The 57,671-nt window shown below is 55.5% G+C and carries 43 protein-coding genes (2 of these 43 cut by a window edge); 15 read left to right on the top strand and 28 right to left on the bottom strand.

What is annotated here, in order from left to right; genetic code table 11:
• From AOY23_RS15665 to AOY23_RS15565, 21 genes are all read right to left on the bottom strand, one after another.
• Positions 1 to 947 carry the 5' portion of an NAD-dependent epimerase/dehydratase family protein gene (locus AOY23_RS15665; RefSeq protein ID WP_054180281.1) on the bottom strand. 49 nt of this gene lie to the left of the window's left edge, so the window shows 947 of its 996 coding nt (coding positions 1–947); its start codon is at positions 945 to 947; its stop codon lies off the left edge, out of view.
• 177 nt (positions 948 to 1,124) lie between these two features.
• Entirely contained in the window at positions 1,125 to 2,534 is a 1,410-nt protein-coding gene (gene wcaM / locus AOY23_RS15660) for a colanic acid biosynthesis protein WcaM (protein WP_054180280.1), read from the bottom strand.
• A 42-nt stretch (positions 2,535 to 2,576) separates the two neighbouring features.
• Positions 2,577 to 3,797: a colanic acid biosynthesis glycosyltransferase WcaL gene (gene wcaL / locus AOY23_RS15655; protein WP_054180279.1), complete on the bottom strand. Its 1,221-nt coding sequence runs from the start codon at positions 3,795 to 3,797 to the stop codon at positions 2,577 to 2,579.
• Positions 3,794 to 5,074 carry a colanic acid biosynthesis pyruvyl transferase WcaK gene (gene wcaK / locus AOY23_RS15650; RefSeq protein WP_054180278.1) on the bottom strand — a complete coding sequence of 427 codons (1,281 nt, stop codon included), beginning with the start codon at positions 5,072 to 5,074 and terminating at the stop codon, positions 3,794 to 3,796. Before wcaK ends, wcaL begins: the two co-directional genes overlap by 4 nt.
• A 26-nt stretch (positions 5,075 to 5,100) precedes the next feature.
• Positions 5,101 to 6,579: a colanic acid undecaprenyl disphosphate flippase WzxC gene (gene wzxC, locus AOY23_RS15645; RefSeq protein ID WP_054180277.1), complete on the bottom strand. Its 1,479-nt coding sequence runs from the start codon at positions 6,577 to 6,579 to the stop codon at positions 5,101 to 5,103.
• Positions 6,580 to 6,588: 9 nt separating this feature from the next.
• Positions 6,589 to 7,983, bottom strand: a complete 1,395-nt coding sequence (gene wcaJ, locus AOY23_RS15640) for an undecaprenyl-phosphate glucose phosphotransferase (protein ID WP_054180276.1) — start codon at positions 7,981 to 7,983, stop codon at positions 6,589 to 6,591.
• 49 nt (positions 7,984 to 8,032) lie between these two features.
• A complete protein-coding gene (cpsG, locus tag AOY23_RS15635; RefSeq protein WP_054180275.1) occupies positions 8,033 to 9,403 on the bottom strand; it encodes a colanic acid biosynthesis phosphomannomutase CpsG in 1,371 nt (456 codons plus the stop codon).
• A 137-nt stretch (positions 9,404 to 9,540) separates the two neighbouring features.
• Positions 9,541 to 10,977: a mannose-1-phosphate guanyltransferase gene (cpsB, locus tag AOY23_RS15630; protein WP_054180274.1), complete on the bottom strand. Its 1,437-nt coding sequence runs from the start codon at positions 10,975 to 10,977 to the stop codon at positions 9,541 to 9,543.
• A gap of 3 nt (positions 10,978 to 10,980) precedes the next feature.
• Positions 10,981 to 12,204 (bottom strand): colanic acid biosynthesis fucosyltransferase WcaI, encoded by a 1,224-nt coding sequence (gene wcaI, locus AOY23_RS15625; protein ID WP_054180273.1) that lies wholly within the window; start codon positions 12,202 to 12,204, stop codon positions 10,981 to 10,983.
• Positions 12,201 to 12,680, bottom strand: coding sequence for a GDP-mannose mannosyl hydrolase (locus AOY23_RS15620; RefSeq protein WP_054180272.1), 480 nt, complete (start codon positions 12,678 to 12,680; stop codon positions 12,201 to 12,203). Before AOY23_RS15620 ends, wcaI begins: the two co-directional genes overlap by 4 nt.
• A 2-nt stretch (positions 12,681 to 12,682) precedes the next feature.
• A complete protein-coding gene (fcl, locus tag AOY23_RS15615; protein WP_054180271.1) occupies positions 12,683 to 13,648 on the bottom strand; it encodes a GDP-L-fucose synthase in 966 nt (321 codons plus the stop codon).
• A gap of 3 nt (positions 13,649 to 13,651) precedes the next feature.
• Complete coding sequence (gene gmd, locus AOY23_RS15610) at positions 13,652 to 14,773, bottom strand: GDP-mannose 4,6-dehydratase (protein ID WP_038162867.1); 1,122 nt, start codon at positions 14,771 to 14,773, stop codon at positions 13,652 to 13,654.
• A gap of 20 nt (positions 14,774 to 14,793) precedes the next feature.
• The gene (wcaF, locus tag AOY23_RS15605; protein ID WP_054180270.1) at positions 14,794 to 15,348 is read right to left on the bottom strand and encodes a colanic acid biosynthesis acetyltransferase WcaF; all 555 of its coding nucleotides are present in this window, start codon (positions 15,346 to 15,348) and stop codon (positions 14,794 to 14,796) included.
• A 15-nt stretch (positions 15,349 to 15,363) separates the two neighbouring features.
• On the bottom strand, positions 15,364 to 16,110 hold the full coding sequence (gene wcaE / locus AOY23_RS15600; RefSeq protein WP_054180269.1) for a colanic acid biosynthesis glycosyltransferase WcaE: 747 nt from the start codon (positions 16,108 to 16,110) through the stop codon (positions 15,364 to 15,366).
• Between the two features lie 13 nt (positions 16,111 to 16,123).
• Complete coding sequence (gene wcaD, locus AOY23_RS15595) at positions 16,124 to 17,347, bottom strand: colanic acid polymerase WcaD (RefSeq protein ID WP_054180268.1); 1,224 nt, start codon at positions 17,345 to 17,347, stop codon at positions 16,124 to 16,126.
• Positions 17,322 to 18,539, bottom strand: coding sequence for a colanic acid biosynthesis glycosyltransferase WcaC (gene wcaC, locus AOY23_RS15590; protein WP_054180267.1), 1,218 nt, complete (start codon positions 18,537 to 18,539; stop codon positions 17,322 to 17,324). Before wcaC ends, wcaD begins: the two co-directional genes overlap by 26 nt.
• Positions 18,536 to 19,027 (bottom strand): colanic acid biosynthesis acetyltransferase WcaB, encoded by a 492-nt coding sequence (wcaB, locus tag AOY23_RS15585; RefSeq protein ID WP_054180266.1) that lies wholly within the window; start codon positions 19,025 to 19,027, stop codon positions 18,536 to 18,538. Before wcaB ends, wcaC begins: the two co-directional genes overlap by 4 nt.
• Entirely contained in the window at positions 19,027 to 19,869 is an 843-nt protein-coding gene (gene wcaA / locus AOY23_RS15580; RefSeq protein WP_038162850.1) for a colanic acid biosynthesis glycosyltransferase WcaA, read from the bottom strand. The genes wcaB and wcaA overlap by 1 nt, the downstream gene beginning before the upstream one ends.
• A 75-nt stretch (positions 19,870 to 19,944) precedes the next feature.
• Positions 19,945 to 22,107 (bottom strand): tyrosine-protein kinase Wzc, encoded by a 2,163-nt coding sequence (gene wzc, locus AOY23_RS15575; protein WP_054180265.1) that lies wholly within the window; start codon positions 22,105 to 22,107, stop codon positions 19,945 to 19,947.
• A gap of 2 nt (positions 22,108 to 22,109) precedes the next feature.
• A complete protein-coding gene (gene wzb, locus AOY23_RS15570) occupies positions 22,110 to 22,553 on the bottom strand; it encodes a low molecular weight protein-tyrosine-phosphatase Wzb (RefSeq protein ID WP_054180366.1) in 444 nt (147 codons plus the stop codon).
• Positions 22,554 to 22,558: 5 nt separating this feature from the next.
• Positions 22,559 to 23,692, bottom strand: coding sequence for a polysaccharide export protein (locus tag AOY23_RS15565; protein WP_054180264.1), 1,134 nt, complete (start codon positions 23,690 to 23,692; stop codon positions 22,559 to 22,561).
• Positions 23,693 to 24,380: 688 nt separating this feature from the next.
• Between AOY23_RS15565 and AOY23_RS15555 the strand changes: the two genes are divergently transcribed.
• Positions 24,381 to 25,961: a TerC family protein gene (locus AOY23_RS15555; RefSeq protein WP_054180365.1), complete on the top strand. Its 1,581-nt coding sequence runs from the start codon at positions 24,381 to 24,383 to the stop codon at positions 25,959 to 25,961.
• Positions 25,962 to 25,996: 35 nt separating this feature from the next.
• Here AOY23_RS15555 and asmA read toward each other — a convergent pair whose 3' ends face one another.
• From asmA to udk, 3 genes are all read right to left on the bottom strand, one after another.
• Positions 25,997 to 27,841, bottom strand: coding sequence for an outer membrane assembly protein AsmA (gene asmA, locus AOY23_RS15550; RefSeq protein ID WP_054180262.1), 1,845 nt, complete (start codon positions 27,839 to 27,841; stop codon positions 25,997 to 25,999).
• A 26-nt stretch (positions 27,842 to 27,867) separates the two neighbouring features.
• Entirely contained in the window at positions 27,868 to 28,449 is a 582-nt protein-coding gene (gene dcd, locus AOY23_RS15545) for a dCTP deaminase (protein ID WP_054180261.1), read from the bottom strand.
• Positions 28,450 to 28,539: 90 nt separating this feature from the next.
• Positions 28,540 to 29,181, bottom strand: a complete 642-nt coding sequence (gene udk, locus AOY23_RS15540; protein WP_054180260.1) for a uridine kinase — start codon at positions 29,179 to 29,181, stop codon at positions 28,540 to 28,542.
• Between the two features lie 342 nt (positions 29,182 to 29,523).
• Here udk and AOY23_RS15535 point away from each other — a divergent pair, with 342 nt between their 5' ends.
• The gene (locus tag AOY23_RS15535; protein ID WP_054180259.1) at positions 29,524 to 32,850 is read left to right on the top strand and encodes a diguanylate cyclase; all 3,327 of its coding nucleotides are present in this window, start codon (positions 29,524 to 29,526) and stop codon (positions 32,848 to 32,850) included.
• Here the strand turns inward: AOY23_RS15535 and alkA are convergent.
• The gene (gene alkA, locus AOY23_RS15530; protein WP_054180258.1) at positions 32,843 to 33,691 is read right to left on the bottom strand and encodes a DNA-3-methyladenine glycosylase 2; all 849 of its coding nucleotides are present in this window, start codon (positions 33,689 to 33,691) and stop codon (positions 32,843 to 32,845) included. The two genes, AOY23_RS15535 and alkA, sit on opposite strands and share 8 nt — an antisense overlap.
• A 133-nt stretch (positions 33,692 to 33,824) precedes the next feature.
• On the opposite strand from alkA, the gene yegD reads away from it, so the two are divergent.
• On the top strand, positions 33,825 to 35,177 hold the full coding sequence (gene yegD, locus AOY23_RS15525) for a molecular chaperone (protein ID WP_054180257.1): 1,353 nt from the start codon (positions 33,825 to 33,827) through the stop codon (positions 35,175 to 35,177).
• Positions 35,178 to 35,276: 99 nt separating this feature from the next.
• Here yegD and AOY23_RS22660 read toward each other — a convergent pair whose 3' ends face one another.
• Positions 35,277 to 35,336 (bottom strand): type I toxin-antitoxin system Ibs family toxin, encoded by a 60-nt coding sequence (locus tag AOY23_RS22660; RefSeq protein ID WP_072171031.1) that lies wholly within the window; start codon positions 35,334 to 35,336, stop codon positions 35,277 to 35,279.
• Between the two features lie 285 nt (positions 35,337 to 35,621).
• Here AOY23_RS22660 and AOY23_RS15520 point away from each other — a divergent pair, with 285 nt between their 5' ends.
• The 9 genes from AOY23_RS15520 (at position 35,622) to AOY23_RS21955 (ending at position 52,361) form a co-directional block, all read left to right on the top strand.
• Positions 35,622 to 36,875, top strand: a complete 1,254-nt coding sequence (locus AOY23_RS15520) for an MdtA/MuxA family multidrug efflux RND transporter periplasmic adaptor subunit (RefSeq protein ID WP_054180256.1) — start codon at positions 35,622 to 35,624, stop codon at positions 36,873 to 36,875.
• Positions 36,875 to 39,997: an MdtB/MuxB family multidrug efflux RND transporter permease subunit gene (locus AOY23_RS15515; RefSeq protein WP_054180255.1), complete on the top strand. Its 3,123-nt coding sequence runs from the start codon at positions 36,875 to 36,877 to the stop codon at positions 39,995 to 39,997. Before AOY23_RS15520 ends, AOY23_RS15515 begins: the two co-directional genes overlap by 1 nt.
• The gene (mdtC, locus tag AOY23_RS15510) at positions 39,998 to 43,075 is read left to right on the top strand and encodes a multidrug efflux RND transporter permease subunit MdtC (protein ID WP_054180254.1); all 3,078 of its coding nucleotides are present in this window, start codon (positions 39,998 to 40,000) and stop codon (positions 43,073 to 43,075) included.
• A gap of 2 nt (positions 43,076 to 43,077) precedes the next feature.
• Positions 43,078 to 44,493 carry an MFS transporter gene (gene mdtD / locus AOY23_RS15505; protein WP_054180253.1) on the top strand — a complete coding sequence of 472 codons (1,416 nt, stop codon included), beginning with the start codon at positions 43,078 to 43,080 and terminating at the stop codon, positions 44,491 to 44,493.
• A complete protein-coding gene (baeS, locus tag AOY23_RS15500) occupies positions 44,490 to 45,893 on the top strand; it encodes an envelope stress sensor histidine kinase BaeS (protein ID WP_054180252.1) in 1,404 nt (467 codons plus the stop codon). Before mdtD ends, baeS begins: the two co-directional genes overlap by 4 nt.
• Positions 45,890 to 46,612, top strand: coding sequence for an envelope stress response regulator BaeR (baeR, locus tag AOY23_RS15495; RefSeq protein ID WP_054180251.1), 723 nt, complete (start codon positions 45,890 to 45,892; stop codon positions 46,610 to 46,612). Before baeS ends, baeR begins: the two co-directional genes overlap by 4 nt.
• Positions 46,613 to 46,731: 119 nt before the next feature.
• Positions 46,732 to 48,093: a prephenate-dependent tRNA uridine(34) hydroxylase TrhP gene (gene trhP / locus AOY23_RS15490; RefSeq protein WP_054180250.1), complete on the top strand. Its 1,362-nt coding sequence runs from the start codon at positions 46,732 to 46,734 to the stop codon at positions 48,091 to 48,093.
• Positions 48,094 to 48,355: 262 nt separating this feature from the next.
• Positions 48,356 to 49,255, top strand: coding sequence for a lipid kinase YegS (gene yegS / locus AOY23_RS15485; RefSeq protein WP_054180249.1), 900 nt, complete (start codon positions 48,356 to 48,358; stop codon positions 49,253 to 49,255).
• 478 nt (positions 49,256 to 49,733) lie between these two features.
• Positions 49,734 to 52,361 carry a glycosyl hydrolase family 18 protein gene (locus tag AOY23_RS21955; protein WP_072171024.1) on the top strand — a complete coding sequence of 876 codons (2,628 nt, stop codon included), beginning with the start codon at positions 49,734 to 49,736 and terminating at the stop codon, positions 52,359 to 52,361.
• 332 nt (positions 52,362 to 52,693) lie between these two features.
• On the opposite strand, the gene fbaB is transcribed toward AOY23_RS21955, so the two are convergent.
• Entirely contained in the window at positions 52,694 to 53,746 is a 1,053-nt protein-coding gene (fbaB, locus tag AOY23_RS15470; protein ID WP_038160125.1) for a class I fructose-bisphosphate aldolase, read from the bottom strand.
• 252 nt (positions 53,747 to 53,998) lie between these two features.
• Here fbaB and AOY23_RS15465 point away from each other — a divergent pair, with 252 nt between their 5' ends.
• From AOY23_RS15465 to AOY23_RS15455, 3 genes are read left to right on the top strand one after another with little or no spacing between them, the layout of a single operon-like run.
• Positions 53,999 to 55,282, top strand: a complete 1,284-nt coding sequence (locus tag AOY23_RS15465; protein WP_054180247.1) for a nucleoside permease — start codon at positions 53,999 to 54,001, stop codon at positions 55,280 to 55,282.
• Positions 55,279 to 56,283, top strand: a complete 1,005-nt coding sequence (locus AOY23_RS15460; RefSeq protein ID WP_054180246.1) for an ADP-ribosylglycohydrolase family protein — start codon at positions 55,279 to 55,281, stop codon at positions 56,281 to 56,283. Before AOY23_RS15465 ends, AOY23_RS15460 begins: the two co-directional genes overlap by 4 nt.
• The gene (locus tag AOY23_RS15455; RefSeq protein ID WP_054180245.1) at positions 56,280 to 57,245 is read left to right on the top strand and encodes a PfkB family carbohydrate kinase; all 966 of its coding nucleotides are present in this window, start codon (positions 56,280 to 56,282) and stop codon (positions 57,243 to 57,245) included. Before AOY23_RS15460 ends, AOY23_RS15455 begins: the two co-directional genes overlap by 4 nt.
• Here the strand turns inward: AOY23_RS15455 and AOY23_RS15450 are convergent.
• Positions 57,219 to 57,671, bottom strand: partial view of a GntR family transcriptional regulator gene (locus tag AOY23_RS15450; protein ID WP_054180244.1) — the 3' portion only. It continues 294 nt past the right edge of the window; 453 of the gene's 747 nt are visible here — the last part of the coding sequence; the start codon falls outside the window, past its right edge — the gene reads right to left on this strand; it ends in the stop codon at positions 57,219 to 57,221. The genes AOY23_RS15455 and AOY23_RS15450 overlap by 27 nt on opposite strands.

Genomic DNA, 57,671 nt, shown 5'->3' with positions numbered 1-57,671 from the left:
TACTGTAATGTACGATCCAGTCCCTGAGAGAGACTATACGGCGCCACGAAACCACAGCTATGCACTTTGGTGGCATCGAACTGCGTCGTCGCACAGAATTTCTTCACACGTACTGAGCTTATCGCATATTTCTTGCCCGTTATTTTGCTCAGCACGTCAAAACAGTACCCCCCCAACATGCCCAGAGGATAGGGCAAATGCACTGAAGGGATTTTTTTGTTGAGGCTTTTTTCCACCTCAGAAACAAGCTGATTCATGTTGAGATCGGGTTTATCAACGTAATTATAAACCTCGCAGCCCGTTTTGACGTTTTGCATTTTATATTTTATAAACTCGACTATATTGCCAACGTAAGCCATTGATTTATAGTTAGTACCAGCACCAACCATAGCAAACTTACCGCCCGCAATCTGTTTGAGTAAATTATAGACATTTCCGCGATTACGTTCGCCGAAAATGACGGTAGGACGGAGAATGGTTAAGGAGCGCTCTTCCGGAGCCTGGTTGAACCACTCGCGCAAGACCTCTTCCGCCTGCCATTTGCTTTTGCCATAATGGTTGAACGGATCATGCGGATGGCTTTCATCGGGGTTTGTTTTATTGAGTCCATAAACAGCGACAGAACTGGTGAAAATGATATTTTTAACGCCGTTTTTGTCCATTGCTGCCAGGACGTTGCGTGTCCCCTGCACATTTACATCATAGTAAAGCGAGGTGGGGCTCACATCATCACGATGCTCCGCAGCAAGCAGAACAACGGTGTCAAACCCCGCCAATGCGGCATCCAGACTTTCAGGCTTACGAACATCACCAATTTCAGTGATTTCCGGAAAGAAGTGGCTTTGTTGTTTATCGAAATTTTTGATCGAAAATTCATCTTTTGTAATCCCGATCAATCTGGTTCCTACAAACCCTGAGGCACCAACAAAACAGACTTTATCGTTCATAGTCACTTATTTAGTTTGATACAACGTAATTGAAAGATAAGTACCTTCCCTGAGAAGCCACTATCACCTGTGAGTCGCAATAGATCTGCAGATCATGCAATTATAATCTTTTGACTGATGATATCCAGCAACAAAAAGAAAACGTATATTGCACACATCTTCAGCTATTGAGAGAGCTTAACGTTTCCCAGGCAGTGCAAAATTCAACCTCTCGACATTCACCACATGCTGATCCACCCGGTCGATATCCACGGAGCGCTGCCCTTTTTCGTTAACCGCAGTAATGTTTGCCAGCGACAGCAGCGTGTCCTGGCGCGCCATGAATTTGCCGCGCACGTCTTTGCGCATGTCGAAATTGATCTTCAGCGCCGGGCCGCGCGAGGCGTCCTGCATCACGTTGATATTGCGCATAAAGATATGCTGCGGTTTATTGTGCAGCTCCAGTGACGCGCGCTTCATATCCAGGTTGGTAATGGAGACGAATGACCGGGCATTTCCGGAGGAGATCTGGATACCACGAACCTTATATGCCAGCTGGCTGTTATCCATCTGGATATTATTCAGGCGAAAATTCTGCGGAATTGAAAGATAATTTCCTTTAATGACGCCATAGCCAATTAGCATTCCGGCGCTGTTGACCATATCGACATTATCAATCGCGAAATTGTCACAACCATAAATTGCCACCGTGGCATTATCGATGCCTGCCTGTTTACTGAACGACGGCAGAATATTTTTCGCTTTCACATTACGGATAATAAAGTGTTTGCCATTTTCAACATGCACCAGCTGGCGGCAGTTGCTGCCGGTAATATTGGCGACGACGAAGTTTTTTACTGCCTGGTGTTCCGGGTAAGTATTGTCGTAGGTGCTACCGGCAAGACCAATCCCGATGCCCCAGTTGATTTTACCGTTAGTGCAGTTGATGTTATCGATGACATGATCGGAAATAAGGATGTTCTTATCATTAATCGCGACGTTCCATTCGATAGCATCGCCCTGCAGGTCGCTGAAACGGCAGTTGGTAATTTTTACGCCGTCCATCTGGTTGTGAAACCCCTGTCGCAGAATGGCGTAATTGGCTTTGGTTACGGTCAGGTTATCGATTATCAGGTTGCGCATCACCGCAGGCTTTTTGCCGCCAATGTAGATCTGCATCACCGGGCCGTAGCCGCTCATCGCGAGTCCCTGAATCGTACAGTCAGAGCCACGCACATCTAGGGCGATGTTGTAGAGGCTTCCGCCGTCTTTGCCGATGATTTTGCAGCCGTCCTGCAGGGCAAAGCGCCCTCGCCCGTTGCCTTTTAGCGATCCCTGCACCTGTAACGTTTTGCCGGGCGGCATGATGATGCCGGTGTTGATGTTGTCGCACACCACACCGGCCGGGACATCGACCACATCCACGGCGGCAAATGCATCCCGGAAGGCACGGATCCAGTCATTACCGGACAGGTAGTCGCGGATATCCGCGGACGCACGACCACCAATGGCACGTGCGGCAGGAGCATGAAGTAACGGGAGAGCGGCAAGGGCGGAGCCTGCCGAGAGAAAACGACGGCGGGAGAGTGTGAGTCTGTTGTCAGGCATAATTCCTCTCTGATATACACCAGCCCGCCTGGCGGGCCGGGTTTAAAGCGCGTACAGCAGGCTCGCCAGCTGTTGGTTAATCACCTGCTGATTAAAATCGGTTTCGACCTTCTGGCGGGCGCGTTGCACTACCGGTTGCAGCGCATCAGGGTCGATGGCACAAAAATCGCGCAGACGTTCAGCCAGCGCGCTGGCATCGTTTTCCGGCACCAGCCAGCCGGACTCATTGGCGTCGATCAGCTCAGGAATGCCGCTGTGAATCGTTGAAACCACCGGAATGCCCACCGCCATCGCTTCCATCAGTGCAACAGGGATCCCTTCCATATCGCCATCGGCGCCGGTCACGGACGGCAGCAGGAACACATCTGCTTCATCGAGCATCGCTTTGACCTCATGGCTCGGCTTAAAGCCCGGCATCTCAACGACATCTTCCAGTTGATACTGCTCGATCAGCGTCCGCAGGCGGCGCTCCCACGGGCCGATGCCCAGAATGCGATAGTGGAAATTCACCCCCTGCTCTTTCAACTGGCGGCAGGCTTCGATCGCCACATGCAGCCCTTTTTTCTCGGTCAGACGGGCGACGGAGATAATCTGCAGGGTATCGCCGGGGGTTTTGAGCGGACGCAGCGCAAAGCGGTCCATATCCACACCCATGCGCGAGACGGCGATTTTTTGCGCCGGGCAGCCCATGGTCTGCAGGCGGTGCGACCAGAGATCGCTTATCGGCAGCATCAGGTCGCCGCGACGAAATAACTGCTGATATTCCGGTGTGTAGTGGTTGAGCACCTCGCGGCTGGAAATATCGATACCGTGGAAGACCGTAGCGATTTTGCCCTGAATCACTCCCAGTTCGCGCAGTTTGGCGGCAGTCACACCCGCCGGGCCAAAGTGGGCGATAAACACATCTGCGCGGACCGGTTCCGGCATCATGCCGCAAATGGCGGAGAGGATCAGGTTACGCGCCTCGTCACCGTATTGCCGGACGTTAAGCGCTTTCCAGGTTGCCGGTCGCGTCAGACCTCGTGCGGTATGCAGCGCCCGGTACTTCAGCTTTGCTGCCCGGCCCTCCGGCTCATCCAGCAGCCAGCGGGTTTTCTCTGCCAGCTGATATTTGCTGTAAGCCGCATGCGTATTGGTCAGGTCGCCCTTTTGCAGCGCGACAATCTCCACCTCATACCCCATCTCGATAAACGCCACGATCTGGTTGAGGACGAAGGTCTCCGACGAGAGCGGAAATTTCAGTAAGAAGAACCCGACCTTCATTTCACCTCCCCGATTCGCGCCAGTACCGATTGCACCATGTCCAGGCCCGCCGCGCGTTCGGCGGTCACTGCCTGCGCCAGACGTTCGTTGATTGCCGGAAGCTGACCGAGCGTATCGCCGACCATCGCCCCCAGGCTGCCGTCCAGCAGGTGACGAATATCCACCGCCATTTCCGGCATGCCCAGTTGCTGCATGATGCCCGCCGATTTGTGCTCATAGTTAATCGCGATGGCAGGCGTGCCGAAGTTCATCGAAATAATCGCCGAATGCAGACGCGTCCCGACAGTCAGCTCGCTGGCGCCGAGGATTTTCCCCATCTCCAGATCGTTCAGCTCGTCCATCACCACATGGTATTGCGACGGATCGCGCAGGTATTTGCGCAGGTTCAGCGCCACCATGCGGTCGTCTTTGTTGTAGCTGTCGATACCGGTGCAGGTCGACAGCGCCACCACCTGATATCCATCGTCAATAATGCGGTTCACCACCTCAGCAAACGCTTTTTCATACGCTTCCTGCGTGGTACCGAGGCGTTTATCGAACGGCGCCAGTTCGCGCAGCGTCACGGCGACCGTTTTCTTCTGCGCAATCACCTGCAGCCAGTGCTGCACCGCGTAACTGGCGACAAAATCCGCCTCGTGGTGATCCACCAGCCACGCGGTATCGACGCCCTGCTCGACTTTTGACGTGTCGATGTCGCTGCGCTTCATCATGTTGAGGCTGACGGATTCCCGCAGGATCAGCGCATCGCAATGACCAAAAACATAGTTCGCCAGTTGGTTAAACTGCGGCTGCTGGAACGGCCCGACGCTGTGGCCGATCATATACAGCGGCTTTTTCGCCATGAACGTACAGAGCGCGTGCTCGAACTGCGGCACGCCATAGAGATCAACGAAAAACGAGCCGCCCACCTGAATGATGGCATCGTAGCCGGACAGCAGACGGACAAAATCGGTAAACCCCTGGGCGATGGCGATATTGCGCAGCTTGCCGCTGTCGGTCACCCGCGAGAGCAACACCTGATGCTGGTAGCGGCGGCGAAGCATTTTTTTCACCCGCCCCATCACGCCCGCGGCGTTGTTGTGCTGCTTCATCTGCGAATAGAGCGGATCGCCCATCACCGGGCGGTCGAGTAGCCAGGACGAACTCACCGGATAGCGGCTCATCACATCCACGTCCGCATCAGGCTCAAGGGTGTTAATCGCGTCGAGCAACCCACGAAGAATGGCGCTATCACCACGGTTGCCGCAGGTATGGTTGCCAAGAATCAATAACTTCATAGTGACCTCTGAAAAGGGGGTTCTTTTCACCCTGCGCGCAGCAGAGTTTTCATTTTTTCGTTGCGGCACAACTGGCGTTTCATCTCCACCACCAGCGCATTACGCGACAGCACTATCATCACCAGGAACGCCAGCGCCCCGGCGCCAATCTGCACCGCCAGCAGCAGCGATAGCGGCAAGTGACCATTGAGCAGAATGCCCAGCGCGTAACTGACCACCAGTGTCGGGAGCGAGAGATAAAACGGTAACCACAGACTCAGGATGTACTCGCGGTAGCTTGAACCAAGCACCGGTTTGATCATCACGAAATAGCTGAGCACGGTATTGATGATTTGCACCAGCAGGAAACCGAGCGTCACGCCCAGTGCCCCGGCAAGGTGGCCGCCAATGATGATGGCGGGAATGAACAGAAACGTTTTAAAAACGTTGAATTTGAAGCTGATATCGACGCGCGCCTTGGCCATCAGCAGCGAGCCAATCGGGTTCCCCACTGAGCGCAGCAGCCCGACGATGCACAACAGTTGCAGAATGGGGATGATGCCCGCCCACTTCTCGCCAAACACCAGCGGCACAAAATTGTTGCTGACCACCATCAGCCCCAGCAGCGCCGGAAAATTGATAATGCCCACCACCGACAGCAGCTTGTAAAAGTTCACGCGCAGTTTTTCGGTGTCATCCTGAATTTTGGCGAACGCCGGGAACAGCACGCGGGTGATGATCGGGTTGAGCTTCATTGGCGGTACCACAGCCACGTTGTAAGCCAGGTTATAACCGCCCGCCACGCTGGCGCCGAGAATACGCGCCAGCACCAGTGTGGAGAGGTTGGTATTGACGTAATTGATGATGCTGTCCGCCGTCAGCCAGGCGCCAAAGCGCAGGTTGGAAGAGACCGACGCCAGCGAAAAATGCAGTCCGGGGCGATAAATCTTGCGACCGAACCAGCCAAACAGCAGCGTACGTACCGCACTGTTGACCAGGTATCCCAGAATGGCGGTCATCGCCACCGGCCAGAAGTGCGCGCTGATGACCGTAAAGGTAAACCCCGCCAGCACGGCAGAGGTTTCGATCATGCCGATTTTGTTGAACTCCAGCTCTTTTTGCATCAGTGCGCGGAACTGCTGCCCGTGAGGAATGACGACAAACGCGAACGACAGCGTACGCATCAGCGGCGCGAGATCCGGGTTATTCAACACATCAGCGATCAGGTCGCTCAGCAAAAAGACAGCAACGAACACCACAATCCCCAGCCCGACGTTCAGCCAGTACAGCGTAGTGAGCTCCAGATGGCTGATCTCTTTGCGCTGGATAATGGAGTTGGCAATGCCAAAATCCGACAGCGTATCGGCCAGCGCGATGATCACCAGCGACACCGTCAGCAGACCAAACTGGTGGTTATCGATGATCCGTGCCAGCACGGTCATCTGCACCAGGCCGAGGCCGATAATGACGATCGTCGCCATCGCCGACCATTTCGCGCCGCTGATGGTTCTTTCTCTCAGGCTCATGCCGCTACCTCAATACGCCGCTTTGTTAACAAAGCCTTTGAACACCGTGAGAAAAACAATTTTGATGTCGAACCAGAGGCTCCATTCGCGGATGTACTCGAGATCGAACTCAATGCGTTTTTCCATTTTTTCCAGCGTGTCGGTTTCACCGCGCCAGCCGTTGATTTGCGCCCAGCCGGTGATCCCCGGTTTGACTTTGTGACGCAGCATGTAGCCGAGGATCAGCGGACGATACTGTTCGTTATGCGCCACCGCATGCGGACGCGGGCCGACAATCGACATGCCGCCCGTCAGCACATTGACGAACTGCGGCAGCTCATCGAGCGAGGTGCGGCGCAGAAAGTTCCCCACTTTCGTGACGCGCGGATCGTTCTGCGTCGCCTGAGTCACCACTTTGTCGTTTTCCATCACCCGCATCGAACGGAATTTCCACACCATGATCGGCTTGCCATCCATCCCGTAGCGGGTCTGGCGGAAGATGATCGGGCCGGGCGAACTCAGTTTTACGGCCAGCGCAATCGCGCACAGCACCGGGGAGATCAACAGCAAAATAAAAGCGGAAAGGACGATATCTTCCAGGCGTTTCAATACCCGGTTGGTGCCCGACAACGGCGTGTCATACAGCGGCACGACCGGTACGCCGTTCACTTCTTCGACGCGGGAATGAAGAATGTTAAAAGTGAAGACATCGGGGATCAGGATCACCGAGCAGGTGGTATCCGCAAGGTCGCGGACCAGTTTTTTGATGCAGGATTCGTCACGCATCGGCATGGCGATATAGACGTTGTGGATCTTGCCCGCGCGAGCATCTTCGAGCAGTTGCTGGGTATTCCCGGCCCAGTCGGCACCCACGCCGCCCGGTTTGGGATCGTGATAGGTGCCGATCACTTCGTAACCTAACCACGGTTGATTGCGGAAGCTGTCGAGCAGCGCCTGCCCGACCGGTAAATCACCGGCTACCGCCACGCGACGCGTGTTGTAGCCCTGATTGCGCAGCCAGCCCGCGCCGGAACGGATAAACGCCCGGCTCACCACCATGCCGGTGGTGCTGAGTAAATACCACGCCAGCCAGATGCTGAAGCTGTTGTTGAAATCATCGTTAAATGCCAGCAGCCCGGCGCTGAACACCATACTCAGTGTCCAGTTTTGCAGCAGTAACAACAGTTCTGTTGAGATTCGTACGCCACGCCATGAACGGTAAAAATCAGTCATCCCGCCGATCATCTGAAAGACGACCAGGGTCATCAACGCCATCAGCAAATGCATATACAGAAAGGGCAGTGCCGCTCCCTTACAGACCAGCCACAGGCCACCGACCATGATGGTGATATCAGAGAATCGCTGCACCATTGAGATTAACGATGCATTCGTTTTGGCTCGTTCGCGCTTTCTTAGAGTCGTCATCGTTGTTCCTGTTCAGAGATTTTCCCCTCCCGTCCAGGAGGGGAAGGGTTTACTGTTTCAACAGCGCCAGAATGTCCTTCGTTCGCGCTTCCATCAGCGCCGGATTGCCGCGTGATTCCACGTTCAGCCGCACCACCGGTTCGGTGTTCGATGAACGCAGGTTGAAACGCCAGTCGGCATACGCCACGCTGATGCCGTCGGTACGGTCAATCTCCAGCGCATCCTGAGCAAAGTGCTGTTCGACCCGGGCAATCGCTGCCGCAGGCTCTGCCAGCGTGCTGTTGATTTCGCCGCTCGCCGGGAACGCCGCCATGCGGTCGCGCACCAGTTCGCCAAGCGTCTGCCCTTTCAGGCACAACAGCTCCGTCACCAGCAGCCACGGGATCATCCCGCTGTCGCAGTAGGCAAAATCACGGAAATAGTGATGGGCGCTCATTTCGCCGCCATAAATGGCGTCTTCCTGACGCATGCGCTCTTTGATAAACGCGTGGCCGGTTTTGGACATCACCGGCGTGCCACCCGCCGCGCTCACCACATCAACGGTGTTCCAGGACAAACGCGGGTCATGAATGATTTTTGCGCCGGGGTTTTTCTCAAGGAACGCTTCCGCCAGCAGGCCAACAATGTAGTAGCCCTCAATGAACTGGCCGTTTTCATCGAACAGGAAACAGCGGTCGAAATCGCCGTCAAAGGCGATACCCATATCCGCGCCATGTTCAATGACGGCGTTGCGGGTATCGGCGCGACATTCCGGCAGCAGCGGGTTCGGAATACCGTTAGGGAAATTGCCGTCCGGGGTGTTGTGGACTTTGATGAAAGTTACCGGTACGTTGTGGGACCGAAAGCGGGCTTCCAGAGCGTCAATCACCGGGCCTGCCGCGCCGTTACCGGAATTAATCACCAGCTTCAGCGGCGTCAGGTTTTTGGTGTTGATGTAGCCAAGCAGGTGGTCAATGTAGGCATCGCGCAGGTCGATTTTCTGATAACTGCCGCGTTTCGCCTCATTCACCGGCGGGAAATCATTGGCTTCCGCCAGACGCTGCACATCGCGCAGGCCGGTGTCGCCGCTGATGGGGCGCGCACCTTCGCGCACCAGTTTCATGCCGTTGTAATCCATCGGGTTATGGCTGGCAGTCACTTCAATGCCGCCGTCCACGCCGAGGTGGAACGTGGCAAAGTAAATCTCTTCCGTACCGGACAGGCCGATGTCCAGCACATCAACGCCCGCGTCACGCAGGCCTTTTGCCAGCGCCAGTTTCAGCGTTTCGCTGGTCAGGCGCACATCGCCGCCGAGGACGATGGTTTTCGGTTTCAGGTATTCGCCATACGCGCGGCCAATGCGCCACGCGATATCTTCATTCAGCTCTTCACCCAGCTTGCCGCGAATATCGTAGGCTTTAAAACAGGTCAATTTTGTCATGGTTTTACCCTTTTTCAGGCAACAGTGAGCCCTGACCCTCGCAGGTCATTTTTTATTGAGTTGTTTTCATCGCCGGATGGCGATGCGCCAGTCCGTAGGCCCGGTAAGCACAGCGCCACCGGGCAAGGTAATACGCGCTAAACGCGTCCGTACCGATCCGCAAATCGCACGATGTCATCCTCTTCGAGGTACGCGCCGGAGCGGACTTCAATCAGGTCGAGCGGGATCTTCCCGGGGTTTTCCAGACAGTGGGTAGCACCGAGCGGGATATAGATCGACTCGTTTTCTCCCAACAATTTGATTTCATTATTGATAGTGACTTTGGCGGTACCGGCCACCACAATCCAGTGCTCCGCACGGTGGTGGTGCATCTGTAATGAGAGTCCCTCACCGGGCTTCACGGTGATGCGTTTCACCTGATAGCGTTCGCCGGAATCAATGGAGTCGTATTTGCCCCACGGGCGATACACTTCACGGTGAATATGGTGCTCGTGGCGGCCATCAGCTTTAATCTGTTCCACCACTTTTTTCACATCCTGCACGGCGTTGCGATCCGCAATCAGCACCGCATCTTTGGTCTGTACCACCACCAGATCTTTCACCCCGACGGTGGTCACCAGGCCAGATTCCGCATACACATAGCTGTTTTCGGTTTTGTGGCTGATAACGTCACCATGGTGCACATTGCCTTCGGCGGTATGGGCGCTGATTTCCCACAGCGAAGACCACGAACCGACATCGCTCCAGCCAGCGTCCATCGGCATCACCACCGCATCCGCGGTACGTTCCATCACCGCATAGTCGACCGACTCTTCCGGGCAGGCGAGAAATGCCGCTTCTTCGACGCGAATAAAATCGAGATCCGGGTCCGTGACGTTCATGGCGTTTTCGCAGGCCTCGAGAATATCCGGGCGGTATTTTTTCAGTTCTTCAAGGTAGCGTCCGGCGCGGAACAGGAACATGCCGCTGTTCCAGTAGTATTCACCGCTGGAGACATACGCCTGCGCGGTATCGAGATTCGGTTTTTCGACGAACTGCGCCACTTCAAAGGCCACCGCGTCTTTTTCGCCCGGGCAGACTTCGCCACGGCGAATGTAGCCATAGCCGGTTTCCGGCAGATCCGGCACGATGCCGAAAGTCACCAGCTTGCCGCTTTCGGCATACGGCATGGCATTGCGCACGGCGGTGCGGAAGGCCTCTTCATTCTGAATGACATGGTCCGCCGCCAGCACCAGCATCAGCGGATCGTTATCCGGGCAGTTGCGTTTCGCCGCCAGCGCCGCCAGGGCAATCGCCGGGGCGGTATTACGCCCTGCCGGTTCAAGAATAATGTTTTCCGTTAGCTTGTTGAGCTGACGCAGTTGCTCGGCCACGATAAAACGGTGCTGTTCGTTGCAGATCACCACCGGGCTTTCGCACTCCACGCCGTTAAGACGGTTAATCGTTGCCTGCAGCATGGTCAGTTCCCCTTTCAGGCAGAGAAACTGTTTGGGATAAAGCACACGGGACAGCGGCCATAAACGGCTGCCGGAGCCACCGGCCATCACGACGGGAAATAACTGTGACTGACTCATTGTTTAACCCCGAATATCAGCAATAAATTGGCTCAGCACGTTCTCTTTTTCGAGCGTGCGCTCAGCGTACTCATGCGCCAGCCGGTTTTCTTTCGGCAGCGCCAGCGCGCTTTCAATTCCTGTCACCAGCGCCGGAACGGATTCCGGCTCGACGCAAACCGCGATCCCTGGAATGGCGCTGCACAGTTGCCCCAGTTCGGTTTCCGCCTCAGCGGTGATCACCGCGTTGCCGCCGACCGCGAGAATATTCGTCAGCTTCGACGGCAGCACCGCATCCGCGGCACCGCGCTTCTGAATCACCAGATGGCAATCGCCCATTTTCAGCAGCGCGGGCAACGCTTCATACGGCTGTAGCGGGAAAAAGCGCACGTTATTTAAGCCACGCTCTGCCGCCAGTTTTTCCAGCCGTGCTTTCCCGCCGCCCTGCCCGACGATCACGAACAGCCATGGCTGATGTTGCAGTTGCGAAGCCGCGTCAATAACGCTCTCCAGCCCCTGTTTTTCCCCGATGTTGCCGGAATAAAGAATGATTTTTTGATCGGCGGGTAACCCCAGTTGTTCGCGCAATACCGCCACCTGCGTCGCACTGACGTCGCGAAAACGCGCCACTTCTGACCAGTTGGGGAAGAAAATCACTTTCTCCGCAGGAACGCCTTTCTCCTGCGCTTTGTGCATCATCGAACGTGAAATCGTGGAGACGTTGTCGACGTTATGCAGGCCGCTGCGCTCAAAGGCGCTGGCCAGTTTCGCCACTTTGCCGCCATTACCCTTCCCGGCCATGCCGAGACCGAGCATCGCATCGACTTCGTAATCCTGGATATGCAGCAACGTGCGCGCCCCGGAGAGTTTCGCCAGCAGGCGCATGCCCGGCGTGCAGAACAGCGTCGGCACCACACCGATGATGCGGTCCGGTTTCCAGCGACGCTGCGCCATCAGCGGGAAAAAGCTGCTGAGGGCAAAACTGCCGAGGTGCAACAGGCGTTTCAGCGTGGAAGGCTGTTTCGGCACGTACAGCGGGCAGCGCCAGACGGTGGCGTCGCCCTCTTCCCGGCGGTAACGCCAGGCGGAATAACGCTCGCCGATTTTCCATTCCGGGTAGTAAGGCGGTGCGGTGATCACCCGCACTTCATGACCCTGACGGGCCATCCACTCAACCATTTCCCCGGTGTATTTACCGATGCCGGTCAGCTCGGGCGAATAATTAATGCCGTAAACCAGAATCTTCATAGTCCCGGCACCTCAGCACGCTTCTCAACGAGAAAGTAGGCGCGGCTGTTGTCATGCACGTTATCGGCGGCCAGCAGTTCCGCTGACGTCAGCCAGCTGTAGTCGTTATGCTGTTCGACCGGTAAATTCAGCGCGTCTGCGTCCACTTTCAGGCGGAAACCAAGCACCACATAGTGGGTGGTGAAATCAGTGCCGGAAAAGTTGTCGTCATAGAAGTGCTGCCAGACTCCGTAAAATTCCCCTGCTGACATCGGCAGGCGCAGACCCAATTCCGCCTCCGTCAGACGGGCAAAGGCGTCAGCAAGCGTCTCGTCCTTCTGCACGCGCCCGCCCGGCACGAACCAGTAGCCCTGTGCCGGACGGTTATTGCGTTTCCCGAGCAGAAATTCCCCACGCGCGTTCTCGACGATCAAATCTATAGAGATGAGCGGCGTTGAACGCACCACGGTGGCAAAATCTTCGTGCTTAAGAAACATGGTTACCCCCGGAAACGTTGCTGGTTTTCGAGGAACCACTGGTACGTACTGGCCAGCCCTGCCTCAAGGGTGATTTCGTGATACCAGCCCAGTTGATGCAGGCGCGACACGTCCAGCAGTTTGCGTGGGGTGCCGTCCGGTTTGGTGGCATCAAACACGACACGGCCTTTGTAACCCACCACCGCCGCGATGGTCTGCGCCAGTTCACGGATAGTGCAGTCAACGCCGGTACCCACGTTGATGTGCGACAGCATCGGCTGGGTGTTCTCTTTCCACACCTCGCTGTCGAGTTCCATCACGTGGATGCTCGCCGCTGCCATGTCGTCGACATGGAGAAATTCACGCATCGGTGTGCCACTGCCCCACACCACCACATCTGGCGCGTTCTCCTGCGTGGCTTCGTGGAAACGGCGCAGCAACGCCGGGATCACATGCGAGTTGCTCGGGTGAAAGTTATCGTTCGGCCCGTACAGGTTGGTCGGCATGACGGAGCGGTAGTCGCGGCCGTACTGGCGGTTGTAGGACTCGCACAGCTTGATCCCGGCGATTTTGGCAATCGCGTAAGGTTCGTTGGTCGCTTCCAGCGTGCCCTGTAACAGTTCGCTTTCCGGGATCGGCTGTTTCGCCAGTTTCGGGTAGATACAGGAGGAGCCGAGGAACAACAGCTTATCCACGTTATGCACATGTGCAGCGTGAATGATGTTGCTCTCAATCATCATGTTCTCGAAGATGAAATCCGCCGGGTAGGTGTTGTTGGCAACAATGCCGCCCACTTTCGCCGCCGCCAGATACACCTGGTCAATGCGTTCCTCTGCAAAGAACGCATTCACTGCATTACTGTCGAGCAGGTTGAGCTCATCGCGGGTACGCAGAACCAGTTCCACGTCATCGCGTTGCTCAAGCTGCCGGACGATGGCCGAGCCCACCATTCCCCGGTGGCCCGCCACAAAAATACGTTTTCTGGTCATGGATCAGGACTCCAGCGCGATGGCGACCTCGTAGCCGTGGGATTTGAGCAGTGAATGTTTCTTCGCCGCTTCCAGATCTTTTGCCACCATTTCAGAAACCATTTCCTGCAGGGTGGTTTCCGGTTTCCAGCCCAGTTTCTCGTGTGCTTTGGTCGGATCGCCGAGCAGGGTTTCCACTTCCGCCGGGCGGAAATAGCGCGGATCAACCGCCACCATCACATCACCCGGTTTCACGCCCGGCGCATCGTGACCCGTGACAGAAACCACGATCCCTTTTTCGTCCACGCCGGTGCCTTCAAAGCGCAGTTTGATGCCGAGCTGGGCGGCCGCCATTTCCACGAACTGACGCACGGAGTACTGCACGCCGGTGGCGATGACGAAATCTTCCGGTTGATCCTGTTGCAGCATCATCCACTGCATTTTGACGTAGTCTTTCGCATGGCCCCAGTCACGCAGGGAATCCATGTTGCCGAGGTACAGGCACTTCTCCAGACCCTGGGCGATGTTAGCGATCGCGCGGGTGATTTTGCGGGTCACGAAGGTTTCGCCACGGCGCGGTGATTCGTGGTTGAACAGAATGCCGTTGCAGGCGTACATGCCGTAGGATTCACGGTAGTTGACGGTGATCCAGTAGGCGTACAGTTTCGCCACCGCATACGGAGAGCGCGGGTAGAACGGCGTGGTCTCTTTCTGCGGGATTTCCTGCACCAGGCCATACAGCTCAGACGTGGAAGCCTGATAGAAGCGGGTTTTCTTTTCCAGACCGAGGAAGCGGATGGCTTCCAGCAGACGCAGCGTGCCCATGGCATCTACATCGGCGGTGTATTCCGGGGATTCAAAGGAGACCGCAACGTGGCTCATGGCACCCAGGTTGTACACTTCGTCCGGCTGCACTTCCTGCAGGATACGGGTCAGGTTGGAGGTATCCGTCAGGTCGCCGTAATGCAGGTGGAATTTCGGGTTGCTGGTATGCGGATCCTGATAAATGTGGTCAACGCGTTCGGTGTTGAACGAGGAGGCACGACGTTTAATCCCATGAACTTCATACCCTTTTTCCAGCAGCAGTTCTGCCAGATAAGAGCCATCCTGTCCGGTTACGCCGGTGATGAGAGCGACTTTTGACATAATTATATTCCTCTGTTTTATCAGGGTTGAGTTGTTACCACGCGTTCGCGCGTCACCACTGCGGGGTTGCCACGGCAAATCGCATTTGCCGGTAGCGATTTAAATACGCTGCTGCGTGCGCCAACGACGGTGCCGTCACCGATCGTCACGCCCGGCGCGACAAACACATCTGTCGCCAGCCAGCATTTTTCGCCAATCACAACCGGCGTCGCGTTAATATCAAAATGCGCGCTGGAATAATCGTGACTGCCGGTACACAAATAACATTTCTGCGAGATGACAGAATTAGCACCAATCGTTATCTCGCCAAGGGTATATAAAACCGCGTCATCGCCGACCCAGGCATAATCTCCGAGGGTTAATTTCCACGGATAGGTGATTTTCACCGACGGACGAATGACTACGTTTTTTCCGATTTTTGCGCCAAATAAACGAAGCAGGAAAGCACGCCAGCGGTAAAGTATTTGTGGTGACCAGGCAAATAACGTTGCCTGAACAGCCCACCACAGTTGCACTTTAATACCATTCCCGCCCCGGAACCCTTTCGGCACGGAGAAGCCGCGTAACTCTTGCATAAGTTTTCCCGATATTTATATTTTGTTATAGAGCGCTTTGGTTTTACCGGTCGTACGTAACCGCATTAAATAAGACAATTCTGCCCAGAAGCCCGGCACCCGCAATATTTTGCGCTGCACGTTTTTTGCATCCTGACATAATTCAAGATTATTCGAGGTAGACACGCCGCCCATCGAGAATTCGGAAACCAGACCTTTCACACGCTTGAACGGGTAACCTGATTTATACATCCGGGCCGCCAGCGCGTAATCCGATGAGACACGGTATTGCAGATCGTAGGGGTGATTTTTCAGTCCCGTTACCGGGAAAAAGATAGCCTGATGGCTGGCCGGCAGGCTGTGATAAATATACCAGCCCGGTTTCGCGCCACGGCGAATTTTAGTGCCGTCGCCAAAATCTAACAGCGCATCGCCGATATACATGGCATTTTCTTTTTTGCCTGCCAGCTGGCGAACGAAATGGGCAATATCCTGATGGAAAACATCGCCGGAATTGAGGAAGATCGCGAACTTACCCTGCGCCATGGCGATGCCTTTATTCATGGCATCATACAGGCCGTTGTCGCGTTCGCTGACGTAACGTAAGTTGTACTCACCGTTAAGGTTTTGCAGATATTCTGCGGTGCCGTCAGTTGAGCCGCCGTCCACCACAATCCATTCGAAATCGAGGTCGGTTTCGCGCGCCAGGTGCGCCAGTGACGCTTTCGTTTTCACGACCCCGTCATAATTGCGAAACGCCACAGTAATAATGCTCAGCAGCATATTCGTTTCCACCTCATATTTTGTGCACAATATTCAACGCTTTGCGCAGAATAAAAGGGCACACAATTAAAAACGCATATTCCGGGCTAAATATTGAGCCGGTAAAAAACAGCGACAGTGGCGTAAAAAGATACAATTGCACGCCAAAATTCTGGTTATTACCAAAGGCGTTAATCGTCATTTTTGCAACCTTAACCAGATACCATCCTGTCAGTAATACCGCGAACCAGGAAAAATAGATAATTAACAGATACAAGCCATTATCTATTGTTTTACCGACATCGGCACCGTTAAAGATTCCGAATGATGCAACATATTCGTAAAGAGAGCCAAAACGCACCACACCATCAATATGGGTCAGAGAATAGCCCACCATCACCAGCGGACCGATAATTCGGTAGTAAGATGATGAACCTTCGGTGCCCAGATCGCCGAGTCGTGTTGAAATATAAGGGAACGCGAAAATTACCCCCAGCAAAAAAACGGCTAATGAGATAATCGCCAGCGGCAATTTCTTGCGAATCGCCTCTTTATTCAAATACTGGAAGGCCCACTCCAGCAGATAAAACAGGATAAATGTCATCACTCCGGAAAACGATCCTGAAAGAACAATCCCTGCAAGAATCATAGCATCGGTCTTCGGCGTTTTGATACCAAACTGTTTGATGCTGAGCCAAATTGAGATTAGTGCCAGAGCAAAAAATGCCGGTTCGAAATAAAGTGCGGTGGTTCGCTTGCCACCAAATTTGATAAAGTTCAGAACATAGCTGTTACTGTAAATAAGATATTTCGAAATCGACTCCATTAAACTGCTGCCGCCGCTGAGGATGATCTGCGCCATCTCCGCCGCCGCCAGCATCACCACCAGCGCCACCACCACATAAAAGAAACGCAGAATTTTGCGGTAGTTATGCGGTGAGATGGTTTTGAAGCGAATGCTCCACACCATGCCGATGATGATCACGATGTAAATGAACAGCATGGTAGAGGTGACGTATTTGCTGGCATCCAGCGACTGGCCGAACAGGTAGTTGAACGCCGTCAGTCCGACGCCAGCGCCCAGCGCAATCATCAGTTTTTTCAGATTCAGGCGTTCGACATACAACAGCAGCAACACGGGCAGGAACGTCACAATGGTGATCGGAAAACTCTCGCCCAACTGCGCCAGTTTGACGTTAACCAGCAGATAAATTAACGGCAGCAGCAGATAGCTACAGACTCTGATAGAACGAGACATATTCCTCCAGCATCTGTTGTCCACTGTATGCCTTGCGGCTTCGGTCGCGAAACGCCTGTAACGAATCGCCAAACACCGCCTGCGCCAGTTCCGCTTTCGGCAGCGTCACCAGCTGTAACACCTCGTCGTTGCCAAACGTCCGGCCACCCGATTTCTGCAACACCTCCTGCGCGGCTTCGCTGTGCGTGGCGATCACCGGCACGCCAATCGACAGCGCTTCACAGAGAATTAACGGGTAGTTATCCACGCGGGAGCTGAACAGCAAGGCGTCGAGCTGATTCAGTTCATTCATCAACTGGCGCTTGTCAGTGAGAAAACCGTGGTTGATGACGTTTTTCCCTTCAAACGGTGAAAACTTGCCGAAAGTGTGAACCTCAACAGCTTCCCCCAGCGCGATGATGTCGCGCACCAGTTGTTGACTGGTTTTGCCGTCGTAACGCAGGTCATGCGCCACCACCGCGATTTTCGGTTTACCCGCCGTTGCCGTCAGCGGCGTCAGTTCAGCGAGAATCGCTTCGGTCGCCACGTCGATGCCGTTGTTAATAATTCGGCAGCGCCCTTCGCCGTACAGACTGTTAAACGCGTCAGCGACGTGCTGACTGGGAGAAATAAACTGGCAGCCGAGGGCCAGCATGTCGCGAAACAACTGACGTTTGCCTTCCACCAGCTGATGAGCGCGGTCGATTTTCACCGGCGGGTAGTTGCTCAGCGTCGGGCATTTCTGGCAACCGGTTTTCCAGCCATCGCAACCATCAAGAAACGCGCAACGCCCGGTCACGCTCCAGTGGTCGTGCAGCGTCCAGACAAAGGTCACATCGCCTTTATGTGCTTTCACTTTCTGGCAAAAACTGACCACTTCGTCGAGATTCAGCCAGTAGCTGTGCAGCACATGAAAATGGAGCACCACCGGCCCGCGGGTGCGGGTCACTGTGCGATACAGATTGTTGAGATTGCCGAACAAGTCGCGGTTGAACAGACGAAACAGCGCCAGGTTGGCCATCGAGGTGACGCGCGCTGTCTGCTTGATCACCTGCGGATAATTATCATGGCTGACGCTTTTTCTGCCGCCTTTGCCGTAACCGTAGACAAACTGTGAATGCAGCCCTTTTTGTAACGCGCGCTGGTGCAAATCCAGCGCCACGCCCGCCGCCCCGCCTTCGGCGAGACGCACGTTAAACTGTAAGATATTCATTTAATGACCTTCACTCGCGCTTTTTCGCCCACCACCAGCGCGTTGTCCGGCACATCGTCCAGCACCACGCTGCCCGCGCCGACGGTGACGTTATTACCAATAGTGATGGCGCCAAGAATGATGACGTTAGCGCCTAACTCGACGCCGTTGCCGATCACCGGGCAGGCCAGGCTGTCTGCGCCACGGTTGCCGATGGTGACGCCATGGCGCACGGTAAAATCATCGCCCGCCACGACGTTTTTATTGATGACCACGGCATAGCCATGGTGAATGGTGAAGCGACGCCCGATGGTCGCAGCAGCCTGAATTTCATAGCCAAACAGGCACTCGGTGAAGATGCGGTACAGCACCAGCACCGGCGCAGCCCACAGATTGTTGATGATATTTTTCTTGCGCCACACCGAGCAGAAATGGGCCACGCGATAGGCCAGCACCATGCAGCAGGGGCGCAAACTCCAGCTGTTTGCGCGACAGTCTTCCAGTAGCATTATTTCCCCCGCAGTCCGTCAGCCAGGCGTTTACCGTTCCGCAGCGAAAAGAGCGTCAACAGCGTGCGCCACTTCATGCGCTTGTTGCGGATTTGATAGAGCGTAAACAACTGATACTTTTTGCTGGCACGGTCGAATTTATCTTTGTGCTTGCGATAGAAATGGAAGTAACCGGAAAACTTTTTCGGTGATGAGGTGATCTGCATTTCGCCGTGGTTGATATGCAGGATCTGCGTCGCCTCTTCGACTTTCCACGGCTCGCCATACGCCACCACCATGCGCAGGAAAATGTCGTAGTCCTGCGCGGCTTTCAGTTGCGTATCGAACAGCGACTCTTTGAAGCGCCACGCCCAGCTAAAGACCTGGTTGCCGATGATATTGCGTTTATAAAACAGCTTGCGGGAGTACGGCGACTTCGGGTACAGCGGCAGACTGGCCGGTTGCGAGTAGACTTCGCCCTCACACACGTAATCATCGGCATAGAGAAAAGCGTGAGTCGTCAGCTGATGTTTGTGTTCCAGAAACACCGACAGCCGGTTCGGCGTCCACTCATCGTCATCATCGATGCCAGTGATGTACTGCCCTTTGGCCTGCAAAATGGCCTGATTGCGTACCGCGCAGGCACCGGAGTTGAAATCGTTACGGGTGTAGTTCACGCGCGGATCGTTCAGTTCGGCGACAAACTGCGCCAGCTGTTCGAACGAGGCGGAGCAGTCATCCACTATCATCAGTTCCCAGTGCGGATAATCCTGACGAAGAACCGATTTAATCGCACGAATGGCCAGCTGTTGCCGGTTCCATGTCGGCATATAGATTGAAATAAGCGGACGATGATTGGTCATTATGTTCCCCGGTAAGTATCTGCCCCTTCGCCCTGCCCTCATCCTCCAGGGCGAGGGTCAGGGAGAAGGGAAAACTTATTTGTTGTCAGACTTATATTCGTATTCGTAGTAACCGTAATCCTGATAGCCCGTGGCCCGGCGGAAGATGGAGTTGAGGATCACCCCGCGCACTTCGATGCCGTTCTGTTCGAAACGGCTGAGGCTGGTTTCCACTTCTTTCAGGGTGTTCACTGCATAGCGCACCACCATCAGCGTGGTTCCCGCGAGGCGACCGACGATGGCGGCGTCGGTGACGGCCAGAATCGGCGGGGTGTCGATCAGCACCAGGTCGTAGTGACTGCTCGCCCACTTGACCAGTTCGGCGAAGCGATCACTCATCAGCAATTCGGACGGGTTCGGCGGCACCTGACCGCGCGGCACCAGATCGAAATTATTGATGGCGGTCTTTTTGGCGCAGCTCTCGATTTCCGCTTTCCCCACCAGGATCTCTGACAGACCGTTGGTGTTGGTGGTGCCGAGCAGTTCGTGGGTATAGCCTTTACGCATATCGCAGTCGATCAGCAGCACACGCTTATTGGTCTGACTGATCACCGCCGCCAGGTTCGCACAGACAAAGGTTTTACCGATTGACGGGCTCACCCCGGTCAGCATCATCACGTTATTTCTCGCCTGCATCATGGCGAAGTGGAGACTGGTGCGCAGGCTGCGAATCGCCTCAATCGCGAGGTCGGTCGGGTTACCCACCGCCAGCAACTGACTTTGCTTGTAGCGCTTAACACCGTGAATGGTTTTGACGCTGTCATGCGACTTCTGCCATTCCGACAGTGGGATGCTGGCGTATACGCTGATCCCTTGCTCTTCCAGTGCCTGCGGGCTTTCGATACCGCGGTTGAACAACGAGCGCAGCAGCACGCCGACGATAGACAGCATCAGGCCGAGGATCAGACCGCCGAGGATAATCAGCGCTTTCTTCGGCTTCAGCACACCAGGCTGCGTGATGGCATGGTCGACGATGCGCACATCACCTACGGTGCTTGCTTCCTGAATCTTCAGCTCCTGTTGTTTGTTCAACAGTTGCATATAGACCTGCTGGCCCGACTCAACATCACGCGTCAGACGTACAATCTCCTGCTGCGTTTTCGGCATCGCTGTCACGCGCTGATTCAGGTTCGCCTTCTCGTCTTCCAGCGCCTGGCGTTTTTCCAGCAGCGTCCGGTATGCCGGGTGACGTTTGGTGTAGAGTTTGGAAATCTCCGCCTCTTTGAAGGTCAGCTCGTTAAGCTGCGCATCGATGTTGACCATCGAATCGAGCACCGATTTCGCTTCCAGCGGCAGGTCGACAGAGTCTTTTTCCTGACGGTAGGCGTTGAGTTTGTTCTCGGCGACATCGAGGTGGCTTCGCACGTCCGGCAGTTGTTGAGCGAGGAACGCCAGACTTTTCGCCGCTTCTTCCGACTTGCGCTCAACGTTCTGCTCGAGGTAGTTGCGGGTGATGTTGTCGAGAATGGTGCGGATCTGCTCACGATCTTCACCGATAAAGTTCAGGCTCAGGACGCCGGTGTCTTTCCCCGTTTCGGTAACCGTCAGGTTGTTCTGCAGGTTATTGATCATCCCCAGCGTGGAGAATTTGGTGACGGTAAATTCGCCACCGGTTTCCGCGTTGATGCCACTCACCAGCAACGTGACGCCATCTTTGTTGAGCGGTTGACCCACATCACCACGGGCGCTGAAGCCCCCGTCGCTGGTCAGCAGATACTGTTTGGGCCCCAGCACTTCAAGCGTGAATACCTGCTCTTTCATGCTGGCGGGCAGCGTGAAGGTTTCCACATGAACGGTGTCGTTCTGCCGCCCCATCAGACGATCCCAGCCTGCACCGAAAATCGGGAAGGTGTTTTTGGTCACGCTGATATCAAGGTTCAGATCATCAACCGTTTTGCCCAGCACCAGACGCGAGCGAATCAACTGGATTTCCGCTTCCGAAGCAGGCGGTTTGCTGTTGAGGGCTGAGTTAATATCCTGCACCAGCGAACTGCCGGTGTTTTGTTCTATCTGCACCAGCGCGTCGGCGCTGTAGATGGGGGTGGCAAACAGCGCGTAAATCACTGCCGCCAGGCCAAACAGCGCGGTCGTTCCCAGAACCCACCATTTCGCTTCAATGACCGTGCCTATCAGGCGTCCGATATCAATTTCATCATTGCCCGAGGCCTGCGGGGCAGCGTGTTTTATTTTTTCTGTCATTGTTATCCCTGCTGAGCTTTGAGTGCCTGTGCCCACTGTCGGGCAGACTGATCGAGTAAGGAGTAAACCGCTTCGAAAGCATCACGGCTCTTGCGGTACGGATCGGGAATTTCGCGTTCATCATCCCAGTGACCAAACAGCATGACTTTGCCGCGCATCTCCGGGGCCATGTCGCACAGGCGCGTGATGTGCCGTTTTTCCATGGTCAGGATCAGGTCATAATCCCGACACATCCGCCCGGAAATCTGTCGCGCGCAATGCCCTTCAAGCGAGAGATTGTGAGCAGCGGCGACACTCGCGGCGGAGTCGTCTGCCCCGTTACCCACCAGCGCCCCCAGACCCGCTGACTCGACGGTCAGCGCGGGGTGATAGGTTTTCAGCAGACGTTCCGCGGTCGGGGAACGGCAGATGTTCCCCACGCAAACGACCAGTATTTTGTTAAACATGCGCATTACCACGTATGGATGTCTTTTGCTGTATCCGTCATGTAGCGAACGCCACTGATGGTTGGCAGCAACTGGTTGATCAGACGGTTCCAGCGGGCAACCGGTGCGGTCGTGACATACACCACGTCATACGGCTGCAACACGAAGTTGGTGGCCATGACCAGGGATGTCGCATCGGACATATCAAGCTGGTAAACGTTGGCAATCTTGCCGTTTTTGTCCTGCTGGAGCGGACGGATCACGAAGATGCCGCTGGCGTTGGAGGTCGTCATGTCGATGCCTTCCGCCTGGCCCAGCGCTTCGGTCAGGGTCATGCCGCTGAAGTCCATTTTGAGGGTGCTCTGTTTTTTCACTTCACCCATCACGAAGACTTTCAGATCGTCGTTACGCGGCACGAACAGAATGTCGCCCGGGTAGAGCAACCGGTTCTGGCTGAGGTCGCCGTTTTGCATCAGCGCCTGCAGCGAAATACGCTGTTCGCGTCCATCATGAGTCAGCACCACGTTGCGCCAGTCTGCGGCTTCCGTCAGTCCGCCCGCGGCGTTGATGGCATCCAGTACGGTCAGCGGTACGTTGGTGATCGCCTGCTGCCCGGATTTATTCACCTGCCCGGAGACGTAGGCTTTCTGCGAGCGGAACGCGGCGACGTTGACGTCAACCTGCGGGTCGTTGATATACGCCGCCAGGCGTGAGGTCACCTGCGAACGAATTTCGGCGAGCGTTTTCCCGGCCACCTGCACTTTGCCGACGTACGGATAGAAAATCGAACCGTCAGGCTGTACCCAGTTACCGGTGTCGCTTGAGCTGCGGTATTGCCCCGCAGGGGTCGTGAGTTCCGGGTGATCCCAGACTGTCACGTTAAGGACATCGCCCGGCCCTACCCGATACTGGTAATTGTTTAACTCCTGATCCAGCGACATATTGGGTTGCGCCACATTCGGTCGTGGGCGTAATTGGTCAATCAGTCGCGGGGTCAGCGGATAAACATTCACCATCCGGTCAATGTCAAAATCAGCATCTTGCTGTTTGATCACATCTTTACCGAAGGTAGACATATTGCTGCCGGGAAGGACAGTACAACCACTCATGAAGGTTACCGACACCAATAATGGCATCAATTTTAGTTTGGATTTCATCATTGATTATTTATCACTTTGGCAGAAAATTATCCTGTGCGAATAAAATATAACGTTCTTTTTACCATTCTTAGTTGAAGCAGAATGCATTTAATCGAAACGCAATATAATTGGTATCTGTCCTAAAAAAGACGATATTTACTCGCAGGCTATTGACAGAATAATCGAAGCAGGTTGTCACGCCTTCAGGCACGCTACCGCCCTTGGCTTCCAGTTACCAATCCACTGTTAAATCAGATAATTAAAGAATACAACCCTGCTTCACAGGGCTTACCAGAGAATATCCTGACGCATATTGCGAAATCATTTTCGGGCTTTCATATGACAGCAATGAAAGAAGCAAAAGATTATTAATCACGATATGCTGGAAGAATTGTTGCAGCTAAGACAATATCAGGCAAGGTAACAACCTACCGAAATGGGGTTTTTAAGAATAATATTAAACGCTCATTTTTATACTTTTAGGATTTTATTTATATTGACAATATGCGAGTGTTCTCTCTTTCCGGGAACATATCCGTTTAACGATACAAAAAGGTGATAATAAATACCTGAAACAATAAGGTTATCGTGGTACTGATAAATTCTTATTATTGAGATAAATCTCAGGTAAATATTGCATTTCAACTCTGCTTTATCCATGATCTCCTTGTGTCATTTTTTTTACGTTACGAAAGGTATTAATCCGTATATGGAATGGATCGCCGATCCCTCAATCTGGGCCGGTCTGATGACGTTGATTGTCATCGAGCTGGTATTGGGTATTGATAACCTGGTGTTTATCGCCATCCTCGCTGAAAAGCTTCCGCCCGGGCAGCGTGACCGCGCTCGCGTGACGGGGCTGATCCTGGCGATGCTGATGCGTTTGCTGCTGCTTGCGTCTATCTCCTGGCTGGTCACCCTCACCAGACCGTTGTTCAGCATCCGCGATCTCAGCTTCAGCGCCCGCGACCTGATCATGCTGTTTGGCGGGCTGTTCCTGTTGTTTAAAGCCACCGTTGAATTAAATGAAAGGCTGGAAGGGAAAGACAGCGAAAACCCGACGCAGCGGCGGGGAGCAAAATTCTGGGCTGTTGTGACACAGATAGTGGTGCTGGATGCGGTGTTCTCACTCGACTCAGTGATCACCGCCGTCGGGATGGTTGACCACCTCGCGGTAATGATGGCAGCGGTGATTATCGCCATCAGCCTGATGCTGCTGGCCAGCAAGTCGCTCACTCGTTTCGTCAATAACCACCCGACCATCGTCATTCTGTGCCTCAGCTTCCTGCTGATGATTGGCTTCAGCCTGATTGCTGACGGGTTTGGTTTCCATATTCCGAAAGGCTATCTGTATGCCGCAATTGGTTTCTCGGTGATGATCGAAGCCCTCAACCAGCTGGCGATTTTCAACCGCCGCCGTTTTCTGTCGGCGAACCAGTCGCTGCGCGCGCGCACCACGGAAGCGGTCATGCGCCTGCTAAGCGGGCAAAAAGAGGATGCGGAACTGGATGCCGAAACCGCATCGCTGATTGCCGACCACAACGACAGCCAGCTGTTTAACCCGCAGGAGCGGTTGATGATCGAGCGCGTGCTGAATCTCAACCAGCGCACCGTCAGCAGCATTATGACCTCGCGCCACGACATCGAGCATATCGACCTCAGCGCACCAGAATCAGAGATCCGCGCCCTGCTGGAGAAAAACCAGCACACCCGTCTGGTGGTCACCAGCAACGACGACAATGAAGAAGATCTGCTGGGCGTGGTGCATATCATCGACCTGCTGCAACAATCGCTGCGTGGCGAGCCGCTCAATCTGCGGGTACTGATTCGCCAGCCGCTGGTCTTCCCGGAGACGCTGCCACTGCTGCCTGCGCTGGAGCAGTTCCGCAACGCCCGCACTCACTTTGCGTTTGTGGTTGATGAGTTTGGTTCGGTAGAAGGGATTGTCACGCTGAGCGACGTCACAGAGACCATCGCCGGGAATCTGCCTAACGAAGCCGAAGAGATCGACGCCCGGCATGATATCCAGAAAAATGCCGATGGCAGCTGGACGGCGAACGGTCACATGCCGCTGGAAGATCTGGTGCAGTTTGTGCCGATTCCCCTCGATGAAAAGCGGGAATATCACACCATTGCCGGTTTGCTGATGGAGCATCTGCAGCGGGTGCCGCAGGCGGGAGAAGAAGTGGTGGTGGATGGCTTTACGCTGAAAACGCTGGAGGTAGAAAACCACCGCGTGCAGCGGGTACAGATTTTCCCGCCGGAAGAGCTTCCTGATTATGAGGTTTGAAAGTAACCGGGCGGCTTAGCGCCGCCCGGTCATCATCACAATTTTTCCAGCAGCTTTTTCACATCTCTGCCGCTCTGGCTCTCTTTGTTTTTATCGGCCCAGTCGTTCAGGCGGCGTTTCATTTCATCCTGCAACTGCTTACGCAGCACCTGATCGACCTGCAGGCTGTAATTCAGCGACTGCCATGGGCCATAAACGCGCAGCGGGATGGCGGTCTGTTTCAGCATTTCCACCAGCTTGCTGTCGCCTTTCCAGCCTTCCAGCACGCGGACGTTAAAACGCATATCGCCCTGCTCTTTCACCAGATCCAGCGAACCCTGCCCGGTCAGCGCCAGTAACGCAGACTGCCCGTCCATGTTGCTGAGCGTCAGCACGCCACTGTTGAGTTGCAGATCACTGGCGAGCTTATCCAGCCGGGTCGCTGTCTCGTAGTTTTCCTGCGCCTGCACGTTGGCGCTGCGCGCTATCGCCTGCTGCACAAGCTGCTGGAAGTTCAGGCCTTCCGCGCGGGTATTGAGCAATTCAACATGCCCCTCACCCTGCCAGTTGCGGCGGAAATCGTCGGCATCAATTTTACTGCCGCTGAAATCCCCGGCGAGCGTCATCGAGCCTGTCAGTTGAATGGGGTAATTAAACGCTTTCAGGATGGTGCCGATTTCAACGTTGTCCAGCTTCGGCTGAAACTCGACCTGTACGTCGTTCTGGCGCGCGTCGAGTTTACCCGGCAATGAGATGTGCCCGTCGCCGAGCCGCCCCTGCAATTCGGCAATCGTCAGTAAACCCGACTGGTTGCTGAGATCACCGCTGACCTGGCTGAAATTCATTCCGCGCCACAGGATCTGGTTCGCTTTCAGTTTGACCGCCGCGGTAAAACCGCGCAGGCCGCTGTAGTCAGGCTGTGGATTGCCGTCGGCGATCACCGGGCGCTGCTTCACCTGACTTTGCCCTTGCTGAGCCGCGCTGTTGTTTGTCGCGGCGCTGGCAGGCGAAAGGAGATTGTCCAGATTGAGCTTGTCGAACTGCAAATCCAGTGCCCATTCTGGACGATCCGCCAGCACGACCTGCGCATTGCCGGTGACGGTGCTGTCGTTCGCCGTCAGATTGAGCTTGTTGAAACCGAGGGTTTTACCCTCTTCCTGCCAGCTTGCCAACAGACTGCCTTTACCGGTGATGCCCTGTGTCGGGAGATCGGCGCCCTGAAATTGCCAGTTAAGCTGCGTCAGATTCGCCGACAGCGTATGTGGGTAGTCGCTGCCGTCGATATCCGCCGTGAAAGAGAGCGCCAGGTCGCGCTGGTCGCGATTAACCCGACCGGAAAATTCCATTGAGCCTTTATGCTGTTCGTCCTGCTCCATCTGCAAGTGGATGTCGCGGACGGTCACCAGCTCGTCGCTGTCATGCTGGAACACCAGCACGCTGTCCGCCACTTTCAGCTTCGCGATATCAAACGACCAGCCGCGATCTTCTGCCACTTCCGGCAGCGTGTTCTCTTTCGGTACCACCGGCGCGTCCTGCCCGCGCACCGCTTCCGTTTGCGGCGTAAGCTGGATCACTGCGCCTTTCAGCATCACCTGTCGAACCTGCAACTGGTGAGAAAGCAGCGGCAGTAGCGAGACGTCAAGACGCATGTTGTCCGCGCGCACCAGCGGTTCACTGGCGCCGGGTGCCGTCAGCGACATTCTGCCGGAGAGAATGCTGAGCTGCGGCCAGACATGCCAGCGCAGCGGCCCGTCGAGTTGCAACTGATAGCCGCTTCGCGTTTCGACCTGCCGCACCATATAAGCGCGAAAATCGTTAGGATTGACCAACAGCACCAACGCAGAGAGCCCGGCGATAATCACCACCAGTAAAATCATCAGCGTCGTCAGAAGTCGTCTCATGGCACCCTCAATACAACTGAGCGAACTCAGTCCTTATCAATACGGCTGGCAACAGCACCCTGCTGATCGCGATACTTCGCATCTTCACGGCGGTTATACGGACGCGCAGCCGGACCGGACAGCGGTTCAAAGCTCAACGCGCCGATCAGCATCCCCGGACGCAGCGCCAGCGGCAGCTTACCGGAGTTATAGAATTCCAGCACAATGCACCCGGACCAGCCCGGATCGATGCGATGCGCCGTGACGTGAACCATTAATCCAAGACGCGCCAGCGACGAACGCCCGTCCAGCCAGCCAACCAGATCGGCAGGCAGCGTGACCGATTCATAGGTGACCGCCAGCGCCAGTTCGCCAGGGTGGAGGTAAAACGCCTCGCCTTCGGCCAGCACAATCTCTTCGCTCATTACGCGATCCAGCGCCGCGCTCACTTCCGCTTTCGGCCCGCTCAGGTCGATAAACGCCGCGGTATGACCGCTAAAGGTGCGGAATTTATTGCCCAGGCGGACATCCACCGTGGCGCCGTTGATACGCTCAACGGGCGGACGCGGGGTAATCGACAGGCGGCCTTCGTCCAGCCAGGCTTCTATATCTCGGTCACACAGACGCATGCGCATTCTCCTTTCGTGCATCGCGCCCTTACCGTTTTGGGGCATAAGGGCTAAACAGATTCTCTCTGAACGTTACACAATTCACGGGGTTTATTCAAAAAACTGGCTAATTTTCGCTTTCAGGATATCAATCGCAATACGGTTTTTACCCCCACGCGGCACGATGATATCGGCGTACTGCTTTGACGGCTCAATAAACTGCAGGAACATCGGACGCACCGTTTTCTGGTACTGCGCCATTACTGAATCCATCGACCGCCCGCGCTCGTTCACGTCGCGACGGATGCGGCGCATCAGGCAGATGTCGAGGGGGGTATCAACAAAAATGGAGAAGTTCATCTCTTCGCGCAGACGCGCGTCAGTCAAAAGCAGAATACCTTCGAGAATAATGACTTTTTTCGGAACGACGTGAACCGTCTCTTCCATGCGGGTGTGTTCAACGTAGCTGTAAACCGGAAGTTCTATGGGATTGCCGCGCTTGAGCATTTGCAGATGCTGGAACAGCAGATTGTGATCCATCGCGTTCGGATGGTCATAGTTGGTTTTGACACGTTCTTCCATCGACAGATGACTTTGATCTTTGTAATAGCTGTCTTCAGGAATGACGCCAATATGCTCATCACCAACCTGTTCACGTAATTCGCGGTAAAGCGTACTGGCAATAAGACTTTTTCCGGATGCCGATGCGCCTGCGATACCTACGATGACGCACTGATGAGACTTCTCAGTCATATATTTTTGCGACCTGATTAACCTGGAGTTTGGGAAGGGCGACGCCGGAGCGTCAAACGCGGCAATTATAGGGATTTCAACGCGCCGATACCAGTCATGCTTGCGGATCTGCCAAAGCAATTACAGAAACGCGTAATATCCGTCTTAGTGCAAATTTTTGTGCCTGGTTTTGAAGCAGCATCGACAGTTTTCAACCATTCTAAGTAATTAATATCTCGATGCTGTCAAAATATGAACAACCGCAATAGGAATTGTAAATTGTTTGTACTAGCATAACTTCAGATAATCTATCAGTCGTCCGGGCTTGCCCCTGGCGGGAAAGCTACACGGATTAATGTAGTAATGAAGAAACCCTATCATCGTGTTTTCGTGACTCCGTCCCATCCTGTGCTGCACTTTATCAGCCTGGGGCTGGCGACGTTCATCTTTACGCTTTTTTCGCTTGAGCTGACCCGCTTTGGCACCCTGCTGGCGCCGCTGTGGTTCCCGACCTCAATCATGATGGTCGCCTTTTACCGTCATGCCGAAAAATACTGGCTGACGATTGCCCTCGTCTGTTCCGTGGGCAATGTCGCCGCCTCATTAGTGCTGTTCCCCGCGTCCGCCGCGAACCTGGGCTATGTGGCGATTAATATTGCCGAAGCACTGGTGGGGGCGGTGCTGCTGCGTAAGCTGCTGACAAACTATAACCCGCTGCAGAATCTCAACGACTGGGTGCGACTGGCCCTCGGCAGCGCGGTGTTCCCGCCCCTCTTTGGCGCGCTTCTGGTCTGGCTGCTGCTCCCTGGCGAACAGCCGCTGCAAACGATCATCGTCTGGGTGCTGTCAGAAACCATTGGCGCTCTGGCGCTGGTCCCACTGGGGCTGCTGTTTAAAACCCATTATCTGTTGCGCCACCGTGATCCGCGACTGCTGCTGGAGACGCTGATCACCCTCGCTGTGACGCTGGCGCTGAGCGGTCTGGCGATGCACTGGCTGCCCTGGCCTTTCACCTGCGTGATTGTCCTGCTGATGTGGAGCGCAATCCGCCTGCCGCGCATCGAAGCCTTTCTGGTTTTTCTGCTGACAGTGATGATGGTGTCGCTGATGATGGCCACCGATCCCGACATCATCACCGTGCCGCACACCTACGCGCTGAACAATGCGGCCTGGCTGCCGTTCCTGATGATCCTGCTCCCCGCCAACGTCATGACCATGGTGATGTACGCCTTTCGCGCCGAGCGTAAGCACATCACCGAAAGCGAAGCCCGTTTCCGCAATGCGATGGAGTATTCGGCGATCGGTATGGCCTTAGTTGGTACCGAAGGCCAGTGGCTGCAGGCTAACAAAGCGCTGTGCCAGTTCCTGGGTTACAGCCAGGACGAACTGCGGGCGCTGACTTTTCAGCAACTGACCTGGCCTGAAGATCTCAACAGCGATCTCGTCCAGCTGGACATGCTGGTGAAGGGCGACATCAACAGCTATTCGATGGAAAAGCGCTACTATACCCGCAAAGGGGACGTGGTATGGGCGCTGCTGGCGGTATCGCTGGTGCGTCACGCGGATGGCTCGCCACTCTATTTCATCGCCCAGATTGAAGATATTAATGACCTCAAGCACACCGAATGGGTCAACAAACGGCTGATGGAGCGCATTACCCTTGCCAACGAAGCCGGAGGCATCGGCATCTGGGAATGGGAGCTGGAGCCGGACGTGATCAGCTGGGACAAGCGCATGTTTGAGATGTACGACGTGCCGTCACACCTCAAACCCACCTGGCAGCTGTGGTACAACTGCGTGCTGGAAGAAGATCGCGCCCATGCCGAGCAGACCGTCCGCAACGCCCTGCGCGCCCGCTCGCCGTTCAAGCTGGAGTTTCGTATTCAGGTGAAAGACGGCATTCGTCATATCCGCTCGCTCGCCAACCGCGTCCTGAATAAAAACGGCGAAGTGGAACGCCTGCTCGGCATCAATATGGATATGACCGAGGTAAAACAGCTTAACGAAGCGCTGTTCCAGGAAAAAGAGCGCCTGCATATCACCCTCGATTCCATCGGCGAAGCGGTGTTGTGTACCGATATCCATATGAACGTCACCTTTATGAACCCGGTGGCGGAAAACATGAGCGGCTGGACGCAGGAGCAGGCGCTGGGACAACCGCTTCTTAACGTGCTGCATATTACCTTTGGCGACAACGGTCCGCTGATGGAAAACATCTACAGCGGCGACTTCTCGCGTTCCGATATTGAACAGGATCTGATACTGCACAGCCGTCATGGCGGCAGCTACGATATTCACTACAGCATTACGCCGCTCAGCACCCTCGACGGCCATAACATTGGCACCGTACTGGTTATTCAGGACGTGACTGAATCGCGCAAAATGCTGCGCCAGTTGAGTTACAGCGCCTCCCACGATGCCCTGACGCAACTGGGAAATCGCGTCAGCTTTGAGAATCACCTCAAACGACTGCTGCACAGCGTGCATGAAACGCATCAAAAACATGCGCTGGTGTTTATCGATCTCGATCGCTTTAAAGCCGTTAACGACACCGCCGGACACGCGGCAGGTGACGCGCTGTTGCGCGAACTGTCAGCGCTGATGCTCAGCATGCTGCGCACCAGCGACATTCTGGCACGACTGGGTGGCGATGAGTTTGGTCTGCTGCTGCCGGACTGTAACACCGAAAGCGCACGCTATACCGCAACACGCATCATCTCCGCTATCAATGATTATCATTTCCGCTGGGAAGATCGTACCCACCGCGTCGGCGCCAGTGCCGGGATCACCTTGATTGATGAGAGCAATAGCGTGGCCTCCGAAGTGATGTCGCAGGCCGATATCGCCTGTTACACCTCGAAAAACAGCGGGCGCGGCACGGTAACGGTGTACGAACCGCAGCAGGAAAATCAGCCCGCGCGCAGCACGATGTCGCAGGATGAGAAGTGGCACATCATCAAAGATAACCATCTGGTATTTATGGCCCGTAGCGTGGCCTCGCCGCGCATTCCGGAATCCAGCCACTTCTGGCTGCTGTCACTGCGCCTGTGGACCAGTGAAGGCGAGATGCTGGAAGAGAAAGCGTTCCGCAACAGCCTGTCCGAAAGCGAACTGCTGCGGGCGCTGGACCGTCGGCTGCTCAGCGAATTTTTCCTCCAGTGGGCCCAAAAAGTGGCAGTGAAAGGCATCAGCGTGAGTCTGCCGTTATCTTCCGCCAGCCTGGCCAGCACCTCGCTGATTGACGAGTTGCTCAGTCAACTGACGGAAAGCCAGATACCCGCGCGGCTGCTGCATTTTGTCATCAGTAGCGACGACCTGCTCAGTGAGGATAAAACGATGGCGCAGAGCATTCTGCGGTTACGCCAGGCGGGCTGCAAACTGATTCTCAGCCATCCGGGTCAGGATCTGGAGGTCTTTAACCGCCTGACGCCGGACACCGCTGACTACATCATGCTTGACCCCGACATCGTGGTTAACGTGCATCTCAATCTGATGGATGAAATGATGGTGACCATCGTGCACGGTCACGCGCACCGGCTGGGAATGAAAACCATCGCCGGGCCGACCAACGAATCGCTGGTGATGGACACGCTGTCAGGCATCGGCATTGATATGATCTACGGTGACACCATCTCACAAAACCAGCCGCTGGAGCTGGTCCTGCACAGCAGCTATTTCGCGATTAACTGATGTCCGGTGCCCAGCCGTCGGTGTACCAGATATGCAACAGGGCATACGAGCGCCACGGCTGCCAGCGTTCGGCATAGCGGCGAATTTGTGCGGGCGTCATGCCGGGGAAACGCTGCTTGATCAGATAATCATCGGGCAGGAACACGTCTTTGGCCTGCCAGCCGCGCAGGGCAAAATAGTTGGCCGTCCAGCGGCCTATGCCGGGAAATGATTGCAGGGATTTCATCCCCTGTTCGATGTTATCAGGCGCGGTCAGCGGGAGTTCACCGCTCAGCGCCGCGTTCGCCAGATGGATCAGCGCCTCCGCCCGCTTCAGCGGCATGCCGAGGGATTTCAGACGCAGCGGATCCGCCTGCGCCAGTTGCTGCGGCATCGGGAAACAATAAAACCCTGGCGCGTTTTCCAGCGGCTCCCCACAGGCGTGCACCACTTTCGAGGTCAGTTTTGCCGCCATGGTGACGCTCACCAGTTGCCCCAGAATCGCCCGAATTCCCTGCTCAAACGCATCCAGTGCACCGGGTAAACGCAGCCCAGGACGCGGCGCGCCAAGCGCTCCCAGTGCGCCCGATACCACCTGCGGATCGCAGTTCAAATCCAGCAGACGCTCGATCCGTGCCAGGCATTGTTCTGCGACCGGCAACAGCCCGTCGCTCAGGGTGACCCGTAGTGTCTGCGTGTTTTCGTCCGGCTCCAGCACCATCAGCCCCCGATGACCGTCGAGCGCAAAACTGCGGGTGTAGCGCCCGTCGCTGAACACTTCAACGCCCTCGACGGCACGCATCTTCAGAAAACCAAACATCCAGTCCCAGTCATAAGGCGGTAGCCAGCGCAATGTATACATGAAAGCTCCTTATCAGTGGTTACAGCATATACGTCACGACGCCAGCATGCCTTGCTTTTATATTCCTGTTGTCGTCGTCGCCACATTCGGCTAAAGTCGCCACCCTTTCTTCACTGGCATGGGGATAAGTGACGTGTTTATTGGTTTTGATTACGGCACCGCAAACTGTTCGGTGGCGGTCATGCAGGACGACAGCCCGCGACTGCTCACCATGGAAAACGGCAGCACTCTGTTGCCGTCGATGCTCTGCGCGCCGACGCGCGAAGCGGTCAGTGAATGGCTGTACCGCCATCATGATGTACCGTTACTGGGTGATGAAACCCAGGCGCTGTTGCGCCGGGCTATTACGTTCAATCGCGATGAAGACATTGAGGTGCTGCGAAACAGCGTGCAGTTTGGTCTCGCCTCGCTGAAACAGTATATGGACGATCCTGAAGAAGTCTGGTTCGTCAAGTCACCGAAATCATTCCTCGGCGCCAGTGGCCTGAAGCCGCAGCAGGTGGCGCTGTTTGAGGATCTGGTCTGCGCGATGATGCTGCATATCAAACAGCAGGCGCAGTCGCAGTTACCGGAAGAGATAGACCAGGCGGTGATTGGTCGCCCGATTAACTTCCAGGGGCTGGGTGGTGAAGAGGCCAACCAGCAGGCACAGGGGATCCTCGAACGCGCGGCAAAACGTGCGGGTTTTCGCGATGTCGTCTTTCAGTACGAACCGGTCGCCGCCGGGCTTGATTTCGAAGCCACGCTGACAGAAGAAAAGCGCGTGTTAGTGGTGGATATCGGCGGGGGTACTACCGACTGTTCTTTGCTGCTGATGGGGCCAACATGGGGTCACCGTCAGGATCGCGCGCAAAGCCTGCTCGGTCACAGCGGTTGCCGCATTGGCGGTAACGATCTGGACATCGCGCTGGCGTTTAAATGCCTGATGCCGCTGCTGGGTATGGGTGGCGAAACGGAGAAAGGCATCGCGTTACCGGTGCTGCCGTGGTGGAATGCGGTGGCTATCAACGACATTCCGGCGCAAAGCGATTTCTACAGCAGCGCTAACGGCCGGGCGCTGCGCGATATGGTCCGTGACGCTCGCGACGCCGAAAAAGTCGCGCTGTTGCTGAAGGTCTGGCAACAACGTCTGAGCTACCGGCTGGTACGCAGCGCCGAAGAGAGCAAAATCGCCCTCTCCGACCGTCAGAACATCACCACGACGCTGCCGTTTATCAGCGAATCACTGGCGACGGAAATCAACCAGCTCGGGCTGGAAGCGGCGCTGAACCAGCCGCTGGCGCGCATTCTGGAGCAGGTCCAGTTAGCGCTCGACAACAGCAACGTGCGTCCTGACGTCATCTACCTGACCGGCGGCAGTGCGCGCTCGCCGTTGATTCGCAAAGCGCTGAGCGAACAGCTTCCTGGCATTCCAGTCGCCGGGGGTGATGATTTCGGTTCAGTAACCGCCGGACTGGCGCGTTGGGCACAGGTCATTTTTGCCTGATTTCACGATCTGCCTCGGGAAAGCGGGATTGACTCCGCCGCGTATTCGTCTTAACGTGAAGGGATAAGGGAAAGGGAGGAGTATCCTCCCCCTGGTGTCTTAGTAAGCTGTGAAACTTATGACTAAGAGTATCACCAGTATGATGACGAGCTTCATCATATGCCCTTTCCTTCTAAAGGCCCCTTCCTCGGGAGGGGCTTTCCCGTTTCAGCCCCTTGCTGAAATCCTTTCAGCCTGACCTCCCTGCCGGTACGCACTTTAGCGCGCAACGCGGGTTTCCTGCTCAGCTTTCCTTCCGCCTTGCGAGGCGCCTCGTAAAACACTGATATTTACCGCATCTCAGACGAATCCTGACGGTGTTTCATATTTCCTCCATTTTTCCGGGGAAGGCGATGACTAAACTAGTATCATCTCCGACACGTTTCAGGATGAGAGTCGATAACGATGAAAGGCAGTAAGAAAACCCGCTGGGGAAGTGCTCTGGCCGTGATTGTGGTGGTGATTGTCGCCGCTGGCTACTGGTACAGTCGCTCCGCGCCGGAAACGACGATGCCCACAGCCAAAGAGCAAGGGCAAAAGCCAGCTGCCGGGGCACGAAGAGGCGGACGTTTTGGTGGCGCGCTGGCTCCCGTCCAGGCGGCAACGGCCACCAGCGAATCCGTCCCCCGTTATCTCACCGGGCTTGGTACCATCACCGCAGCCAACACCGTTACCGTTCGCAGCCGGGTGGAGGGTCAGTTGCTGGCTATTCACTTCCAGGAAGGGCAACAGGTAAAAGCGGGCGACCTGCTGGCGGAAATCGACCCCAGCCAGTTTAAAGTGACACTGGCGCAGGCCCAGGGCCAACTGGCGAAAGACATGGCAACCCTCGCCAATGCGCGCCGTGATCTGGCGCGTTATCAGCAACTGGTGAAAACCAGTCTCGTCTCCCGTCAGGATCTCGACACCCAGCAGGCGCTGGTCAGCGAAAGCCAGGGTACCGTTAAGGCCGATGAGGCGAGCGTCGCCAGCGCGCAGTTGCAGCTCGACTGGACGCGCATCACCGCCCCCATTGACGGTCGTGTCGGTTTGAAACAGGTTGATATCGGCAATCAGATCTCCACCAGCGACACCAACGGCATTGTGGTACTGACCCAGACGCATCCTATCGATCTGGTCTTTACCCTGCCGGAGAACAACATCGCGACCATCGTTCAGGCGCAAAAAGCCGGGAAAACCCTGACGGTGGAAGCGTGGGACCGCACCAATAAGCAGAAACTGAGCGCCGGGACGCTACTGAGTCTGGATAACCAGATTGACGCCACCACCGGCACCATCAAGCTGAAAGCACGCTTTAACAACGAAGATGACGCACTGTTTCCCAACCAGTTCGTCAACGCGCGCATGCTGGTGGATACCGAACAAAACGCGGTGGTGATCCCAACCGCCGCGCTACAAATGGGCAACGACGGTCACTTCGTCTGGGTGCTGAACGCAGACAACAAAGTCAGTAAACACAATGTCACTCCCGGCATTCAGGACAGTCAGAAAGTGGTCATCAGCGCCGGATTATCGGCAGGCGACCGGGTGATCACCGACGGTATCGACCGTCTGACAGAAGGCGCGAAAGTGGAAGTGGTGGAAGCGCAAAACGCCACCGCAGCCCCGGCAGAAAAACCGACCGCGCGTGACTATGGACAGAAAGGAGCACGCTCCTGATGCAGGTATTACCGCCGGGCAGTACGGGCGGCCCGTCCCGTCTGTTTATCATGCGCCCTGTCGCCACCACGCTGTTGATGGTGGCGATTTTGCTCGCCGGGGTGATTGGTTATCGTTTCCTGCCGGTCTCTGCCCTGCCGGAGGTCGATTACCCGACGATTCAGGTCGTCACGCTGTACCCTGGCGCCAGTCCGGATGTGGTCACGTCGGCCATTACCGCGCCGCTTGAACGCCAGTTCGGGCAGATGTCCGGACTCAAACAAATGTCGTCGCAAAGCTCCGGCGGCGCCTCGGTGGTCACCCTGCAATTTCAGCTGACGTTACCGCTGGATGTCGCCGAGCAGGAAGTGCAGGCCGCCATCAACGCGGCGACCAACCTGCTGCCGGACGATTTACCCAATCCGCCGGTTTACAGCAAAGTTAACCCTGCCGATCCGCCCATCATGACGCTCGCCGTCACCTCTTCTGCCATGCCAATGACCCAGGTGGAAGATATGGTCGAAACCCGCGTCGCGCAGAAGATTTCTCAGGTCAATGGCGTCGGTCTGGTCACCCTGGCGGGCGGCCAGCGCCCGGCGGTGCGGGTGAAACTTAACGCGCAAGCCATCGCCGCGCTGGGTCTGACCAGCGAGACGGTACGTACGGCGATCACCAGCGCGAACGTCAACTCGGCAAAAGGGAGCCTTGACGGCCCGGCGCGTGCAGTGACGCTGTCGGCGAATGACCAGATGCAGTCCGCCGAAGAGTATCGTCAGTTAATCATTGCTTATCAGAACGGTGCTCCTGTTCGTCTGGGCGATGTGGCAGCTGTTGAACAAGGGGCGGAAAACAGCTGGCTGGGCGCATGGGCCAACAAAGAACAGGCGATTGTGATGAACGTCCAGCGTCAGCCGGGCGCCAATATCATTGATACCGCCGACAGCATTCGCCAGATGCTGCCGCAACTGACGGAGAGCCTGCCGAAATCGGTGCAGGTCAAAGTCTTGTCCGACCGCACCACCAACATTCGCGCATCGGTCAGCGACACGCAATTTGAGCTGATGCTGGCAATCGCGCTGGTGGTGATGATTATCTACCTGTTCTTACGCAACATCCCCGCCACCATTATTCCCGGCGTGGCGGTCCCGCTGTCGCTGGTTGGTACGTTTGCGGTGATGGTGTTCCTCGACTTCTCGATCAACAACCTGACGCTGATGGCGCTCACCATTGCCACCGGTTTCGTGGTCGATGACGCCATCGTGGTGATCGAGAACATCTCGCGCTATATCGAAAAAGGCGAAAAGCCGCTGGCCGCGGCGCTGAAAGGTGCCGGGGAGATCGGCTTTACCATCATTTCACTGACCTTCTCGCTGATTGCCGTGCTGATCCCGCTGCTGTTTATGGGCGACATCGTGGGGCGTCTGTTCCGCGAATTTGCGGTTACCCTGGCGGTGGCGATTTTAATCTCCGCCATCGTTTCGCTGACGCTGACGCCGATGATGTGCGCACGCATGCTGAGTCACGAATCGCTGCGCAAGCAAAACCGTTTTTCGCGCGCCAGTGAGCGCTTCTTTGACAACGTGATCGCCGGGTACGGTCGCTGGCTGGCGAAGGTGCTGAACCATCCGTGGCTGACGCTGGGCGTGGCGCTGGCAACGCTGGTGCTCTCCATTTTGCTGTGGGTTTTTATTCCGAAAGGCTTTTTCCCGGTGCAGGACAACGGCATCATTCAGGGCACGTTGCAGGCACCACAGTCGGTCTCCTTCGCCAGCATGGCGCAGCGCCAGCAGCAGGCTGCGGATAAAATCCTGAGTGATCCGGCAGTAGAAAGCATGACCACGTTTGTCGGTGTTGACGGTACCAATCCGGCGCTGAACAGCGCGCGTTTACAGATTAACCTCAAGCCGCTGGCTCAGCGTGACGATCGCGTCCAGACCGTCATCCGCCGTCTGCAGCACGAGATCGATGGCGTTCCTGGCATCGAACTTTACCTGCAACCGGCGCAGGATCTGACCATCGACACCACTGTCAGCCGCACGCAGTATCAGTTTACGCTGCAGGCGAACTCGCTGGACGCGCTCAGTACCTGGGTACCGCAACTGATGACGCAGTTACAGGCGCTGCCGCAACTGGCTGACGTCAGCAGCGACTGGCAGGATAAAGGGCTGGCGGCATACGTTAACGTTGATCGCGACAGCGCCAGCCGCCTCGGCATTTCAATGTCTGATGTCGATAACGCGCTGTATAACGCCTTTGGTCAGCGACTGATCTCGACGATTTACACCCAGTCCAACCAGTATCGCGTGGTGCTGGAGCATGACACCAGCGAAACGCCGGGGCTGGCGGCGCTGGACAATATTCGTCTCACCAGCAGCAGTGGCGGCAGCGTCCCGCTGACGGCCATTGCGAAAGTTGAGCAGCGTTTTACACCGCTGTCAGTGAACCATCTGGATCAGTTCCCGGTCACCACCATTTCGTTCAACGTCGCGCAGGGCTCGTCGCTGGGTGATGCGGTCGACGCCATCATGAGTGCCGAAAAAACGCTGAATCTGCCCGCCGATATTCGCACCGAATTCCAGGGCAGTTCGCTGGCATTTCAGTCGGCGCTCAGCAGCACCGTCTGGCTGGTGATCGCCGCGATTGTGGCGATGTACATCGTGCTCGGCATTCTGTATGAAAGCTTTATTCACCCGATCACTATTCTGTCGACGCTGCCCACGGCGGGGGTTGGCGCACTGCTGGCATTGCTGCTCGCCGGTAGCGAACTCGACGTGATTGCCATCATCGGCATTATTCTGCTGATCGGTATCGTGAAGAAAAACGCCATCATGATGATCGACTTTGCGCTGGCCGCCGAACGCGAGCAGGGTATGCCGCCGCGCGAGGCAATCTACCAGGCGTGTCTGCTGCGTTTCCGGCCGATTCTGATGACCACGCTGGCAGCGTTGCTCGGTGCGCTGCCGCTGATGCTGAGCACCGGCGTCGGCGCCGAACTGCGTCGTCCGCTGGGGATCGGCATGGTCGGCGGTCTGCTGGTCAGCCAGGTGTTAACCCTGTTCACCACGCCGGTTATCTACCTGCTGTTTGACCGCCTGTCGCTGCACCTGAAGAGCCGTTTCCCGAAACGTGAAGAGGAGGCGTAAATGAAGTTTTTCGCCCTCTTCATTTACCGCCCGGTGGCGACGATCCTCATTTCGCTCGCCATCACTCTTTGCGGCGCGCTGGGGTTCCGGCTGTTGCCGGTCGCCCCGCTGCCGCAGGTGGATTACCCGGTGATCATGGTCAGCGCCTCGTTGCCCGGCGCGTCGCCAGAAACCATGGCCTCGTCCGTCGCCACACCGCTGGAACGGGCATTAGGGCGCATCGCCGGGGTCAACGAAATGACTTCCACCAGCTCGCTTGGCAGCACACGCATCATCCTGCAATTCGATCTCAGTAAAGATATTAACGGTGCGGCACGCGACGTACAGGCGGCAATTAATGCCTCACAAAGCCTGTTGCCAACTGGCATGCCGAGCCGCCCGACCTATCGCAAAGCCAACCCGTCTGACGCGCCAATCATGATCCTGACGTTAACGTCAGACACCTACTCGCAGGGCGAGCTGTACGATTTCGCCTCAACGCAATTAGCACAGACGGTGGCGCAAATCGAAGGCGTAGGCGACGTGGATGTCGGCGGCAGTTCGCTGCCCGCCGTGCGCGTCGATCTCAACCCGCAGGCGCTGTTCAACCAGGGTGTTTCGCTGGATGACGTGCGCAGCGCCATCAGCAACGCCAACGTGCGTAAACCGCAGGGCGCGGTTGAAGATGGCAGCCATCGCTGGCAGCTTGCCACCAATGACGAGTTAAAAACCGCCGACGAATACAAACCGGTCATCGTCCATTACAACAATGGCGCAGCGGTGCGTCTGGGCGATGTGGCGACAGTCAGCGACTCAGTGCAGGACGTGCGTAATGCCGGGATGACCAACGCGAAACCAGCCATTCTGTTGATGATCCGCAAGCTGCCGGAAGCCAACATCATTCAGACCGTTGATGCGATCCGCGCCCGTCTGCCGGAACTCAAAGAGACCATTCCCGCCGCCATTGACCTGCAGATTGCCCAGGATCGCTCCCCCACCATTCGCGCCTCGCTGGAAGAAGTGGAGCAGACGCTGGTGATCTCCGTCGCGCTGGTGATCCTCGTGGTGTTCCTCTTTTTGCGTTCCGGGCGCGCAACGCTGATCCCGGCGGTGGCAGTGCCCGTTTCGCTGATCAGCACCTTTGCCGCCATGTATTTATGCGGTTTCAGCCTGAATAACCTGTCGCTGATGGCACTGACCATCGCCACCGGGTTTGTGGTCGATGACGCGATTGTGGTGCTGGAGAATATCTCGCGACACCTCGAAGCGGGGGTAAAACCGTTGCAGGCCGCGCTTCAGGGAAGCCGGGAAGTCGGTTTTACCGTGCTATCGATGAGTCTGTCGCTGGTGGCGGTCTTTTTACCGCTGCTGCTGATGGGCGAACTGCCGGGCCGGTTATTACGTGAGTTTGCGGTGACGCTGTCGGTCGCTATCGGGATTTCGCTGGCGGTATCGTTAACCCTGACGCCCATGATGTGCGGCTGGCTGCTGAAAAGCCATAAGGCGCATCAACCGGTGCGCAAGCGCGGCTTTGGCCGTATGCTGGTAGCGATGCAACAGGGGTATGGCCGCTCGCTGCGCTGGGTGCTGAACCATACCCGGCTGGTCGGCGTGGTGCTGTTGGGCACCATTGCGCTCAATATCTGGCTCTACATCTCCATTCCGAAAACCTTCTTTCCGGAACAGGATACCGGCGTGCTGATGGGCGGTATTCGCGCAGATCAGAGCATCTCTTTCCAGGCCATGCGCGGCAAATTACAGGACTTCATGAAAATCATCCGTGAAGATCCCGCCGTTGATAACGTCACCGGCTTTACCGGCGGTTCGCGGGTGAACAGCGGCATGATGTTTATTACTCTGAAATCCCGCGACCAGCGTCAGGAGACCGCACAGCAGGTGATAGACAGGCTGCGCGTTAAGCTGTCGAAAGAACCCGGGGCGAATCTGTTTCTGATGGCGGTGCAGGATATCCGCGTGGGCGGTCGTCAGGCCAACGCCAGCTATCAGTACACCCTGCTGTCGGACGATCTCGCCGCCCTGCGTGAGTGGGAGCCGAAAATCCGCCGGGCGCTGGCGGCTTTGCCGGAACTGGCGGATGTCAACTCCGACAGCGATGACAACGGTGCTGAGATGGATCTGGTTTATGATCGCGAAACCATGTCACGGCTGGGCATTAATGTAGAAGCCGCAAACAGCCTGCTGAACAACGCTTTCGGCCAGCGCCAGATCTCGACCATTTATCAGCCGCTGAACCAGTATAAAGTGGTGATGGAGGTGGATCCGGTTTATACCCAGGACGTTAGCGCGCTGGATCAGATGTTTGTGATTAACAGCGACGGCAAAGCAATTCCGCTCTCCTATTTTGCCAAATGGCAGCCCGCCAACGCGCCGCTGTCGGTGAATCATGAAGGGCTTTCGGCGGCCTCCACCGTCTCGTTTAACCTGCCGACCGGGAAATCGCTGTCGGATGCCAGCGCGGCCATTGAACGAACGATGACGCAACTGGGCGTACCGCCGAGCGTGCGCGGCAGTTTCGCTGGCACGGCGCAGGTTTTCCAGTCGATGATGCAATCACAGGTGATCCTGATTCTGGCCGCCATCGCCACGGTTTATATTGTGCTGGGGATCCTCTACGAGAGCTATGTGCACCCGTTGACCATTCTCTCCACGCTGCCGTCGGCCGGGGTTGGCGCGTTGCTGGCGCTACAACTTTTCGGCGCCCCATTTAGCTTAATCGCGCTGATTGGTATCATGCTGCTCATTGGTATCGTCAAAAAGAATGCCATCATGATGGTCGACTTTGCGCTTGAGGCGCAACGCACCGGCAATCTACCGCCTGAAGAGGCTATTTTTCAGGCCTGCCTGCTGCGTTTCCGGCCGATTATGATGACCACGCTGGCGGCGCTGTTTGGTGCGTTACCGTTAGTGTTATCCGGCGGCGATGGCTCCGAACTGCGCCAGCCGCTGGGAATTACCATTGTGGGTGGTCTGGTGATGAGCCAGCTACTGACGTTGTACACCACGCCGGTGGTGTATCTTTTCTTTGACCGTCTGCGTTTGCGCTTTGCCCGCAAATCCCGACAACCTGTAACCGGGTGAACATGGTAGATCTTCCGCGTAGCGTTCGCTGGCAGCTATGGATTGTGGCCTTCGGCTTCTTTATGCAGTCGCTGGATACCACCATCGTCAACACTGCCCTCCCCTCAATGGCGAAAAGCCTCGGGGAGAATCCGTTGCACATGCATATGGTGATCGTCTCGTATGTCCTGACCGTCGCCGTGATGCTGCCTGCCAGCGGCTGGCTCGCTGACCGCGTCGGCGTGCGCAACGTCTTTTTCACCGCCATTGTGCTGTTCACCGCCGGTTCATTCTTCTGCGCGCAATCCAGCACGCTCAATGAGCTGGTGATGGCTCGCGTATTACAAGGCGTGGGCGGTTCGATGATGGTACCGGTCGGGCGCTTAACGGTGATGAAAATCGTGCCGCGCGATCAGTACATGGCGGCGATGACGTTCGTCACGCTTCCCGGCCAGGTGGGGCCGCTGATGGGGCCCGCCCTCGGTGGGGTTCTGGTGGAATACGCCTCGTGGAACTGGATTTTCCTTATCAACATTCCGGTCGGGATCATTGGCGCGATTGCCACGCTGATGCTGATGCCCAACTACACGTTGCAGACGCGGCGCTTTGATGTCTCGGGCTTTATCTTGCTGGTGATTGGCATGGCGACGCTGACGCTGGCACTCGACGGGCAAAAAGGGCTCGGCCTGACGCCGCTGATGCTCGGCATTCTGGTCACCGTCGGGCTGTTTTCCATTCTGTTTTATCTCTGGCACGCGCGTGACAACGACTCGGCGCTGTTCAGCCTGAAATTGTTTCGTACGCCGACGTTCTCCCTCGGGCTTGGTGGCAGCTTCGCCGGGCGTATCGGTAGTGGCATGCTGCCGTTTATGACGCCAGTGTTCCTGCAAATCGGCCTTGGCTTCTCACCGTTTCATGCCGGGCTGATGATGATCCCGATGGTCATTGGCAGTATGGGGATGAAGCGCATTATCGTGCAGGTGGTCAATCGCTTTGGCTATCGCCGGGTGCTGGTGACGTCAACGCTGGCACTGGTGCTGGTCAGTCTGCTGTTTATGTCCGTCGCGCTGCTGGGCTGGTACTACCTGCTGCCGGTGGTGCTGTTTGTACAGGGGATGGTGAACTCCACCCGCTTCTCCACCATGAACACCATGACGTTAAAAGATTTACCGGACGAATACGCCAGCAGCGGTAACAGCCTGCTGTCGATGATCATGCAACTGTCGATGAGTATCGGCGTCACCGTCGCCGGGTTGTTGCTCGGACTGTACGGTCAGCAACATGTCGCGACCGACACCAGCGCCACGCACCATATTTTTCTCTACACCTATCTCAGCATGGCGGTAATCATTGCGTTACCGGCACTGATTTTCCGACATGTCCCCGATGACATCACGAAAAACGTGGTCATAAACCGGCGTAAAAGGAGGGAATCGTGAAATTATGGCGTCCGGGGATCACCGGTAAACTGTTTCTCGCTATTTTTGCGACCTGCATTGTGCTGCTGGTCACCATGCACTGGGCGGTGCGGCTGAGTTTTGAACACGGTTTTATTGATTACATCAAGCGCGGCAACGAGCAGCGTTTGCAACTGCTGGGCGATGCGCTCGGTGAGCAGTATGCGCTGCATGGCAACTGGCGTTTTTTGCGCAATAACGATCGCTTTGTTTTCCAGATACTGCGCTCGCTGGAGCATGATGGGGGCGACGATCGCCCCGGTCCTGGCATGCCGCCGCACGGCTGGCGGACTCAGTTCTGGGTGATCGATCAGGATGCGCACGTACTGGTTGGCCCGCGTGCGCCCGTTCCGCCGGACGGCACCCGGCGCGCGATTGTCGTCAATGGCACCGAAGTGGGTGCGGTGATCGCTTCCCCGGTTGAGCGCCTGACGCGCAATACCGACATCAATTTCGACCGTCAGCAAAAGCGCACCAGCTGGCTTATCGTCGCGCTCTCCACCCTGCTGGCGGCGCTGGCGACCTTCCCGCTGGCCCGCGGCCTGCTGGCGCCAGTGAAACGGCTGGTGGAAGGTACGCATCAACTGGCAGCAGGGAATTTTTCCACCCGCGTGGCCGCCACCGGTGCTGATGAGCTGGGAAAACTGGCGCAGGATTTTAACCAGCTCGCCAGCACGCTGGAACGCAACCAACAGATGCGTCGCGATTTTATGGCCGATATTTCTCATGAACTGCGCACCCCGCTGGCGGTGCTGCGCGGCGAGCTGGAAGCCATTCAGGATGGCGTTCGCCAGTTCACGCCGGAGTCGGTGATGTCGCTACAGGCGGAGGTCGCCACGTTGACCAAACTGGTGGAAGACTTGCACCAGTTGTCGATGTCTGACGAAGGCGCGCTGGCCTACCAGAAAGCCACTGTCGATGTCGTAACGCTGCTGGAGATGGCGGCGGGCGCTTTCCGTGAACGGTTCGCCAGCCGCGGGCTGTCCATCGCTTTTTCGCTGCCGGAAACCATTACCGTATTCGGCGATCGCGACCGCCTGATGCAACTCTTCAATAATTTGCTGGAAAACAGCCTGCGCTACACTGACAGCAGCGGTAAGCTGCTGATTAGCGCCGTGACGGAGAACCATACCGTCACCATTGATTTCGCCGACAGCGCGCCCGGCGTCACCGACGAACAGTTGAATTTACTTTGCGAACGCTTTTACCGTACCGAAGGCTCCCGCAATCGTGCCAGCGGCGGTTCCGGTCTTGGCCTGGCGATTTGCCTGAACATTGTCGAGGCGCACGGCGGCACGCTCAACGCCACGCATTCGCCTTTTGGTGGGGTTAGCATTAAAGTAGAGTTACCGCTGGAACGAGATTTACCGAGAGACGTATGACCACGTTACCCATTGATGCCAACGCGCCACGGATTTTAGTCGTGGAAGATGAACCCAAACTGGGGCAGTTGCTGATCGACTATCTGCAGGCGGCGAACTATGCGCCGACGCTCATCAGCCATGGCGATAAAGTGCTGTCGTACGTGCATCAGACACCGCCTGATCTCATCCTGCTGGATCTCATGCTGCCCGGCACCGACGGCTTAACCCTGTGTCGTGAAATTCGTCGCTTTTCGGAAGTGCCGGTGGTGATGGTGACCGCCAAAATCGAAGAGATCGACCGCCTGCTAGGGCTGGAGATTGGCGCTGACGATTACATCTGCAAGCCCTACAGCCCGCGCGAAGTGGTCGCCCGCGTGAAGACCATTCTGCGCCGCTGCAAGCCGAAGCGTGAGTTGCTGGCGCTGGATGCCGAAAGCCCGTTGATTGTTGATGAAGGCCGTTTTCAGGCGTCATGGCAGAACAAGCTGCTGGATTTAACCCCTGCTGAATTTCGCCTGTTGAAAACACTCTCCAGCGAGCCGGGGAAAGTCTTCTCCCGCGAGCAACTGCTCAACAATCTGTACGACGATTACCGCGTCGTCACTGACCGCACCATCGACAGCCACATCAAAAACCTGCGCCGCAAGCTGGAAGCGCTGGACGCCGAGCAGTCATTTATTCGCGCCGTGTATGGCGTTGGCTATCGCTGGGAGGCGGACGCCTGCCGTATCGCCTAGAATCTTCGGTTTACTCCCCTGCCGCCCGGCGCTACAATTCCCGCCCTTAAAGTATGGGAACTCCCCCTGCCGCCTTACCCTGTGAGGCGGATCTGACCTGTCATCAGAACGAGAAAATCATGTTTAAACCGGAACTCCTTTCCCCGGCGGGAACGCTGAAAAATATGCGTTACGCGTTCGCTTATGGCGCCGATGCAGTATACGCGGGCCAGCCGCGTTACTCTTTGCGCGTGCGTAACAACGAATTCAATCACGAAAACCTTCAGCTTGGGATCAACGAAGCCCATGCGCTCGGCAAAAAATTCTACGTGGTGGTGAATATCGCGCCGCATAACGCCAAGCTGAAAACGTTCATTCGCGATCTGAAACCGGTGGTGGAAATGGGGCCGGATGCGCTGATTATGTCCGATCCTGGGCTGATTATGCTGGTGCGCGAGCACTTCCCGGAGATGGCAATCCATCTCTCTGTGCAGGCCAACGCCGTTAACTGGGCGACGGTGAAATTCTGGAAGCAGATGGGCCTGACCCGCGTGATCCTCTCCCGCGAACTGTCGCTGGAAGAAATTGAAGAAATCCGCAATCAGGTACCGGACATGGAGATTGAAATCTTCGTTCACGGCGCGCTGTGCATGGCGTATTCCGGTCGCTGCCTGCTCTCCGGCTACATCAACAAACGCGATCCGAACCAGGGCACCTGCACCAACGCCTGCCGCTGGGAATATAACGTCCAGGAAGGTAAAGAGGACGACGTCGGCAACATCGTGCATAAATACGAGCCGATTCCGGTGCAGAACGTCGAACCGACGCTGGGCATCGGCGCGCCGACGGACAAAGTGTTTATGATTGAAGAGGCGCAGCGTCCGGGTGAATACATGACCGCGTTCGAAGACGAGCATGGCACCTACATCATGAACTCGAAAGATCTGCGCGCGATTGCGCACGTTGAGCGCCTGACGCAGATGGGCGTTCATTCGCTGAAAATCGAAGGCCGCACCAAATCCTTCTACTACTGTGCCCGTACCGCGCAGGTCTATCGCAAAGCCATCGACGACGCCGCTGCCGGTAAACCGTTTGATACCAGCCTGCTGGAAACGCTGGAAGGTCTGGCGCATCGCGGTTATACCGAAGGTTTCCTGCGCCGTCATACCCATGACGATTATCAGAACTACGAATACGGCTATTCGGTTTCCGAGCGTCAGCAGTTTGTCGGCGAATTCACCGGCGAACGTAAAGGGCCGCTGGCTGCCGTGGCGGTGAAAAACAAATTCAGCGTGGGCGACAGCCTTGAACTGATGACGCCGCAGGGCAACGTCAACTTTACGCTGGAACACATGGAAAACGCGAAAGGCGAAGCGATGCCGGTCGCACCGGGTGATGGTTACACCGTCTGGCTGCCGGTACCGGAAGAACTGGTGCTAAATTATGCACTTCTGATGCGTAATTTCGCGGGTCAGAGCACGCGTAACCCGCACGGTAAGTAGTTAATCTGGGTTATTTTTTCTGCACGGAAGATTCTTAGAATCCGATCACATACCGCTTCGTTCATTAAGGGTATTATCTCTACGCTGAAAAACATAACCCATAAAGCTAGCTGTACCAGGAACCACCTCCTTGGCCCGTGTAATCTCCCTTACGCGGGCTTATTTTTTTCTTCACCTTTTTCCGCTGTTTCAGCCTGTTCCTGGGCGACATTTCCAATCCTGCGATAAACTTGTTCTCATGTTAAAAAATGAGGCAAAAAGGATGACCACATTTCCCGCCAGTTTATTGATTCTCAATGGTAAAGGCGCTGATAACGCCCTGCTGCGCGACGCCGTAATGCAGTTGCGTGACGAAGGCGTGGAGATCCACGTTCGCGTGACCTGGGAAAAAGGCGATGCCGAACGCTATATCGACGAAGCCCGTCGGCTGGGCGTTGCCACCGTGATTGCCGGCGGTGGCGACGGCACCATCAACGAAGTCGCCACAGCGCTGATTCACTGTCAGGGCGATGATATTCCGGCGCTGGGCATTCTGCCGCTCGGCACCGCCAACGATTTCGCCACCAGCGCGGGCATCCCTGACGAACCGGATAAAGCGCTGAAACTCGCCATCGCCGGTAACGATATCGCTATTGATATCGCCCGGGTGAATGACAAAACCTGTTTTATCAACATGGCGACGGGCGGGTTTGGTACCCGCATCACCACCGAAACGCCGGAGAAGCTGAAAGCCGCGCTGGGCGGTATTTCATACCTGATTCATGGATTAGTGCGCATGGACACCCTGAAACCCGATCGCTGCAAAATCCAGGGTGAGAACTTTACCTGGCAAGGCGATGCGCTGGTGATTGGTATCGGCAACGGCCGCCAGGCGGGTGGCGGACAGCAGCTTTGCCCGGACGCGCTGATTGACGATGGCCTGCTGCATCTACGCATTTTTACCGGTGAAGAGCTGCTGCCTGCTTTGTTCAACACCCTGGCCAGCAGCGACGGTAAGGAGAACCTGGTCGACAGCGTTTCGCCGTGGTTCGAGGTCACCGCTCCCCATGAAATGACGTTCAACCTCGACGGCGAACCGCTGAGTGGCAAAACCTTCCGTATGGAAATTTTGCCAGCGGCGCTGCGCTGCCGCCTGCCGCCGGACTGTCCGCTGCTGCGTTAACTCTCGCAAAGCACCGACGGGGAGCGGCTGGTATAGAATTGCCACGTCCGGCTGCCAGGACGAAGAATTGTTCACTTCCCTGTTGCTGATACAGTCCTAAGCCAAAATTTGTGGCTAGCGGTAAGCTAGCCCAGGTTCTCATGAGTACGCTCGGGTTCTTCCGCGCTGTCTGTAGAAAAAATGCCAACATTAATTACGCCTGCGGGGAAAGAGTATTATTTTTAGTTTAATAAACTTTCATAAAAATCTATAAATAAAAACATCATCTCACATCATTCCGCATCATTTTTTATTGACTGAGCCGCTAACGAATAAACAATACTATCACGTAACCTATTATTATCTAATAAGCAATAAAGTGCTGTTGTATAAATTAATTCATCAGATAAGCTTTGGTGCAGTTTCAGAAGCGATGGTGTTCTTAATATGCAATCTGAAGCTATTTAATTATCAACGCACGTTCCTTAGGAGATATAAAATGAGTAACGAAAAATCGACTAATCCATTATCAGATGCAGCGGCATCAATTACGGTGACGATGAACGATGAGACCAATACACTGCACGGTCTTAATAACTCAATGATGATTTCGCGCGATAATGGCCATTACTGGGAAGCCTATAACGAATATTATCCGAATAGTTTTCCAGGTAGCCCAACAGTTATGGTGGCGAAACTGCAGGAATTAGCCCTTAATTCAGAAGAGTACGATGCGAGTAAAAGCTATGCTGGCGGTTCTGTCGTGCGCTATCAGGGATATTACTGGACTGCACAGTATTGGGCCGACCCGGGCATGGTACCCGGTGTCAATACCGTATGGCTGAAAGGCGATGCGCTGAATTATGAACTCTATGGCACCTTCAAGTTTACTCCCTTTGTTCGCGAAGAGTCCTGGGAGATCTACCGTAAAGGCAAACAGGCTGTGGCGAATCAGCGTAAAGTGATCGGTTATTTCCCGGAATGGGGGGTATATGGCGCCCATGATTATTTCACCCCTGACCGCATCGACTTCTCTTTGCTGACGCATCTGAACTATGGCTTTGCCGTGGTAAAAGACGGCGCTGTCGTGATCCACGATACGGTTAAAGGCCCGGAATTGTTACGCCAGTTGGCAAAGCTGACCAAAGCGCACGGCGTCACCGCTATGGTTTCCGTGGGTGGCTGGAATAACTCTGACGAAGACGTGTTTGAAAAAGCCTGTGCCACCGATGCCGGGGTTGAAAAACTGGCCAACAGCATGGTGTCCTTCATGCGTACCTGGGATTTCGACGGCGTGGATGTGGACTGGGAATACCCGGATAATGAAGTCTCTAAACGCCAGTTTACCTCACTTATCAGCAAATTGCGTACAAAACTTAACGACGCGGGCTTCCTGGATGACCGTTACTATCAGCTTTCCGCCGCAGTCACGACCAACCACAACAATATTCAGTACATTAACCCGGTAGCTACCGCACCGCTGCTGGATAGCGTTAACGTGATGGCCTACGATATTCACGGTGCCTTTGAGACAATCACCGGCCATAATGCGCCGCTGTTTGCCAACAGCCATGATGAGGACCCACTGCTGAACGTCGCCTCTGCAATGAACGAGTATTACGAGACCTGGAACGTACCAAAACACAAACTGATGATGGGCGTGCCTTTCTACGGACGCGGCTGGGGTAACGTCTCTGGTCTTGAAGTTGAGAAAGGGCTGCCGGGCCTGTTTGTCGCAGGTACTGCAACCGTGCATGGCGCGTGGGATGAAGTGGACGAGTTTACCGGTACCAACCCGTTCTATGTTCTGAAGCAGAAACGGGAAAGTGTTGACTATGTCCGTTACTGGGATGACCAGTCCAAGGTGCCGTACCTGTACAGCGCCAGCAAGAAAGAGATGTTGACCTATGACGATGCTGAGTCTATTCAGGCGAAAGTCGACTACATCAACGAGCAGGGTTTTGGCGGTGCCATTATCTGGGATATCAGCGGTGATACCACAGATTTTGAGCTGGGTAAAATTGTGAGTGAGATTAAGAATGTTTCAATTGCTAATGCAGAAACTCCCCATGTCAACTTCTATAAGGAGGTTAACTATACAGGGGCGGTCGTTAAAGTGAATGAGGATACTCCTCTGCTTACTGTAGTGCGAGATAGCGCAGGTAACTCGGTGGATAATTCTTTATCAAGTTCTAATCTGGGTGCTGATGCGCTGGGCTATCGAGTGTACACGGAATATTACTATTTCGGGAATTATACAACCTTCACTAATAATGCAGCAACATACAGTGATTACTATAACAATAGTGTTTCATCAATACGTATTGTTAAAGCGGCATGCTACAACGGCCTCAATGGTGCGAATGAATTTCTGTCAGTTGTTGGTGATATCCCTGATCTTTGGGAGCTCTCTTATGATAACATGTCTTCCATCAAGGTTCTGCCGGGATATATTGTCCGTCTGTACGAAGGTAAATATTATAGCGGAGCCTATAGAGATGTCGTCGGCAGCTCAGAGATTGTTAACCTGAGCTCAATGGCTTTTGATTATAGAGCGAAATCGCTAAAGGTTATTAAAATCGCTCCGGATCCAAAAGTTAAATTCTTTAATGCAATAAATTACACCGGTGACTATCTCAATGTAACTGATGATATTCCTGGTTTGTCTGAGGTTCTTAACTCTCAGGGTGGGAAGGCAGATAATACGTTTATGTCTTCACTCCTTTCAGATGATTGTCTGGGGTGTTATGTTTATACCGACGATAACTATAGTGGGAGTCAAAAGGTAATTATGGGGAATGTAACTCCATTCGATTCTACGTTTTCTGAATCCATATCATCGGTTCGAATTATTAAAGCGATTGCTTATGATGATACACACTATAGTGGTGAAGAAATACATATTTTAGGCGATGTACCAGATCTTGCAGCACTTAACTTCAGTGATAAAATCAGCTCGATTATGGTTGACCCAGACTATATCATTCGACTGTATGATGGTGTAAATTTTACGGGAACGTATTATGATGTCACCGGTCCGCGTACAGGTTTAAATATATCAGGCACGTATATGCAGAACAAAGCATCATCCCTGAGGTTCCGGAAAAAAAATAATAACCCTTACTAATACCAACGGCCACCTGTCATTATGACGGTGGCCGTTTTTTTACAGCAGAAGTGTCGTCCCTCCGGTTTTTAGTCCCCAGCCTAATGAAGAGCTCTGGCCAATTTTTTTTCATAAATAACTGGCGGTATATTCTCGAGCGCGCGATGAATACGCGCCTTGCTATACTTAATACGCCCGTTGTCTGTTATATCCCGAACGTCTTGTTTTTCACAAAAGAGATAGGGAATGTGAGAGGGATCAACTGCGATAAACTGAGCGGATGACGCCGCCAAACAGTCACGTCAATCCGGCAGGCCCGGTCAGCATTGCGCCACCAGGCACTGCCAGAAAAATCAGGCGATGGTGACCCTGGTGTCGAGGTACACATCCTGTACGGCATTAATCAACTGAACGCCGTCAGCCATCGATTTTTTAAACGCTTTACGGCCGAGGATAAGCCCCATCCCACCGGCACGTTTATTGATAACCGCCGTGCGTACCGCGTCCGCAAGATCAGTTTCACCACCCGCCGCGCCACCGGAGTTGATCAGCCCGGCGCGCCCCATATAGCAGTTCGCCAGTTGATAACGCACCAGATCGATCGGGTTTTCGCTGGTCAGCTTGCTGTAAACACGGTCATCGGTATAGCCGAAATTCACCGCTTTATAGCCGCCATTATTTTCCGCCATTTTCTGCTTAACGATATCTGCGCCAATGGTGGCCGCCAGATGGTTCGCCTGACCGGTGAGATCGGCAGAAACGTGGTAATCGACACCGTCTTTCTTGAAGTCCGGGTTACGCAAATAAGCCCACAGCACAGTCACCATACCCAGTTCGTGCGCGCGTTCAAACGCTGCGGAAATCTCTTCAATCTGGCGACGCGACTCGGCAGAGCCGAAATAGATTGTCGCCCCTACCGCTACCGCGCCCATGTTGAACGCCTGCTCAACGCTGGCGTAGAGGGTCTGGTCGTAGGTGGTCGGGTAGCTCAGGGTTTCGTTGTGGTTCAGCTTCACCAGAAATGGAATGCGGTGCGCGTAACGGCGGGACACCGACGCCAGCACGCCGTAGGTGGAGGCCACGCAGTTACACCCGGCTTCGATCGCCAGTTCGACAATATTCTTTGGATCAAAATAGAGCGGGTTGGCGGCAAACGAGGCGCCAGCGGAATGTTCCACGCCCTGATCGACCGGCAAAATAGACAGATAGCCTGTCCCGGCCAGACGCCCCGTGTTATACAGCGTCTGCATATTTCGCAGTACTGCCGGGGGGCGGTTATTATCAATCATCACACGGTCAACGTAATCATGACCCGGCAAATACAGCTGATCAGCGGAAATGGTCATACAACGGTGCTGTAACAGGCTGTCGGCGTCTTTGCCAAGCAATTGCGCAATATCAGTCATAGCGATGCTCCCGTAAGTTCCGACATGACGTCGGAGATGGATTGTCCTGACCCGCACCATCGCGGGCAGAATAAGCCTGGTACTGCAGGGGCATTTTTGCCAGCCGACAAGGTGTTTTTAAGCACAATCCGCTGTCACGTTTCAGGTCAGGTAATTTGCGAGAGCGATCAAATTTTCCGATCAAAGGTATTTAAAAGGTATTATTCATTGGTATTGTTAAGGCGTACCTTACCTGTCATGAAGGATTTAACGATGAAAACTACAGTAAAGCTGTCGTTCATGATGTTTGTTGAATGGTTTATCTGGGGCGCCTGGTTTGTACCACTATGGCTGTGGCTGAGTAAAAACGGGTTCAGCGCAGGGGAAATTGGCTGGTCTTATGCCTGTACGGCGATTGCGGCGATCCTGTCGCCAATCCTCGTCGGCTCGCTGACCGACCGTTTTTTCCCGGCGCAAAAAGTGCTGGCCGTACTGATGTTTGCCGGGGCGATACTGATGTATTTCGCCGCGCAGCAAACCACCTTTGCTGGCTTTTTCCCGCTACTGCTCGCCTACTCGCTGACCTATATGCCGACGATAGCCCTGACCAACAGCATCGCCTTTTCTAACGTCCCGGACGTCGAACGCGATTTCCCGCGCATCCGCGTCATGGGCACCATTGGCTGGATTGGCTCCGGGCTGGTGTGTGGTTTCCTGCCGGAAATGCTGGGCTACGCCGACATCTCGCCGACCAGCATTCCGTTGCTGATCACCGCGGGCAGTTCAGCGCTGCTGGGAGTGTTCGCTTTCTTCCTGCCGGATACGCCGCCGAAGAGCACTGGCAAGATGAACCTGAAAGTCATGCTGGGGCTCGACGCGCTGATCCTGTTGCGCGACAAGAACTTCCTGGTCTTCTTTTTCTGCTCTTTCCTGTTCGCAATGCCGCTGGCGTTTTACTACATCTTCGCCAACGGTTATCTCTCCGAAGTGGGCATGAAAAACGCCACCGGCTGGATGACGCTCGGCCAGTTCTCTGAAATCTTTTTTATGCTGGCACTGCCTTTCTTTACCAAACGTTTTGGTATTAAAAAGGTATTGTTACTTGGTCTTATCACTGCCGCCATTCGCTACGCGTTCTTTATCTACGGTGGTGCGGACCATTACTTCACTTACGCCCTGCTGTTCCTCGGCATCCTGCTGCACGGCGTGAGCTATGACTTCTACTACGTCACCGCGTATATCTACGTTGATAAAAAAGCGCCGGTAACCATGCGTAACGCCGCACAGGGGCTGATTACCCTCTGCTGTCAGGGGTTCGGCAGCCTGCTTGGCTACCGCCTGGGCGGTGTCATGATGGAGAAAATGTTCGCCTATAAAGAACCGGTGAATGGACTGACCTTTAACTGGGCGGGCATGTGGACCTTCGGCGCGGTGATGATTGCCGTGATTGCAGTCCTGTTTATGTTGCTGTTCCGCGAGTCTGATAAAGAAATCACTGCCATTAAGGTGAATGAAGACAACCGCGATATTGCGTTAACACAAGGGGAAGTTAAATGAAATACGAGCGTATTCTCGGTGCCTTATATGGCCAGGCGGTAGGGGATGCGATGGGCATGCCATCGGAACTGTGGCCGCGCTCACGGGTAAAAGCGCACTTCGGCTGGATCGACCGTTTTCTCCCCGGTCCGGCAGAAAACAGCGCCGCCTGCTATTTCAAACGTGCTGAGTTTACCGACGACACCTCCATGGCGCTGTGTCTTGCTGATGCGCTGCTGGAGTGTGAAGGTCAGATCGATCCGGATGTGATTGGCCGTCACATCCTCGCGTGGGCCGAACGTTTTGACGCGTTCAATAAAAACGTGCTCGGCCCGACGTCGAAAATTGCGTTACGTGCCATTCGCGACGGCCAGCCGGTCAGCGCGCTGGAGAACAACGGCGTCACCAATGGCGCCGCCATGCGCGTATCGCCGCTGGGCTGCATGTTGCCGGCGGCGGATCTCGATCGTTTTATTGATGATATCGCCCTCGCCTCCAGCCCGACGCATAAGTCTGATCTGGCGATTGCCGGTGCGGTGGTGGTGGCGTGGGCGATTTCCCGCGCCATCGACGGCGAACGCTGGGAGAACATTGTCGAGGCGCTGCCTGCCATCGCAAGGCATGCGCAGGAAAGACGCGTCACTACCTTCAGCGCCTCACTGGCGGCACGGCTGGAGCTGGCGCTGAAAACGGTGCGCGAAGCTAATGGCGTGGAATCCGCCAGCGAGCAGCTTTATCAGCTCGTCGGCGCGGGTACCAGCACCATTGAATCGGTACCCTGCGCCATTGCGATGGTGGAACTGGCGCAGACCGATCCCAACCGCTGCGCAGTGCTGTGCGCTAACCTCGGCGGCGATACCGATACCATCGGCGCGATGGCTACCGCCATCTGCGGCGCGCTGCAGGGCGTTGACGCTATCGACCCGGCACTGAAAGCGGAGCTGGACGGCGTAAACCATCTGGATTTCACCCGTTATGCCAGTGCACTGCGGGGGTATCGTCAACAGCGGGAGGCACTATGAAGGCATCAGGACTGGCCGATAAACTCAGAACGCTGGATCAGCAGCGCCCGGTCACGGTGATTGGCGCGGCGGTGATTGACGTCATCGCTGATGCTTACGCCCTGCCCTGGCGCGGCTGTGACATCGAGCTTAAACAGCAGGGAGTGAACATCGGCGGCTGTGCGTTAAACATCGCCGTGGCGCTGAAACGACTGGGGATCAGCGCCTGCAATGCGTTGCCGCTCGGTCAGGGTGTGTGGGCCGAAATCATCCGCAACAATCTGGCGCGCGAAGGGCTGGTCAGCGCGATCGATAACGCCACCGGCGACAACGGCTGGTGCCTGGCGCTGGTTGAACCCGACGGCGAACGCACGTTTATGTCGTTCAGCGGGGTGGAAAACGAATGGGTTCCGGCGTGGCTGGAGGCGCTGCCGGTGCAGGATGGCGGGCTGGTTTATCTCTCTGGTTATCAACTGGCGTCGCCGTGCGGCGAGCTGCTGGTCAACTGGCTGGAGAACACCACGGGCATGACGGCACTGATCGACTTTGGTCCGCGCATTGCCGATATCCCGCCAGCGCTGATGGCTCGCATCATGGCCTGTAAACCGCTGGTATCGCTCAATCGCCAGGAAGCGGAAATCATCGCGGAAATCGCGGAGTTACCGGCAGAGACCCGCGCCTTTGGTCAGGCCTGGCTTGACCGTTACGGCACACCGGTGATTATTCGTCAGGACAAAGACGGCGCCTGGTATTTCACGCCTGAGACGCAGGGGCACGTTGCCGCGTGCCCGGTAGAGGTCGTCGATACGATAGGCGCGGGAGACAGTCATGCAGGCGGTGTTCTGGCCGGGCTGGCGGCGGGCTGGGCATTGCCTGACGCGGTCAGACTGGGAAATGCGGTCGCCTCCTGGGTTGTCGGGCATCGCGGCGGCAACTGCGCGCCCTGGCGCGAGGAATTACTCCTCGCACACGAAAACGTATAGATCGCTGCGGCAGTGGCTGATGCTGTATTCAATCGGCCGCTGCACCTGGTCCAGCGCCACCTGTTTGATCACCAGCACCGGGATCCGGTCATCCATTTTGATATGTGACTGAAATTCAGCGTCCGGCATGCGGGCGCTGACCCGCGAGCGCGTACGCTGCGGGAAAATGTTCTGGCTGCGAAAGTAGTCGTACAGTGAAATGCCAATCGCGTCGGGATCAGCAATCAGCGGCGCTGGCACCCAGGACTCCTCAATAGATACCGCGTCTTCATCAACGTAACGAATACGTTTGAGCAAAAAAACTTCACTGCCGGGCGGCACCGCCAGCTCCACCGCCACCTCGTCCGGGCAGGCGACGATGCGCTTGTTGACCCACAGCGTATCCGGCTTTTTACCGCGCAATACCACCTGCTGAGAAAACCCGCG

The organism is Trabulsiella odontotermitis (assembly GCF_001297775.1).
Taxonomy (GTDB): domain Bacteria; phylum Pseudomonadota; class Gammaproteobacteria; order Enterobacterales; family Enterobacteriaceae; genus Trabulsiella; species Trabulsiella odontotermitis.
Note: the sequence above shows the minus strand (reverse complement) of the source record. Positions and strands in the feature narration are given on the sequence as shown.

Coding starts and splice junctions, on each gene's coding strand:
- AOY23_RS15515 (WP_054180255.1), top strand. CDS start 36,875: ATGCAGGTATTACCGCCGGGCAGTACGGGCGGCCCGTCCCGTCTGTTT.
- AOY23_RS15535 (WP_054180259.1), top strand. CDS start 29,524: ATGAAGAAACCCTATCATCGTGTTTTCGTGACTCCGTCCCATCCTGTG.
- AOY23_RS15465 (WP_054180247.1), top strand. CDS start 53,999: ATGAAAACTACAGTAAAGCTGTCGTTCATGATGTTTGTTGAATGGTTT.
- AOY23_RS15565 (WP_054180264.1), bottom strand. CDS start 23,692: ATGATGAAATCCAAACTAAAATTGATGCCATTATTGGTGTCGGTAACC.
- wcaK (WP_054180278.1), bottom strand. CDS start 5,074: ATGAAGTTATTGATTCTTGGCAACCATACCTGCGGCAACCGTGGTGAT.
- wcaA (WP_038162850.1), bottom strand. CDS start 19,869: ATGACCAATCATCGTCCGCTTATTTCAATCTATATGCCGACATGGAAC.
- fbaB (WP_038160125.1), bottom strand. CDS start 53,746: ATGACTGATATTGCGCAATTGCTTGGCAAAGACGCCGACAGCCTGTTA.
- AOY23_RS15555 (WP_054180365.1), top strand. CDS start 24,381: ATGGAATGGATCGCCGATCCCTCAATCTGGGCCGGTCTGATGACGTTG.
- wzxC (WP_054180277.1), bottom strand. CDS start 6,579: ATGAGCCTGAGAGAAAGAACCATCAGCGGCGCGAAATGGTCGGCGATG.
- cpsB (WP_054180274.1), bottom strand. CDS start 10,977: ATGAGTCAGTCACAGTTATTTCCCGTCGTGATGGCCGGTGGCTCCGGC.
- asmA (WP_054180262.1), bottom strand. CDS start 27,841: ATGAGACGACTTCTGACGACGCTGATGATTTTACTGGTGGTGATTATC.
- udk (WP_054180260.1), bottom strand. CDS start 29,181: ATGACTGAGAAGTCTCATCAGTGCGTCATCGTAGGTATCGCAGGCGCA.
- dcd (WP_054180261.1), bottom strand. CDS start 28,449: ATGCGTCTGTGTGACCGAGATATAGAAGCCTGGCTGGACGAAGGCCGC.
- AOY23_RS15460 (WP_054180246.1), top strand. CDS start 55,279: ATGAAATACGAGCGTATTCTCGGTGCCTTATATGGCCAGGCGGTAGGG.
- wzc (WP_054180265.1), bottom strand. CDS start 22,107: ATGACAGAAAAAATAAAACACGCTGCCCCGCAGGCCTCGGGCAATGAT.
- fcl (WP_054180271.1), bottom strand. CDS start 13,648: ATGACCAGAAAACGTATTTTTGTGGCGGGCCACCGGGGAATGGTGGGC.
- yegS (WP_054180249.1), top strand. CDS start 48,356: ATGACCACATTTCCCGCCAGTTTATTGATTCTCAATGGTAAAGGCGCT.
- gmd (WP_038162867.1), bottom strand. CDS start 14,773: ATGTCAAAAGTCGCTCTCATCACCGGCGTAACCGGACAGGATGGCTCT.
- wcaD (WP_054180268.1), bottom strand. CDS start 17,347: ATGTCTCGTTCTATCAGAGTCTGTAGCTATCTGCTGCTGCCGTTAATT.
- trhP (WP_054180250.1), top strand. CDS start 46,732: ATGTTTAAACCGGAACTCCTTTCCCCGGCGGGAACGCTGAAAAATATG.
- AOY23_RS21955 (WP_072171024.1), top strand. CDS start 49,734: ATGAGTAACGAAAAATCGACTAATCCATTATCAGATGCAGCGGCATCA.
- wcaJ (WP_054180276.1), bottom strand. CDS start 7,983: ATGACGACTCTAAGAAAGCGCGAACGAGCCAAAACGAATGCATCGTTA.
- alkA (WP_054180258.1), bottom strand. CDS start 33,691: ATGTATACATTGCGCTGGCTACCGCCTTATGACTGGGACTGGATGTTT.
- AOY23_RS15455 (WP_054180245.1), top strand. CDS start 56,280: ATGAAGGCATCAGGACTGGCCGATAAACTCAGAACGCTGGATCAGCAG.
- wcaF (WP_054180270.1), bottom strand. CDS start 15,348: ATGCAAGAGTTACGCGGCTTCTCCGTGCCGAAAGGGTTCCGGGGCGGG.
- cpsG (WP_054180275.1), bottom strand. CDS start 9,403: ATGACAAAATTGACCTGTTTTAAAGCCTACGATATTCGCGGCAAGCTG.
- mdtD (WP_054180253.1), top strand. CDS start 43,078: ATGGTAGATCTTCCGCGTAGCGTTCGCTGGCAGCTATGGATTGTGGCC.
- wcaL (WP_054180279.1), bottom strand. CDS start 3,797: ATGAAGGTCGGGTTCTTCTTACTGAAATTTCCGCTCTCGTCGGAGACC.
- AOY23_RS15520 (WP_054180256.1), top strand. CDS start 35,622: ATGAAAGGCAGTAAGAAAACCCGCTGGGGAAGTGCTCTGGCCGTGATT.
- wcaM (WP_054180280.1), bottom strand. CDS start 2,534: ATGCCTGACAACAGACTCACACTCTCCCGCCGTCGTTTTCTCTCGGCA.
- wcaE (WP_054180269.1), bottom strand. CDS start 16,110: ATGCTGCTGAGCATTATTACTGTGGCGTTTCGCAATTATGACGGGGTC.
- baeR (WP_054180251.1), top strand. CDS start 45,890: ATGACCACGTTACCCATTGATGCCAACGCGCCACGGATTTTAGTCGTG.
- wcaB (WP_054180266.1), bottom strand. CDS start 19,027: ATGCTACTGGAAGACTGTCGCGCAAACAGCTGGAGTTTGCGCCCCTGC.
- AOY23_RS15620 (WP_054180272.1), bottom strand. CDS start 12,680: ATGTTTCTTAAGCACGAAGATTTTGCCACCGTGGTGCGTTCAACGCCG.
- wzb (WP_054180366.1), bottom strand. CDS start 22,553: ATGTTTAACAAAATACTGGTCGTTTGCGTGGGGAACATCTGCCGTTCC.
- wcaC (WP_054180267.1), bottom strand. CDS start 18,539: ATGAATATCTTACAGTTTAACGTGCGTCTCGCCGAAGGCGGGGCGGCG.
- wcaI (WP_054180273.1), bottom strand. CDS start 12,204: ATGAAGATTCTGGTTTACGGCATTAATTATTCGCCCGAGCTGACCGGC.
- mdtC (WP_054180254.1), top strand. CDS start 39,998: ATGAAGTTTTTCGCCCTCTTCATTTACCGCCCGGTGGCGACGATCCTC.